This is a genomic window from Bradyrhizobium sp. Unk1 (genome assembly GCF_059512345.1).
Genome location: NZ_JCAMOP010000030.1, coordinates 1 through 56,427 on the forward strand (window position 1 = coordinate 1; position 56,427 = coordinate 56,427).

Consider the following 56,427-nt stretch of genomic DNA (forward strand, 5'->3'; position numbering starts at 1 on the left):
CTTCACCAACTGATTGTCGACGGTGTCCAGGCTCTCGCTGGTCTCCGTCAAAAACTCCCGCAACAGATCATCCATGAGCTACGCCTTGCTGAACCGGACTTCGCCGCCTGGGCCGCACCTGGAGTTCGGCGGAGGTCCGCGGCTGGATCGTTAGACAACCCCTTTCACGGTCCCGTTAATTTCAGCCTCCGTGCTAATACGGATATTGAAGAGAAGTTTGCGCTTCGAGACCTGCGATTGCGTCTTTCGGCAAAAGCGGCGCCGCATCTCACGCGACGGACGCGATAGGTAAACGCGCCGATAACAACACTGCGACGTGTGCGAAAAATCCTGCCGGCGAAGGACGATATGCACGGGCCGCGCGAATTGAATCAAATCACGCGCAAGCAGAATCGCTCCCACGGCCGCCCGCTGCGCGACTGCTCAATCCGCAACAGATGCGCTTGCGGTAAACGGACGCTTATTTCGCGGCCACCGCGATTGCTACTGCGCTAACCCAATTGCGAAGACAGCACGATGCCCCGCGAGGCAATCGTCACCCGGAAATGATTCCGCTGCAGATAGATCACGATGGCCATGCGCACCATCGGATCCTCGTCGGCAACGAGAATATGGTGCAGATCTGCTGTCCCCGTTTGAGCTTCCCGTTTCGGCGATTCAAAAATCGAGCCGTGGGCCACGCCGTTCCCCTCTGGCTGGGGTCGAGATATTTGATGGCCGCAAGCGTCACCGGTCCTGTCGGGAAATCAGGGGCAGGTGCTGCAGCGGCGTCGCGAAGCCGCGCAGACCAGTCCCGGATGGATGGAGATGCGCGCTTGAGAGGGCGCCGCAGGTGCCGGCCGGCGTCCGATTGAGCGCGGATGCGATGCTTCCCGGCTCATGACAGCCCCCTTGCCGCTTTTTCCTGCCGCTCGATGCGAGACGGCCCCCTGGCTCACGAGCGATTCTCGTTTCCGCCGCAAATGCCGCAGCTTGTCTGCCCTCCAACGGGTATATGGACGGCCCCACAACCTTTACAATATATTCCGGTCGCCGTGCAACTGGATGACGTACAGGGCGCGGCGCCCGATCGTCCTAATGAACGCGCTGGATTGACCTGCATGACCGCAAGCGGCCACCCGTCCAACCAGTTGCTGCAAATGCTCGGCGCGGCGGATTTCGATCTGCTGCGCCCCTATCTCGCGACAGTCGAAATGGTCAGGGAATCTGTCTTGGCCGAGGCCGGCGCCGCGCTGCGACATGTCTACTTCCCGCACTGCGGATCCGTTTCGACCACGGTGGGTCTCTCCGAGGGACAGATGATCGAGGTCGCGCTGCTGGGCCGCGACAGCGCCGTCGGCAGCGGCGCGGCGCTTGCCGACGGTATCGCACCGACGGACGCCGCCGTGCTCTTCCCCGGGACTGCATCCGTGCTCGAAATCTCGGCCTTCCGGGCGGTGGCGGCCGCAAGCACGCAGTTTCGCAGCCTGATGATCCGCCACGAGCAGGTGCTGCTCGCGCATGCGCAGCAATCGGTGCTGTGCAATACGGTGCACCCGGTCGGAGCGCGGCTGGCGCGCTGGCTCCTGCGTGCCCGCGACCTGTCCGACAGCAGATTCCTTCCGCTGACACAGGAGACGCTGGCGCAGATGATGGGCGTACGGCGCAACGCGATTTCCCTCGTCGCAAATGCGCTCCAGCGCGCCGACATCATCCATTACACCCGCGGCCAGATCGAGATCGTCGACGAGCGCGCATTGGAAACGACGTCCTGCGCTTGCTATGCGGCGGTGAAGGGCTGCCACGCGCGCCTGCTGGGAGCCCCGCGGTGACGACAGCCGGCGCAACCGGCCTGCATGCCGGTGTGCACACAGTGCAGCAGGGGCGCCATCGCAACCGGACATCTTGTCCCAATTGCCAATATATCCCGACGGGAACATGATGAAATTTATCCGTGCAGCGAGCAGCCCGTCCGCTTCGAGTTCGGGGGCTGATTGAGACGGAGGCAGTCTTGGAAACGATGGCGCGCCCATCCAACGGTTTCCTGTCCGCACTGTCGGCGGAGGACTACGAATTGATCCGCCCGCATTTGCGCATGATCGATCTGCCGCATGAGGCGATCCTGGTGGAGACCGGCGAAACGCTCAAGCGCGCCTACTTTCCCCACCGCGGCGTCATCTCGCTGGTGGTGAAACTCGCCAAGGGCGAGCATGTGCAGGTCGCCATGATCGGCCGCGACAGCCTGCTCGGAGCCCTCTCGACCATGGGCGATGCCTGCGCGCTGAACACGGCGGTCGTGCTGGTCCCCGGTGCCGCCTCCGTGATGGACCTCGACCGGCTGCGCGACGCGGCCGACCAGAGCAACGCCTTGCGGACGCTGCTCATCCGTCACGGGCTGGCCGTCTACGCACAGATCCAGCAGACCGCGGGCTGCAACGCCGCCCATCCGGTGGAGTCGCGGCTGTCGCGTTGCCTGCTGCACACCCATGACCTGTCGGGCGACTACCGGCTGCTGCTGACCCAGGAGGCGATGGCGCAGATGATCGGGGCGCGCCGCAACAGCGTGTCGCTGGTCGCCAATACGTTGCAGCACGCCAATTTCATCCATTACAGCCGCGGACACATCCAGATCCTCAACCTGGACGGCCTGCGCCAGACGGCGTGCGAATGCTACGCCACGGTGAAGGCCCAGTACGACCGGCTTCTCGGTTCGCGCTGACCGGCGCCTTGGTAAACCGGCGGCTAACGCTGGCCTGCAAACACGGATCGTCCTGCTACCGGAACTGAAATTCGAATGCCGTAGACACCGAGCGTGCCTCGCGCCGTACAGGCCGCGCGGCAGACGAACCGCGACCAGGACAGGCCAAAGCCATGTTTGAAGTGACCGCCGCGCCGATGCCAAAGGCGCTCGATGCCGCGCCCGCGCGTGAGCCGGACGCCTACGAAGCGCTGGTGCGGGAGATCGGCGAGGACGGGGCCTGTGAAGTCCGTGACGTGTTCTGGAGCGAGACCTGTGCGCGCCTGCAACTGTTCCGCACGCTCTCGCTCGCGCGGCACCTCGCCAGGATCATCCGCGAAGCGCATTCGCTGAAGAGCGCGGCCGGAACGTTCGGCTATGTCAGGCTTGCGATGCTGGCGCTGCGGCTGGAGCAGACTGCGGAGACGCTTGGCGAGGCCGAATTCCACGGTCTCCTGGACCTGATGGATGCCGCCTACGCCGCGGCGCGCGCGCAGGAGCCGCAGGGTTAGAAAGGCGCGTGCAAAGCCCGCCGTACTTCTACGGTTAGCGATTTTCACAGATGGCTAATCATAGGTGGCGATAGTCGCGGGAAACCAGGAGGGTTTCCATGTTCACCTATGAGACTGCGGATCAGAAAGAGGTCCGTCGCTTCCGCATCGCACAGTTCAACGGCAGAACGGCGACCGTGAAGTCTGGCGAGGCGACGGTGACTGGTTTCGTTCGCTCGGTGCTGGAGCAGGAATCGAGCATGCCGCCGCGCTGGACCATCACGATCATTCCGAGCGCGCCGAAGGAAGAGCCCAAGTCGCTGCGGCCGCCGTCGCGGGTACGCCCTTTCGCCGAGGATTATCTCTGAGCCCATCGGGTCCCCAAGCCGTTCTCAGGCTTGATCGCCCGCCCGGCGGCGCAGGACAAACCTCAATCAATCAATCGAATGCAGCAGCGCCGCACGGACGAGGTCCGCGGTGTTGCGCGCGCCGAGCTTGCGCATCGCCTCGGCGCGATGGCTCTCGAACGTGCGCGGGCTGATCTGCATCCGCAGCGCGCCCTGCTTGTTCGAGTAGCCCTCGCTGATCAGCCTCAGCACCTCGCGTTCGCGCTTGGTCAGCCGCTTCTGGCCCGACAGGCCCAGCAATTCGGTGCTCGGCACACGCTGCGCTTGCTGCGCGCGGGCGGCGTTCAATTCGGCGCCCTCGGTCCTGGACGGGATCGGCAAGGCATCCCTGTTAGGGCCGGCAAGCTGCTTGACCACGCCGCAAACCCGTTCGGTCTGCGCCAGCGCATTCTCCACCACGCGCTGCAAATAGGCCCGATCGGCCGTAACCGGCGCGAGCTGGTCGCTGTGGTGCTTGATCTCGCCCATGTAGAGCAGGAGCGCGGTCAGGGGGCCGTTGAGCTCGCGGGCGATGGCGGCGGCCATCTCGTCAGCTGCCTTGGCGCGGGCCGCGCTCAGGCGGGCGAAATCGCGCTCTTCGGTCGGAGCAGAGCTGCTTTCGAACCATTCCGACGGCCGCGAATCGGTGGCCGTATCGTTCTGTGACCCCATGTGATTCGTTTAGCGGAACCGAGGCCAGTCTGTGGTTAACTTTTTGCTCCGTAAGACTACGGTAAATTTGGCAGTTTTGTGCTGAAATACCGACGTAGGCACAATTTATGCTTGAGTACCCACGGCAATCGACCACGCGCAGGTTGAGGTTTTCGCCTAAAACTTGAGCAGGCAACGAAATGCCTCCTTAACCAACGCTCCCCAGCGCGCGCCCGCGCCTCCCGGTTTTTACGGATAAATTAACAATGACTTGCTTCTCTTGGTCACGATTGAGAGCGCGCAAATGCCTCCACGCATGAGGCCGGTGGGCCTGCGGGAAACGCTGCGGAAGATTGCGTGCCATGAACGAGATCAATCAGCTGTCCGAGTTCTTGCAGAGGCTGACGCCGCTGTCGCGCAGCTGTCTGCTCAGCGAGCTCGAGCGGCTCGAACTGTGCGGCATCGACATGCCGGGCTCGTCCGACATCCAGGCGAAGTTGCGCGCCGAGTTCCGCAAGGACGGATCGAGCCAGGCACGCGCCACCAGTCCCTCACGCTATTTCTTCGCGCCGCTCGAACTGCTCCTGATCGACGGCGCACCCGAACATGCCAATGCGGGGCGGATTTCACGCAACACGCTCACGCCCATCTGGGAGTGGATCTGCCGCGACCTGCTGCCGACCATGGCGCGCGACTACATCAAGGCGATCAACGACCAGGTCACCGCCAACAACCCGAAGGAAGTGCTGAAAACCGCGTCGGTCTTCCAGACCAAGGTGCTCAAGGTCCTCGAGAACACCCTCGCATCGGCGGAGAGCACCGAGTTCGCACGCGCCAAGCTCACGCAATACACGGCCTCGCGCACAGCCTTCGACGACGTGAGGAAAATGCAGCAAGTGCTGCGCGCCGGCGACGCGCTGCCGAAGTTCAACGAAAAGCTGCCTGAGAAGATCGCGAAATTCGACGACGGCCAGGCGGCCCAGATCACCGCGCAACTCGATGCCTTCAGGAAGTCCCACCCGGACGCGCTGCCCTTTGCGCTGGCACTGGTGGCGAGGCGCCTGAAGACGACTTGGCAACTGGTGCGCCTTGCCACCAGGACCGCCGCGAGCAAGAGCGTGGCCGACGTCGCCGCCACGCCCTATGCCTGCGTCGTTCCCATGGTGCTCGACCGGCTCGACGACAAGCGGCTCGCCCTGCGGGTCGCGCTCAAGCTCAACCGCGTGCTGGTCGCGCGCGACCTGCTCGCCGACATCTACGACACCGAATATGCGCTCAAGGTCCGCATTGACGGCATCGAGGGTTGCGAATGGGGTCTCCGGCTCCAGCAATTGATGGATGCGATCGCGGCGCTGGTGTCCGCCGAGGTGAGCCGCTTCCCCTCCAATGTCGGCCACATTCTCGGCTCGCGCCGGCTGCGCAGCCACGACACGCTCGGCGGCAAGCTGTCCTATCTGGCCTGGAAGGGACGCGACGCCGTGCAGGACGGCGCGGCAGCGTTTCGCAAATTGATCGGGCAGACCTGATATTGCGGCGCGGCTACTCCGCCCGCGGCAGGCACAGGAAGCGATCGGTAAATCGCCCTGACAGAACGAATCTGAACCACCAATACATCAATCGCCGCGTCGTCATTGCTGTAATCCTCGACAGCCCACCACCGGCTGCGCACAGCAATAGCGCAGGTGCAGCAAGACGCATGTGATGTGCTTCACATTTGCGCTGCCGCTGCCGGGCGCGTTGTCGCAGAACTGTCACGCGTGAGCCATGGAACATGCGCGCATCGCGCGAAAATGAACTCTCCCATCGCTGCCGTCGCGCCGATCCTGCGATGCACCGCAAGCGCGACGGGAAGGAGGTTGCGATAAGATCGAATCGACCGACATCGACGATGGCGGCATTGCCCGCGAGTGCGCCGGCGCCACGCGAAGCACGAGCAATCCGTAGCCCGGCGTCGGATCGTGAGCTGGCACGTGATGATAGGCATCGGCCACGCTGCGCCTGCCGGCCTCGCGGCAAGGCCGTTGGCATGACCCAGCACGGCAAGACCACAGTCAATTGAGGCGTCCATTATTCAATTGGGCGAGGCGCGCGCGGCTTCGTCCAATTGCAGGACACCATGCGTGCATGTCGCCACACCGCACGTCGCGAAAATCTCCGGTGATTGCCGCACTCCCGCGCGCGACGCGCGGGCAGACGTAAAAACTTCTGGAAGAAGATCCGGACAATTTTAGATATGATGCGTGCTTTAACGTTACCCAGATAATTCAACAATCGACTGAAGCTCTCCATATTTGAAACTGCTCCCATCGCTAACACCTGTCGCGGAACGGGAGTGGTTTGCGATGAACGATGAACTTGTTGAACTCGCCGGACGGAGGCCCAAAACCTTCGGACGGCGAAAGGTAACGCCGCGCGCATGCGTCGCCGACGGCAAGCGCCATCTGCGCGCATTCCTCGCCGAGGTGCTGGAGGATCTTGGCTTCGTCACCAGCGAATGCGCCAGCGCGGACGAGCTGCAGACCGTGCTGACCCGCGAGTTGCCGGATCTGATCCTGCTTGGCATCGCCGCCGACGGCATCGAGCCCGGCACGTTTCTGGAGACGCTGGTACGCGAGGCCTTCGACGGCAAGGTTCTCGCCGTCGGCGCCCGCGAGTCCATCATCGTCAGGGCCGTGCAGCAGGTCGGCGAGGAGTATGGCCTCGCGATGCTGCCGCCACTGACCACGCCCTTTGCCGCCGAGACGCTGCGCGAGCGCGTCGCGATGCTGCTGCCGGACGAGCCGGCGCCGAGCCCGGCCGTGCATGTCGGCGAGGCCCTGCATGCCGGCTGGCTCGAGCTCTGGTACCAGCCCAAGATCGACGCGCGCACCTTGGTCCGCTGCGGCGCCGAGGCGCTGGTGCGGATGCGGCATCCGACCTGGGGCGTGGTGCCGCCCGCCTACTTCATCCCCGAAGAGCATGATCCGCATTTCCGCGACCTCTCGGAGTTCGTGATCGAGCGCGCCTTGCAGGACTGGCACTATCTCCTGGAGCAGCAGAGCCCGGTCGATCTCTCGATCAACCTGCCCACGTCATATCTGAAGGAGCCGCAGGCGGTGCGCGATCTCTGCCGCCGCATGCCGACGCATCCGGCCTTCGGCGGGCTGACGATCGAGATCGACAGCGAGGAGGCGATCCGCGATCTCGAATTCCTCGTCGAGGTCGCCCGCGAGGTGCGCCTGCACAATATCGGCCTGTCGATCGACAATCTCGGCGCCAACTGGCCGTCACTGATGGATCTGGACAAGATTCCCTTCATCAAGCTGAAGGCCGACCGGCACTTCGTCACCGGCAGCGGCAGCGACCGGCTGAAGCGCACGGTGTGCCGTCACATCGTCGAGCTCGCCCACGGCTACGGCGCGCGCACCGTGGCCGAAGGCGTCGAGAGCCGCGCCGACCTCGTCGCCGCCAACGAGCTCGGCTTCGACCTCGTGCAGGGTTTCCTGTTCGGCAAGCCGATGCCGCTGAAGAAGTTTGCAAGGAGCGCGCTGACGCGGACGGTGATGGGGCAGGCGTGAGGCGCAGGCCTCACGCCAACCGCCGCGCGAAGAAGAAGACGCACACGACCACGAGCGCGGTCGCTGCGATCACCCCCATGAAAGATAGCTCTCCTAGCGGCAGACCCAGGCGCCATTGACCAGCACGCGGGCGCACGTCGGTGCCGCGACAGCGGCGCCTACGGTCGCAGCACCCACGGCCGCTCCACCGACTACTGCGCGGCGCGTCGTTCGCCGCGCGACGCCAGCGACACTCGCCGGGGTCGCTGGTCGCCCTACGCGAGCCTGTGCGCTCTGAACCGAGAATGAAAGACCATCCTCCTCCGACCACTGCACCGAGCCCATGGCTGCGCAGGCAATAACGGCGCCAGCTAACCAGAATTTGGTTCCGTGTCGCATGACGTGCTCCTTCCCTTGCTCAAAGTTTCTGCGGATTTCTGTCAGTCGCGTGAGGATGCCGATCACCGTCCCATCAGCGAAACGGTCAGACCAGCCAGGCGGATGCTGTCACTGTGATCGCGAAACAGGGCACGCGATGCACCGAGGAGATAACTCTCCCATCCAGAGCGACACTGCGTGCGAGAACAGACGTTGATCTAGATCAACGTTGACAGTCGCATAGCTCCCGCGCCAGGTGATGGTCGCGCCAATGACCCGATGGAAGCGCGTTCGATCAAGGTCATCAACTTCAGACCCTGGTCGGGACCTGCGATCACCGCCTCAGGCATATCGCCGCGCGAAGAAGACGCAGACGACCACGAGCGCGGTCGCGGCGATCATGCTCCATGCGATCGGCTCGTGCAGCAGGAAGCCGGCGAGCGCGAGGCCGAAGAACGGCTGGAGCTGCTGCAACTGACCGATCCGGGCAATGCCGCCGACCGCAAGTCCGCGGTACCAGAAGATGAAGCCGACGAACATGCTGAAGACGGAGACGTAGGCGAGCCCGATCCAGGCGGGCACGCCAACGCCGCTCCACGTCGGCGGCCATGTCAGGATCGCGACCGGGATCATGAGCGGCAGCGCCAGCAGCAGCGCCCAGGAGATCACCTGCCAGCCGCCGAGGCGACGCGACAGCGCGGCGCCTTCGGCATAACCGAGCCCGCACAGGATGATGGCCGCGACCATCAGGAGATCGCCGGTGAGCGAGGCCGAGCCGTCGTTCGACAGGGCAAAGCCCGCGACCGTGGCGCTGCCCAGGACAGAGAACAGCCAGAACAGCGGCTGCGGCCGCTCGCCGCCGCGCAGCACCGCGAAGATCGCCGTCGACAGCGGCAAGAGCCCGATGAAGACGATCGAATGCGCGGAGGTGATGTGCTGGAGCGCGAGCGCCGTCAGCAGGGGGAAGCCGACCACGACGCCGATGGAGACGATGGTGAGCGAGACGAGATCCTTCCGCCGCGGCCACGTCTGGCGGAGCAGGAAGAGCACGGCCACGCCGATCAGGGCCGCAATGACCGCGCGCGCCGACGTCAGGAACAGCGCGGAGAAGCCGCCGACCGCCACGCGGGTCGCCGGCAACGAGCCGCTGAAAATGATGACGCCGAGAATCCCGTTACCCCAGCCGCTGCCTGCAGATTGCATGTCCGTCTCGCTTCTTGGGTCACGATCATCGGCCGTCGCCGGTGGCGAGACCAGCGACAATCCAGTACAATCCGGCAAAACTGTATGGATATGGAAGGTCATACACCTTGGACGGCGAAGCACAAGCGAAGGGACGGGGCGGGACGCGGACCACCGACGTGATGGGCGCGATCCGCGCCAAGGTCGCGGCCCGCGCACTCAGCGCCGGCGACCGCCTGCCGTCGATCCGCAGCCTTGCCGCGACAATGGGTGTTTCGCCCTCCACCGTCGTCGAAGCCTATGATCGGCTGGCCGCCGACGGCCTGATCCGCGCCCGCCGCGGCTCGGGCTTCTATGTCTCACCGGCTGTCACCCCGCCGCTGGCGCTGACCGAAGTCGAGCCCCGCCGCGACCGGGAAGTTGATCCCTTCTGGGTCTCCCGACAGTCGCTCGACACGGACGATGCCGTGCCAAAACCCGGCTGCGGCTGGCTGCCGCCGGAGTGGATGCCGGAGGCGGCGTTGCGCCGCGCCACCCGCGCGCTTGCCCGCACCGACGCGAGCGTGCTGACCAATTACGGCAGCACGAGCGGCTCCCCTGCCCTGCGCCGGCTACTGCTCACGCGCCTCGCCGAAGACGCAATCGAGGCCTCGATCAGCCAGTTGATGTTGACCGGTTCGGGCACACAGGCAACCGACCTGATCTGTCGCTTCCTGCTTCGTCCCGGCGACACAGTGCTGGTCGACGACCCCTGCTACTTCAATTTTCGCGCGCTGCTGCGGGCGCATCAGGCGAAGATCGTCAGCGTGACCTTTACGCCGTCGGGCCCCGATGTCGCGCGCTTCGAGCAGATCCTCGCGACTGAGCAGCCGCGGCTCTACATCACCAATTCAGCGCTGCATAATCCGACCGGCGCGACGATCTCGCTCCAGACCGCGCACCGGCTTCTGACTGCGGCCGCGACGCACGACCTCACCATCATCGAGGACGACATCTTCGGCGACTTCGAATCGGAGCGCTCGCCGCGTCTTGCCGCGCTCGACGGATTGAACCGCGTGATCCGCATCGGCAGCTTCTCCAAGACGCTGTCGGCCTCGGTGCGCTGCGGTTACATCGCAGGGCGAGCCGACTGGATCGAGCACCTCGTCGACCTCCAGGTCGCGACCAGTTTTGGCGGCCCGAGCCCGGTGGCGACCGAGATCATCGCAAACGTCCTGGCCGGCGGCAGCTATCGCAAGCACATGGACGAGTTCAGGCAGAAGCTCACGCGGACGCGCCGCGACGTCGCGCGAAAACTTCAGGCGCTGGGCATCGAGCCCTGGCTGATGCCGCGCGGCGGCTTCTTCCTCTGGTGCCGCCTCGCGGGCGGGCAGGATGCCACCGCCGTCGCGCGCACCGCGCTCGAGGAGGATGTGGTGCTCGCACCGGGCAACGTCTTCAGCGTATCGCAGACGGCATCGGACTTCCTGCGCTTCAACGTGGCGCACATGAACGATCCGCGGATGTGGGACGTGCTGCGGCGGGCGCTGAAGGCCAAATGATCAGCGCCTAGTACAACGGCTCCTCATAGACAGGCTCGCCGTCGAGCAGCAGGCGCTTGATGGCGGCGCGGCCTGAGGGGAGCACGGCGGCGACGACCCGGAGTTTCTGCTGGTTGCGGGCTTGCTCGAGCTTTTTGCCCTCGCCTTCGGGCACGAAATAGCTTTCGAGACCGTATTTGATCGCCAGTTTCTCGCAGAAGACGCGCGGGCCCGCGCCGCAGGATCCGCCGTAATAGGAGACGCGGCCACGGATCAGCACTTCGGGAGCCGTGACCGTGACGGGCTCGCTATGCACCGAGACGGCCTCGTAGAGCCCATTGGCATTCGGCGCGAGCTTGACGAACACGACGGGCTTGCGCTCGGCCGCCGGCTGGCCGGCGAGCGCGCCTGCCGGCAGTTGCGAGATATCGTAGCGGAGCACGACATAGTCGCCACGCAGGAGATCGCGCGGATCGACCGGCTGCGTCTGCAAGGTCACCTCACGGCCTTCGCGCAGGATCTGCATGCGATCGGCGACCATCAGCACCAGCAGCGCGCATTGAAGCAGGACGGCGACACCGAACAGCACGGCTTTCGGGATGCGCTGCCAGAGTTTTGTCACGGACGCGGTCAACTCCATCATCGCTGAGCCCTCGGCAGCGCACGATTGAGCGCGGTGGCAAATACGACGGCAATGACACCGGCCGCGGCAAGGAAGGCCGAGCGGCGCAGCAGCGAGCCCTTCACCGCCCAGGTGATGCCCGCGATGACGCCGGCGATCCCAAGCCAGCCGGCAACGATCCGCGGACGCACATCATCGAGCACACCGGAGACGACAAGGCACAGCATGGCGCAGAGCAACGCGGCATAGGCGAACCAGGGCTCGCCGGCCGTGGATGCCGGCCAGATCGGCGCCGCGAGCAGGACCAGCCCGATCGAACATGCCGCAAGGATTTCACCCGCACGCCTGGTGATCCCGGCGGACGCAAGCGCGAGGATCACGCCCGCGGCCCCGCACAGCATCGCCCACAGCGGCTGGGCCGGGACCGTGCTGTTCCGGAAGCGGATGATGTCGTCGACCGTTGTCACCTCCAGGCAAGCGACGGCGGCCAGCGAAAACGCTCCGTAGGCCGATAAAACGGTCCCGAGGCGCAGCGCCCTCGGCGACGGCACAGCGGCGATCGCGAGCCCAGCGCCGAACAGCAGGGCAGCGCCGTTCGCGAGCACGAACGACGGCTGGGCACCGTCGAGCTCGAAGCGGAGCGACGTCGCGATCCACCACGGAAGCAGCGCGACCGCGACGAGATGGGCCGCCACGCGGGAATTCCATGCAAGCGCGAGCGCGGCAGCGATCAACCAGACCGCCACGAACGGAAGATGCAGGACATCAGGCGCATCATAGTTGCGCATGCAGGTCCAGATGCAGGCCGCGACGAGGGCGACCGCAAGCGCGCCGCGCGATCCGGTCAGCAGTGCGGCGCCAAATGCTCCGATCGACCACAGCAGCATGCCGCCGGCGAAGTCCTCGCCGAGATGATACATCTGGCCGACCAGCGCGATGCCCGCGCCGAAGATGATCGCCCCGATGCTCGCGCAGAGATCGGCGAGAACCGTGCGGCCCGTCGCGGCGAACCACGCCCCGAGGCCGCCGGCGACGACCATGCCGGCGATCAGGATCGCGAACCGCAGCAGCCGCGCGATCTCCGTCCAGTGCGCCGCGACGAAGGCGAGGAAGGCGGCAGCGATCAAGAGGCCGCCGACAATGGCAACGACGACGGCGATGTTGATGCCGGGCGAGAGCGGCGGCAGCGCGCTGCGGATGGAAGTGGCGGCCGCCGGCGCGATCACGCCGTCGGCTTCCCATTGCGCAAGATCAGCCTCGAGGCGTTGCCGGTAGGTTTTGTCGAACATCGTCGTGAAACACCTCGCTCCCTGCCGGCTGGCGGGATGCTGTTGGTCGGGCCGCGACGGTAGCAGGTTCAACCCGTCACCGCTCTGGTTGCGGGGGCACCGGGCGCGCGCCCCCGCGAGCGGCAAGATAACGCCCTATGTTCGCTCCGTGGGAATAGGCGCGATCGTTGAGGGGACGTCTGCCCGCCAAGCACATGACGTGCATGTTCCCAATCCTGGAAACCGAGCTCCGTGCAAACTATATTGAGGGCGTGGGTCAACTTCCATTTCGCGGGCCACGCCCAGCGTCGCCGCCCCGATATCCAGCGTGCGTAGAATATGACATCCGGCGATTCATTGGTCAGATCATTCAAGCGTAACCGCGCGCGAATTTTGATTTCACGCAACAATTCATCGCACGTGCTTGGGAATTCGAGCATCGCCGCGCCCGACGACAATACGGTGTTCATGACAACCCCAATGAGGCGTCCGACACTCCCGCTATTGCCGAACAAAGGGCTCGTCATCGTTAGCCTTCCCGGATGCAGATCGAGGGGTCGTATCGCCGGAAGAAAACGGACAACCTCTCGAAGGGTGAGAGCCTCTTGTGCGGGAAGGCGCCCCTTCGGCACCTGCGCGAGGTTATGAGGTCGTCTTCAAAAGGACGCAAGCTGGTCGGGACGGCGGGCCGTGACGACTTTGAACCTTCCGTCCCCACGTATCGGCGGACTAACGCAAAGGGATTCGCATGCCTCCAACTCACGCACTGACGTCCATCCTTCCCTGCAACGACCTCGACGCCTCGGAGAAATTCTACGCCCGACTCGGTTTTACGCGCGCGGACGGCGACAAGCCGGCGGACGGTGAGGACAGCTATCGCATCCTCTCCGATGGAAAGGGTGGCAATCTTCATCTCACCGATGCCGTCGAAGGCTGGCTGATCAGAGGCCGCAACCCGTTCGGCCTCTATCTCTACACCGAGGCCGTCGACGAACTCGCGCGAGAGTTTTCGGGCGAGTTGGCCAACGGACGGGGGCCGGAGGACACGCCGTGGGGAATGTACGAGTTTGCGCTGTCGGACCCGGACGAGACCCTGGTCAGGATCGGCTGGCCGTCACGGCTCCGTCAGAAAAAGCAAGCTTGAGCGGCGGAGAGGAAGGGCTAGGACGTCGACTCATTAGCGCCGAGCCGTAGCCTGATTGAAGCGAGTTGGACGAAGGCGAGATAGTTGGCGGCGAGCCTGTGATAACGCGTCGCCACCCGACGGCATTGCTTGATCCTGTTGAAGAAGCGCTCAACTCGATTGCGGGCGCGATATAGGCAGGGACTAAACGGATGATTCCTCTTCTGCGGCCGGATTTATTCCGACTTCGTCGTTGCCCTCTTTATCGTGTTGTCGCGAAGCGATCGGTGGCGCGCACCAGTTGATCGAGGATACCTGGCTCCGACCAAGCATGACCTGCACCCTCGACCAGATGGAATGTGGCATCAGGCCACGCCCTATGCAGCGCGTAAGCATATCGGGCTGGACAGGGCATGTCGTAGCGGCCGTGAACAATGGCTCCCGGGATGCCGCGGAGGCGGTGGGCGTTGCGCAGAAGTTGCCGATCCTCCAGCCAGCAATCGTGAACGAAATAGTGGTTCTCCAATCGCGCAAACGCGAGCGCAAATTGGTCGTCGCCAAACGATGTCGAGAATGCTGGATTAGGCAGCAGCGTGATCGTTTCGCCCTCCCAAATAGCCCAAGCCTTGGCTGCCTCGAGCTGGGTGGCTCGATCGTCGCCCGTCAGCCGGCTGCGATACGCCGCAATCATGTCGCCTCGCTCGCTCAGGGGTATCGGTGCCTGGAACTTTTCCCACTTCTCCGGAAAGATCTCTGAGACGCCGAACTGATAGTACCATTGCAGCTCCGCCTTGGTGACGGTGTAGACGCCACGGAGAACTAGCTCGCTGACGCGGTCGGGATGCGTTTCCGCATAAGCTAACGCGAGAGTCGATCCCCACGAGCCACCGAACACGAGCCATTTGTCGACGCCTGCAAGTTCGCGCAAGCGCTCGATGTCCGATACCAAATGCCAAGTCGTATTCGCTTCGAGCCCCGCATAGGGAGTTGATTGCCCACATCCTCGCTGATCGAAGAGCATGACATCATATCGATTGGGATCAAACAGACGCCGATGTTCAGGGGACAATCCTCCGCCCGGTCCGCCGTGCAGGAAGACCGCCGGCTTCGCGCCCGGCGTCCCCACCCGTTCGTAATAAACCCGGTGACCTTCTCCAACGTCGAGGGTGCCAGCGCTATAGGGCTCGATGGGTGGGTACATGGACCTCAACTGACTCATACGGCCTCCGTTTGGCACCACGAGGTTCGATTAGCACGCCGCGATCATGGTGGTTTCGGTTACAGGAGCAAAGCGGACGAAGCCACCAGTCACATGTCGAACCGGGTTTATAGGTACGCGGCCTAGTTCGCCTTGATGCCGGCCTCACTGATGAGCTTGCCCCATTTCGTGCTCTCGCTCTGAATGAAGCGGCCGAACTGCTCCGGCGAAGTCGGGGCGGGCTCTGCGCCGAGGGTCCGGATCTTCTCGGCCACCACCGGGTCTTTCAGCGCTTTCACGAAGGCATCGTTCAGCCTGGCGACGATGTCCGCAGGCGTGCCTGAGGGAGCAACGAGCCCGAACCAGCCCACGGATTCGAAGCCCGCGATGCCGCTCTCGGCAAGGGTCGGCACATCGGGCAAGGATGCAAGCCGGCGCGCCGACGAAACGCCGACGGCGTTGAGCTTGCCTTCGAGAATCAGTTGCCTCGATGCGGGGATATCCAGCACCGCGAAGGGGACATGTCCCGCAAGGACATCAACCGCCGCCGGCGCTGTCCCGCGATATGGAACGAGCTCCATGCTGATCCCGGCCTTCTGCGTGAACAGCGCGGCCGTCAGATGCATGGCCGTCGAATTGCCGCCATGTCCGATCGACAGCGCGCCCGGCTTTGCCTTGGCGAGCGCGATCGTCTCTGCCGCATTGTGCGCGGGCACGTTCGCGGACGCGACCAGCACAAAGGGAATTTCCGCCAGCAGCGTGATCGGCGCGAGATCCTTTGGGTCGAACGGCATCGACGAATTGAGGTGCGGGTTCACCGTCAGCGCGCCCGCCGGCGCAACGCCGAGCGTGTAGCCGTCGGGCCTGGCCTGGGCCACCGCCGCCATGCCGATATTGCCCCCGGCGCCTGCGCGGTTCTCGATCACCAGGCTCTGCTTGAGTTCGGCGGTGACCAGCGGCTCGAGCGCACGGATGACGGTGTCGGCGCTGCCGCCGGGAGGGAAGGTCACGATGATCTTGATCAATTGGTCCGGATAGGCTGCGCGGCCTGCCTCCAGCGGCAGCACAACGAAAGTCGCGGCCGTCAGCACGGCCAGAATGCGGCGCCTTGCAACATGAAACACGTTCTCCTCCCCCAAATACGTTCTTTTGTTTGTGAGCACGATCAGGCTGCCCCGGGGGCAGCCTGTTACCAATCACGCCGCAGCACCAGTGATGCGCGCAAGCAAGCCTTGCGGATCTTCGGGCGCGGCCTGCCCGCGCCAGGCGATGTGCTGATCGGGTCGCGCCAACACCAGCTTCTCGGCATAGGCCCCGTTCGCCTCATCCGGCGCGATGTCGACCAGCGCAAGCGGCATGCCACGCTGTTCTGCGGCAGAGAGCAGCCGCGCCACATCAATCGCCGGGTCAAGCCGCAGCAACGTGTAGCCGGCTCCGAAGGCGTCGTAGAGCGATCGTCCGTCGCGCAGGAAGACATGCGGCGCCCGGGCGCCCGGCACGGTGGAGGGCGTAAAGCTTCCCATCGCGTAGGCCGGCGGGGTTTCGCCGTCATAGGCGATGATCGGCGAGGCGTCGTAATAGTAGCCGAAGTTGAGGCCTGCGCAGCAATATTGCTGCACGTTGAGATCGTAGGCTGCTCTCGCAAGCGAAGCACGCGCGGCGTGGCCGCGCAGCGTGTCATCCTCGATCTCCGCGGACACGCCGCCGCGCTGCGCCATCATCTTCATCGCATGGTCCATGGCAAAGCGCGACACCTGGTCGGTGATGGGCTGGCGCTCCGCCTCATAGGCATCGAGGATCGAATCAGGTGCCCAGCCGTTCAGATGCGCCGCCAATTGCCAGCAGAGATCGACGGCATCAGCAATGCCCGCATTCATGCCGTAGCCCGCATAGGGCATCCACAGATGCGCGGCGTCGCCGCAGATGAAGACCCTGCGGTCGCGGAAGCGATCGGCCACCAGCCGGCGCCCGACCCAGTCCTCCTTGCTGAGGATTTTGTACTCGAACCGCGCGTCGACGCCGAGGATCGCGCGGATCGACCAGTCGCGATCGACCGAGTCGAATTCGGGCTCGTCGGGCCTGAGATGATTATGGATCAGCCAGCGGTCATGGCCGTCGATTGCAACCGTGGTGCCGGAGCGGCGCGGGTTGAGCGAGAGCACCATCCAGGCCGGCTTGTGCGCGCCCATCAACTCCTTCAGTTGCGGCGCCTCGATGAAGGTCGATTGCACGCGCTGGATCACCGGCGTCCCGGACAGGCTGGCACCGATCGATTTGCGGACGAGGGAGCGGCTGCCGTCGCAGCCGACCACGAAGTCGGCTTCGATGCGGAGCGAACTTCCGCTGTCGAGATTGCGTGCGAGGGCGACCACATGATCGTCGCCCTGCTCGATATCGGAGATCTCCGTGCGTGCCAAAATGGTGATGCGCGGCTGAGCGGCCGCATGGCTGAACAGGATCGGCTCGAGATAGACCTGGTTGATCCGGTGCGGCGGCTCCGGCGTCGGCCACCAGGTGTCGGGGCCGCCGGTTGCGCTGTAGCGGCGCGCGCGCGAGGGAATGTCGATGCGGCAGAGCTCGATGCCGGTCGCCGTGGTCCGGTAGGAGCAATCGTTCGGGAAGTCCGCGGGCAGACCCGCGTCGCGCAGCTTTGCCGCGACGCCGAGCCGGCGGAAGATCTCCATCGAGCGCGCCGAGACGTGATTGCATTTGACGCTGGGCGGATCGCCGGCATGGCGGATCTCCGCGACGACGACGTCGATCCCGCGCGAGGCCAGATCCATGGCCGCGGTCAGTCCCACGGGCCCGGCGCCCACGACCAGCACCTGTGTCCTCATGCTCGTTTCCATCCCCTCGCATCGTCGCGGATTCGTTGCCCGCGCAGCATGCATTTTATTGCAGGCTCTCTTATGCGATAAGCCGGAAAGAATTCATCAATTCATGAGCTTTACCTATGAATGTCACCTTGCGGCAATTGCGGGCCTTCACTGCCGTGTATCGCACGCGCAGCATCACGCGGGCCGCGCGCGAGCTGGGCATCACGCAATCGGCGGCGAGCCTCCTGGTTCAACAGCTCGAAGTGCAGCTCGGCGTCAAACTGTTCGACCGCTCCACGCGTTCGGTGCACCCGACACTGGCCGCCGACGAGGCCTTTCACGCCGCCGAGCGCATGTTGAGCGATGCGCTGGGCCTGTCGCGGCGCATGCATGACCTCGCGCAGGCGCGTGCCGGCCGCGTCGCGTTCGTCGCGTCGGCGGGTGCCGCTTCGGCACTGCTGCCGCAGGTTCTCGCGAAATTCCGCGCAGGCCATCCCGAGATCGACATCGACATGCGCGACGTCGCCGCCGACGACCTCGTTCCGCGCCTGATCGCAACCGATGCCGAGTTCGCGATCGGCAGCGTCGAGGGTGAATTCGCGGAGATGACAATCGAGACGCTGACCCGCGGCAGGCTGAGCGCAATCGGCCGTCGTACCGCAGACTTCGCCGCGCGGCGCGCGCTGACATGGGATGAGCTGGCGCAGCTCCCGACCATCGCGATGCGGCGCGAGACGCGAATCCGCATGCAGATCGACCAAGCACTCGGCGCGCAGGGCAAGCACCTTTCTCCAACCTATGAGGTCACGCTGATCAACACCGCGCTCGCCATGACCGCCCAGGGCCTCGGCCTCGCTATCCTCCCCGCGACGATGCTGCCGGCCGATCAATTCCCGACGCTGATCGCAAGACCGCTGATACGCCCGGCGATCACCCGCCCGGTGTCGCTGCTGCAGCGTCAGGGACGGACGCTGTCGCCGGCGGCGCACGCGTTTGTGGCGACGGCTCGGATGGTGCTGGCGGGGTCGTAATCAACGCCGCAGGCCGCTGCCCGGGCTACTCCGCGAGATTATGCTGCTGCCAGCGCAACAGATAGGCCTGCAATCGCCAGATCAACGCGGACAGCGCAACGCCGACCAGCATCAGCACCACGACGGCGACCATCATGCCCGACGCCTCCGCCCGCGCCTCGGACTCGATGATCAGGCGCCCGATTCCTCGTTCCGCACCGATGAACTCGCCGACGATCACGCCGATCAGGGCGAATGAGATCGCAGGCGTCAGCGAGGCAAAGACCCAGGCCATGGTCGAAGGGATGACCACCGTGCGGGTGATCTGCCACTCGCTGGCACCGAGCAGCCGCGCCGCGTTGACAAAGCCCTCGTCGATCGAGCGCGCCCCTTCGAACGTATTGAAGAACACGAGGAAGACGACCACGATCCATGACGTGACGATCTTCGAGGTATCGCCGATGCCGAAGGCCAGCACGATGATCGGCGCCAGCGCGATGCGGGGGATCGAATTCACCGCCGTGATGAACGGCTGGAAGATCGCGCTGAGCCGGTCCGAACGGCCCAGCACGAGGCCCGCGGCGAAGCCGCTGCTGACGCCGGTGACGAACCCGAAGAACGTGTTCTTCAGGGTGACGGCGGTCGCGATCCAGAGATTGTTCTCCGATCGCGCCATGCAGCGGGCGAATTCGCCATTGAACCAGCCGTTGAACACGCCGAGCTTCGACTTGAGGCAGCTCAGGATCAGGAAATGCTCGAAGATGTCGGACGGCTTGGACACGAAATAGGGGTCGAGCAGATCGGGCACCAGCCAGGGAAGGCGGCCGTGCAGATCGTACCCCCACTGCCAGATCGACAGGAAGCCGACGCAGATCAACATCTGCCAGGCCAGCGTTCTGCCGGGGCGGCGCGCGCGCCTCATGGCTTGCGGCCCTTGATGAATTCCTCGCCGAGCGAGTGCCAGATCAGCTGGAACAGCTCGGCATAGCGCGGCGTTTCCCGGATCTTCACCGCATTGCGCGGGCGGGCGAAATCCACCTCGAAACTCTCCTTGATCCGGCCGGGCCGCGCGGAAAACAGAATGATGCGGTCTGCGAGCGTCAGGGCCTCGCCGAGATCATGGGTCACGAACAGCACGGTCTGCTTTTCCCGTTCCCAGATGCGCAGCAGCACATCGTGCATGTCGATCTTGGTGTGGGTGTCGAGCGCGCCGAACGGCTCGTCCATCAACAGAACCTGCGGCTCGACGACCAGCGTTCGCATCAAGGCGGCGCGCTGGCGCATGCCGCCCGACAGCGCCGAGGGATAGGCATTGTCGAAATCCTGCAGCCCGGCTTGCGTCAAGCAGGCACGGACCCGATCCTTTCGCTCCGCTGCCGGGACACCCGCCAGTTCGAGGCCGTAACCGATGTTGTCAGCGACGGTGCGCCAGGGAAACAGGGTGTCGCGCTGGAACACATAGCCGACATTGGGCGTCGCCTGTCCGGGGACGACGGCCGTACCATCAATCAGGATCTGACCGCTGGTCGGCTTGACCAGGGTTGCGATCATGTTGAGGACGGTGCTCTTGCCCGAGCCGGATGGCCCCAGCAGGGCGACGAATTCGCCGCGCCGGACATTGAAGGAGACGTCGCGTACGGCCTCGATGGCGGCACCCGCCAGCTGGAAGGTCTTGCACAAACCGCGCACGTCGATGCGCCGCGTGTCAGGCGGCGCATCGACGTGCGGCGTGTGTAAAGCCTGGATCGTCAAGCCGGATAGGCCTTGCGTGCCGCTTCGATGAAGCTGGTGTTGACGACGTCGGCCATCGCGAGCGGCTTGATGCCGGTCATTTCACGAAACCAGACCTTCTGACCGCGCGCGAAGCTGGCGGCATCGATGATGCCTTCGTAATCGGTGACCTTCTTCATGACGCCGCTGTCGAAAATATTCGCATCGCGCGACGTGCTTCCGACGTAAGGCTCGATCATGTCATAGATCTCTTCGGGAGAGTGCCCCTTGATCCAAAGGGTGGCGCGCCACAGCGCCGTGACGAACGCCTGCATCTTCGCCGGGTCCTTGTCGATGTTCGCCTGCAACGTGAAATGAGACGTCACCGGGACCTTGCCGCCGATATACTTGGTCCAGACCGCCTCGTCCGTTCCATCGAACAACAGCGCACCCCAGCCCTGCTCCACCGAATCCTTCAGGATCGATGGCGAGTTGATGAGAACATCGACCTGCTTCGTCTTCAACGTGCCCATCATGGTGTCGACATTGCCGGTGCCGATCCAGGTCACCTTGTCGTCCAGCCCCATGGTTTCCATGTAGTAGGAGGCCCAGACGTGGTTGGTGCCGCCCAGTGACGACACCGAAACGATCGGCTTTCGTCCATCGGGCCGTTTCCACTTCGCCAGCGCCTCCAGGGTGGTGATGCCCTGATCGAACAGATCCTTGCGGATGATGAAGATCGCGGCGTTGCTGCGGGTATCGACCGGCATCAGGACGCGCGCGCTGCGGCCGTGATTGCTGAGTTGCATCGGGTGGGTGATGTCGCCGATACCGATATCGCCCTGGGACGAAGCGATGATCTCGCGCGTCTTCACGCCGCTGCCGCCCTGGATCAGCTTGCAGTCGAGGCCGGCCTCCTTGAAGAACCCGGCCCGGTCGGCGACGAATTGAGACTGATAGACCGGAATGGCCACCGGATAGATCACGCGGCCCGACGGCGTATCCGCCCACGCCCGACCTGCCGCCATGGACGCACCGGCGCCGGCGACGATCGTCAACGCGGCCCGTCTGGTGACCCGATTCCTCATCACGCGTGCTCCCTCTCCTTGCCGACGACCTTGTCGAGCGCGTTCAGAACCGCATCGCCCATCTCCTGGGTCGAAAGTCTTTTTGCGCCGGCTTCGGCGATATCGGCCGTTCTTGCGCCGGCAGCCAGCGCCGTATCCACGGCCTTCTCCAGCAGCACGGCATCATCGGGCCGATTGAGGGTGATGCGCAACATCATCGCGACGCTGAGGATCGAGCCGAGCGGATTGGCGATGCCCTTGCCCGCAATGTCGGGCGCGCTGCCATGGACCGGTTCATAGAGCGCCTTGCGGCGGCCGAGCCGGTCCGGCGGCCCGAGCGAGACCGACGGCAGCATGCCGAGCGAGCCCGACGCCATCGCGGCGCAATCGGAGAGAATGTCGCCGAAGATGTTGCAGGTCACCATGACGTCGAACTGCGACGGCGCCCGCACGATCTGCATCGCGGCGTTGTCGACATAGAGGTGCGTCAACTCCACATCGGAGAATTCCGCCTCGTGCAGCGCGGTGACCTCCTCGCGCCACAGCACGCTGGTTTCCAGCACATTGGCCTTGTCGACGGAGCAGACCCGGCCCTTGCGCGTCCGCGCCAGTTCGAACGCGGTTCGCGCCACCCGGCGAATCTGGCTGGTGGTGTATTGCTGCGTGTTGAAACCGCGGCGCTGACCATCGGGCAGCGTTTCGATGCCGCGCGGCTCGCCGAAATAAATGCCGCTGGTGAGCTCGCGGATGATGATGAAGTCGACATCCTTCAGCACCGCGGCCTTGAGCGGCGCGGAATCCGCCAGCGCCGGATTGGCGACGATGGGCCGGAGATTGGCATAGAGGTCGTACTTGCTGCGCAGCGACAGCAGGCTTCCCGCCTTGCGCGCCGCCGGAGGGACCTCAGTGGTCTCAGGACCACCCGTCGCACCCCAGAGTATAGCGTCGGCCTCCTCCATCGCTTCGACGGTGTCATCGGGCAACACCTTGCCCGTCGCGAGATAGGGGATGAGACCGTATTGCGCTTCGCGCAGAGCCACGGGAATGCTGCGCCTCGCCGAAAACCATTTGAGAATGCGATGGGACTGGTCGGTCACTTCAGGACCGATGCCTTCACCGCCGACCACGGCGACCTTGATCATGTTCGAGAGCGTGTTCATGCCAATTGCCCTGCCGATTATCCTGCCTGATGTCCTGCAAAGTGAATCCACGGCCGCGCGTCGCGGTCGGATGCCTGGAATGCGCGGATCTCGTGGTCCCGCCGCAACGTCAGCGAAATCTCGTCGAGGCCTTCGAGCAGACCCGCGCGCCGGCGCGGATCGATCTCGAAGACGTGCCGCACACCCGATGGCGAGGTGACGGTCTGCTCCTGCAGGTCGACACTGACACGTCCCGCGCCCTGGCTCGCTTCGATCTCCGCGGCGAGACCGTCGATGACGGCTTTGTCCAGCACCACAGGCAGGATGCCGTTCTGGAAGCAGTTGGCGAAGAAGATGTCGCCGAAACCGGATCCGATGATGGCGCGGATGCCCATTTCCTGCAGCGACCACACCGCCGCCTCCCGCGACGAGCCGCAGCCGAAATTCGGCCCCGTGACCAGGATTTCCGCCGCGCGATAAGGCTCGCGATTGAGGATGAACTCCGGATTGTCCGAGCCATCGGGCAAATAGCGGAGCGAACCGAACGCCCATTTGCCGAGATTGCCGCGGACGGAATTTCCGATCATGCGGTTGATGCTGATGATGACGTCCGTATCGACATTGGTGCGCATGATCGGCGCCGCCGTCGCGGTCAGTTTGGTGAAGGCTTGCGGCATCTAGCGCTCCATCGTTCGGACGTCGGCGATGGCGCCGGACACCGCCGCCGCCACGGCCATGGCCGGACTTGCCAGATGGGTGCGGGCACGCGGCCCTTGGCGGCCGACGAAATTCCGGTTCGACGTCGATACCGAGCGCTGGCCGGGCGGCACGGTTTCACCGTTGGCGGCAAGGCACATCGAGCATCCGGGCTCGCGCCATTCAAAGCCCGCGTCGATGAAGATCTTGTCGAGCCCTTCGGCCATTGCATCGCGCCTGACGGTCTCCGACCCCGGCACGACCCAGGCCCGCACACCCGGCGCAACCTTGCGGCCGCGCGCGACTTCGGCCGCGGCGCGCAGATCGCTGAGGCGGCTGTTGGTGCAGGAGCCGATGAAGACCCAATCCACCGGCGTGCCGGCGATCGGCGCACCGGGCTTCAGGCCCATATAGTCGAGCGCGATCTCGATCGCGCCGCGGCGCGCCGGATCGGCGATGTCGGCGGGATCCGGGATGCGGCCATCGACACCGAGGACATGTTCGGGACTGGTGCCCCAGGTGATCTGGGGGATGATGGTGCCGACGTCGATCGACACTTCGCGATCGAACATTGCGTCGCTGTCGCTCCGAAGCGTCCGCCACGCCGCGACGGCCCGGTCCCACATCTCGCCTTGCGGCGCGTAGGGACGGCCGCGGATATAGGCGAACGTCGCCTCATCCGGCGCGATCAGCCCCATCTTGGCGCCGAGCTCGACCGACAGATTGCAGATGGTGAGCCGCCCTTCGATCGGCATGTCCCTGATCGCACTGCCGGCATATTCGACGGCATAGCCGGTGCCGCCGGCGGCGCCGACATGGCCGATCAAGGCGAGGATGAGATCCTTCGCCGTCACGCCGAACGGCAGCCGGCCGTCGAATGTCACGCGCATGGTTTTGGGCCGGCGCTGGATGATGGTCTGGGTCGCCAGCACATGCGTGAGCTCGCTGGAGCCGATGCCGAAGGCGAGCGCGCCGAGCCCGCCATGGGTGCAGGTGTGGCTGTCGCCGCAGACGATCAGGCAGCCGGGCAGGCTGAGACCGAGCTCCGGGCCGATGACATGGACGATGCCCTGCCCGGGCTGGTCGAGGTCGAACAACCGGATGTTGCTTGCCGATGTCTCGGTCCGCAACGCCGCCAGCAGCTCCCACCCGGTCTTGATCGTGCCGGCACGCCCGGACGCCGTCGAAATCGCATGATCCGGCGTGGCGAAGGTCAGTTCGGGATTGTGGACCGGAATGTTGCGGCTTTTGAGGTTGATCAGGCCGGCGGAGCCGCCGAGGTCATGCAGAAAATGGCGATCCACATGAAGCAGATCGGTATCATCGCTGATGTGGGCGATGACATGCTGGTCCCAGATTTTGGCCAGCAGCGTGCGACCACGCGTGTCCACGATCCGTCCTCCCCTGTTCGGCATCTGATGTGCCGTGTTGCCGTCGATCATGCCGACCGACAGCGATGTTGGGAAGCAGGATAGAAGTCCGTCGCGGAAATGTGCAGTGACGGTTGGGCAGGGAGCCATCGCGGCCGGCGATGGCAGGCCGTCGGCAGAAGCGATGTCAGCTTCGGCCGCGCACGACCGTCAGCCGGTCGGAGACGCCGCTCGTGGCGAGACGGGCATCGTCATGGGTCCGCAAATGCTCCACCAGCAGCTTCGTCACCGAAGGCAGAGACTTGTAATCGCGCACGCCGATGACCAGGTCGCGGCGCGCCCAGGACTCGTCGAGCGGGACGGTGACGAGACTGTCGACGCCGTAGCGGTCGCGAACGATCTCCAGCGGCACGACACCGACCCCCATCCTGGCATCGACGACGCGGAACAGCGCATCGAAACTGCTGACGCGGATGCGCACCTTGAGGTGCTGCCCGAGCGCCGCGGCGGCCCTGACGCACAGCGTCTCGATCGAGCTGCCCTTCTCCAGGCTGACGAAGTCGAAATCGACCAGCTCGCGGAAGCGAACGCTGCTTTGGCCCGCCAGCGGGTGGTCGCGCGTGACCAGCGCGACCAGGCTGTCGCTGCGATAGGACAGCAGCTCCAGATCCTGTCCGTCGATGTTGCCGCCGAAAATGCCGATGTCGGCCCGGTTCTCCACCACCGCGCGCACGATCGCGGGGCTGAGATCCTCCTCGATGTCGATGTGGACCAGCGGATGCCGCTCCAGGAACAGGCTGAGCTCGTCGGCGAGAGCTTCGAGGATCGCGGACTTGTTGGCACAGATCCGGATCAGCCCGCGCTTGCCCTGCCGGTATCCCGTCAGCTCGCTCTCGAGCTTGCTGAGGTTGCCGAGGATGATGCGGGCGTGCTCGAGCAGGGCGAAGCCGGCAGGTGTGGGCTCGATCCCTTTCGAATGACGATGCAGCAGCTCGACCTGAAACAGGTCCTCGATATCCGAGACGCGGCGGCTGACCGCGGACGCGGCAATGTTCTTCTTCTCCGCCGCCTTCGCAATGCTCTGCTCCTCGACGATCGCCACGAAGAGTTGCAGCGTGAGGAGGTCGATTTTGGTGGTCATCCGGAGGGTCCTCGGGCGGGTCGTCACGAGGGGGCATTGTGGAGAAGCTTGGCGGCCGGTCGCAAGTGCGGTGTCAGATTGCGATCCCCTAGGACGACACCAGAGGCTGCGATGCAAAGAGGCTGTCTTCTTTTGGCGGGGCTTTCTCAAAGCCGTTTTGATATGGCGGAGAGGGAGGGATTCGAACCCCCGATAGGCTTGCACCTATGCCGCATTTCGAGTGCGGTGCATTCAACCACTCTGCCACCTCTCCTGAAGGCGCCATGGTAGGAGCAGGGCCCCTGTGGTTGGGGGCGTTAATAGGCGAGGATGGCGGGCCAGACAAGGCGCGAAAGGGGAAAATCCGCTGCCTCTTTCAGCCCCTGCCCTGGAGCCGTTTCCGCTCCGGTGAATCGGAACGGAGCTCCGGATTCTTGTTTTGACGCGTTTTCCTGACGCGAACCGGTGTCCACTTCGCTCGAAAACGCTCTCACCGCCGGGAGGAACTGCCGTGGAGCATCTCACGATCAAGGCCAATGGTGCCGATTTGCACCTGGTCCGCGCTGGCAGCGGCAAACCGCTGCTTTTGCTGCATGGCTGGCCGGAATTCTGGCTGACCTGGGAGCCGGTGATGTCCAGGCTTTCGGACCGATTCATGCTGATCGCGCCCGATCTGCGCGGCTTCGGCGACAGCGACAAGCCGGACGGGCCTTTTGGGCCGGACGGCCATGCGGACGACATGCTGGCGCTGATGGAGGGGCTCGGCATCGACCGATTCGCCGTGGTCGGCCACGATGTCGGCGGCGCCGTGATGCAGCCTTTGGCCCGGCAGCAGCCCGAGCGGCTCGCGGGGCTGTTTTTCTTCGACTTCGTCTATCCCGGCATCGGGCCGCGCATGGCGGCGCCGGATAGGCTCAACCACATCTGGTATCAGTCCTTCCACCAGATGGAGCTGGCTCCGGCGCTCGTCGGCGCGAGCCGCGACAGCTGCCGGCTCTATATCGGTCACTTCCTCAAGGGCTGGGCGCATCAGAAGAGCGCCTTCGACGATGTTCTCGACGCCTTCGCCGACAATTTCTTCAGAGAAGGCAATCTCGCCGGCGGATTTGCGCATTATCGCGCCTCGCATGCCGGGCGGGTCGCGATGATGAAGGGCGAGGCGCCGAAACTGCCGCCGATCGACGTGCCGACCTGCGTGCGCTGGGCCGAGCACGACCCGCTGTTTCCCTATGCCTGGACCGATCGTCTCGGCGAGACGTTTGGCGATCTCGATCTCGCGATGTTTCCGGGCGTCGGCCACTTCCCGCATCGGGAAGATCCGGATCGCGCAGCCGCGGAGATCGCGGCGTTCTTTCAGCGGATTGGCTGGAGCTAAGCCCTAAAATCAGGGGTGGGACCGCCAGACGCGGTAAACACTGGCGGTCCCGTGCCGCTCATTGAAATACTGGCTGGGAAGGGCGGCTTCGCCGGCCAGGGTGAGGCGACGATTCGACCGTAGCGAGTGTCCTGTGCGCTGCAACGCAATCCGGTCCTTAACCTAACCAGTCAAGGTTACTCCTTGTCGTTCTTGCTGCTTTCCTTGCCCTTTTTCTTGCCGTTCTCAGTCAAATCCCGGTCTTTTCCGTTGCCGTTGTCCTTGCGGCGGTTGGTGAAGCGGGCATTGCCGAGCCCGGTGCCGATGGTCAGCACGCCCCAGCGATCGACGTCCTGCATGAACGGCACCTCGGAGAGGCCCTGAACCACGCCGTCATTGTGCATCAGGATCGCGGTGTCGTGCTCGCCGATCACGGGGATGCCCTCGATCAGGCTCGCCGGCAGGTTGAACTTGCTGCTCTCCCAATTGCCCGGCAGGTTCTGTGCGCCCTTCTCGATCGAGCCGTCCGCGTTGATAACGCCGGGACAGGCGATGCCGATGAACGGCGCGAGCTTGAAGCCCTCTTTCTCGGCCTCGGTGATCAGCCCCTTCAGCATCTTGATGAGCCGCTTCACCGCGCCCTCGCGGGTCGGCTCGTCATCGGCATGACGCCACAGCTCGGATTTCACGACCTTGGCCTTCGAGAGGTCCTTGGCCTTCTTCCAGCCGGTCTCCACCAGGCCGCAGCGGATGTTGGTGCCGCCGATGTCGACGGCGAGGATGCTGTCATGGGCCTCGAAGATCCATGACGGCGCCAGATGCAGCGTGCCGAGCAGGCCGGCTTCGTCGGGGTGATGGCGGATCGGCACCATGTCGATCTTGAAGTCCTCGGCCTTGAGGATGATCTCGGTGCGCGCGATCGCGAGCTCGCCGAGCCGGGAATCGCGGAAGCCGCCGCCGACGACGATGCGCTCGGTCTTGGCCCAGGCCTTGCTCTTGAGGAAGCGACGGGTGACGTAAGCGAGCTCCTGGGCAAAGTCCTCGATGGCGCTATGCACCACGGCCCAGGCCTCGGTGTCGTCGCCGACCAGGATGGCGTCCAGCGTCTTCTTGCTGATGTTTTCCGAGGGCTCCTTGCCGAACGGGTCCTCCCCGGTCTTGCGCAAGGGCTTGCGCCAGCGCTCGAGGATCTCGCGAAACGCGCCCTTGCTGGCGCGGTCGCCGAGGAAGCCGTCCTCGTCCTTCATCTCGATGTTGAAACTGTCGACGTCCACCGAGGGCAGCCGCTCCGCGCCGTGGAGCGCGATGCCCGTCGTCTTGACCAACTCGTCCGTTGCCATGGAAAGCCCTTGCCCGTGTGCCAATTCGAGCGGGATAACGGCGCGGGAACCCGTAAGTTGCAAACCGGCTGCAGATTCGCCGGAGGGCCGGGAAGATGCCAAATCCTTCAAATCCGGGCCGTTTCCGGTGGTTTTCCTTGACTTGCAGCGTCCGGCGGCTATAAGTCCCACAACCGGCGCGGGGCGTTTCTCGCGCTGTTTGTTTTTGCGTGGGTTTTCAAAGGGATAACTCCCGCCCGCACAAAACGCGCATAAACCCATAGCGACTGACAAAAAGCCGGCCCGGACGATTCTCGTCGCGAGGCCGGGATTTGAACACGGAGAAAAAACGATGTTCGCAGTCATCAAAACCGGCGGCAAGCAATACCGCGTCGTGCCGGATGATGTTCTCGAAGTAGGCAAGATCGAAGGCGAAGTCGGCTCGATCATACAGCTGAATGAAGTTCTGGTGGTCGGCGGCGACACGCCGGTCCTGGGCATTCCGACGGTCGCCGGTGCGTCCGTTGCGGTCGAGGTGCTTGACCACAAGCGCGGACCCAAGGTCATCGCGTTCAAGAAGCGCCGCCGCAAGAATTCGCGCCGCAAGCGCGGCTATCGCGACGAGATTACGGTCCTCCGCATCTCCGAGATCCTGACGGACGGCGCCAAGCCCACCAAGGGCCCGCGTCCGAAGCGGGAGAAGGTCGCGAAGGAAGCCGACAAGGAAGCCGACGCCGCATAAAATCGATCACGCCAATTCACGAATTGATGCGTGACAGATTTTGAAATGATTCCGTCAAGGAATTGACCTAGAACTACGTAGGATTTCGGAGACGAGCTATGGCTCACAAAAAAGCAGGCGGTTCATCGCGCAACGGTCGCGATTCCAAGGGTAAGCGCCTCGGCATCAAGACGTTCGGCGGGGAAGTTGTGATTCCCGGCAACATCATTGCGCGTCAGCGCGGCACCACTTGGCATCCCGGCCTCAATGTCGGCATGGGCACGGACCACACTCTGTTCGCCAAGATCGAGGGTCGCGTCACGTTCCAGGCCAAAGCCAACGGCCGCACCTTCGTATCGGTGCTCCCGCTCGCCGAGGCGGCTGAATAGACGGTGGACCAAATTTGGAGTCCGCCGGGTCCTTGACCGAACCGGCGGAGTCCACAAGACGGCTCCAGGGGAGGCAGGGAAACCGGCCTCCCCTTTCGTTTGACTTGCTCACTTTTCACTTAGTGACTTTGACGGAGCCGGACATGTTGCAGGATTTCTCGAGCGCGACCTTGCGGGAGGCGAGACCTGATGTCGTCGCCACCGAGCGGCTGACGTTGCGGCGCCCGACTCTCGCCGACGTCAGGACCATCGCCCACCTCGCCAACGACCGCCGTGTCGCGGAAAACACCCGCCGCCTTCCCCACCCCTATTCGCAGGACGACGCCGTCGAATTCGTCCGCGCCACCGCCGCGCTCGGCAGCGAGACCGTGTTCCTGATCGAGCACGACACCGGGCCGGTCGGCATCGTCGGCATCGACCGCTCCACGCCCGACAATGCCGAGCTCGGCTACTGGCTCGGCGTCGAGCATTGGGGCCAGGGCTTTGCCACCGAGGCCGCGCGCGGCGCGATCGACTTCTTCTTCGAGGAGTTCGAGGAGGATAATCTCTATGCGGGCGCGCGCGTCACCAATCCGGCCTCGCGCAACGTGCTGGAGAAGTGCGGCTTCCAGTGGAGCGGCGTCCAGCTGCATCGCTTCCTCGCGCTGGGCTCGTCCACGCCGGTCGATTGCTTCCGCCTGTCGCGCGGCGTGTGGTCGTCGCTGAAGAACTGGAGCAGTGCGCGACGGATGAGGTAGGGCGCGGTGACACCCTCCCCTGGAGGGGTCCGAGACGAGCGTAGCTCGCTCGTGGGTCGATGCGCATGCAGCGAAGCGGAATGCGCAGCGGGGTGGGGTGCAGCCACAGCAATGGTCTCACCCTATCACTGCCGACCGAAACACCATCTTCGCGGAGAGACCGTCACCCCACCCCGCTCGCGCTTCGCGCGCGCGACCCTCCCCCTCCAGGGGAGGGTAAGGGCTACGCCGGCGGATTGACCTCAGCGCTCGGGCGGCCGAGATCGCGTTCGCGCAGGTAAATGTAGAACCCGGCGCCGATGATGATGGCGGCGCCGATGATGGTGGCAATCGACGGCACGTCGCCGAACACGACGAAGCCGAAGATCACGGCCCAGACGATCATCGAATATTGGTAGGGCACCACGACGCTGGCCGGTGCCAGCTTGAGCGAGCGGTTGACGCAGAACAGCGCCGTCACCGAGACGCAACCCGCCATTGCGAAGATCACGAGGCTGCCCGGTGTCGGCGGCACCCAGTGGAATGCCGACAGCACAGCACCCAGCGAGAACGTGCCGATGAATTGCGACGACGCCATCACGATGTCGGGCGTCTTGCGCAGGCTGCGCGTGATCAGCATCAGCGTCGCAAACGACAGACTGCCGCCGAGCGCAATCAGCGCCGGCAGGCTGACCGTCTGCGCCGACGGCCGCAGCGCGATCAGCACGCCGCAGAAGCCGATCAGGATCGCCGTCCAGCGCCGCCAGCCGACCTTCTCGCCCAGAAAGATCGCCGACATCGCGGTGACGAAAATGGGGCCCGCGAGATAATAGGTGATGACGTCGGCGAGCGGCAGATAGACTGCCGCGAGGAAGAAGGCGGCCACTTCCAGCGTCGACAGCACGACGCGAAACAGCTGCAGGCCCGGCCGCTCCAGATGCAGGAACTGGTGACGCTGCCGCCAGACCAGCGGCGACAGCAGCAGCAGCGCCGCGCAGGCGCGCAGGAACAAGAGCTGCCCCACGGAATACGTCCCGACCAGGAACTTGCCCATGGCGTCGCCGAACGAGAACATGAAGATCGACAGCACCATCAGCGCGATGCCGGCAAGGCGCGCGGAGCGATCGTCATAGGCGGAGAGATTCTTGAAGAAGGGCATCGGCGTCGTTTTAATCACGTGGGCGCGCCGGACAAGCCCGCATCTGCAGATTGAACGGATTGTCGCACTCTTCGCGGCGCGATAGCGATAGGCGCCTCCCCAACGAAAGAGCACGGACATGACCGACTTCGACCCGACCCGGCATCGCATGATCCCCGCGCAACGCTGGTTTGAGGATTTCGTGGTCGGCGAGCGCTTCGTGCTGCCGAGCCGCACCCAGACCTCGGCGGTGTTCGCCGCGTTCCAGACCGCGAGCGGCGACACCCATCCCGTGCATTACGACGTGGAATATTGCCGCAGCCGCGGCATGCCGCATCTGCTCGCCCATGGCTTCCAGACCTTGATCCACACGGCACCCGGCGCAGGCCTGTTTCCGTTCATGGTCGAGGACTCCCTGGTCGGCTTCCTCGAGCAATCGAGCCGGTTCCTCAAACCGGTGTTCGCCGACGACACCATCTATCCCGCGCTCGAGGTCACCGAGCTCGTGCCGGGTCGCACGACCGGCGTGGTGACGCTCAAAAGCACCGTATTCAACCAGCGCAAGGAGCTGGTGCTGGAGGGGATGCAGAAATTCCTGATCCGGAGACGGCCTGCAGGTTAAGCACGGGGCCAAATTCGCAGGATTTCGGCCGATTCAGGGATAAGTCCGGGTTGCCGCGCGGGACCGCCTGCCCTACCTATGGCCCATGAAATTCCTCGACGAAGCAAAGGTCTATATCCGCTCCGGTGACGGCGGGAACGGCTGCGTGGCGTTCCGCCGCGAGAAGTTCATCGAATTCGGCGGTCCTTCCGGCGGCAATGGCGGCCGCGGCGGCAATGTGATCATCGAGGTCGCCGACGGCCTCAACACGCTGATCGACTACCGCTACCAGCAGCATTTCAAGGCCCAGAAGGGCGAGAACGGCTCGGGCTCGGACCGCCATGGCGCCAACGGCAAGGCGATCGTGCTGAAGGTGCCCGTGGGCACGCAGATCTTCGATGAGGATCGCGAGACCCTGATCCACGACTTCACCAATGTCGGCGAAAAATTCGTGCTGGCCGAGGGCGGCAATGGCGGCTTCGGCAATGCGCATTTCAAGTCCTCGACCAATCGCGCGCCGCGCAACGCCAATCCCGGCCAGCCCGGCGAGGAGCGCTGGATCTGGCTGCGGCTGAAACTGATCGCGGATGCCGGTCTTGTCGGCATGCCCAATGCCGGCAAGTCGACCTTCCTTTCCAAAGTCAGCGCGGCGCGGCCCAAGATCGCCGACTATCCCTTCACCACGCTGCATCCGCAGCTCGGCGTCGTGAACGCCGACGGTCGCGAATTCGTGCTGGCGGACATTCCGGGTCTCATCGAAGGCGCGCATGAAGGCACAGGTCTCGGCGATCGCTTCCTCGGCCATGTCGAGCGCTGCCGCGTGCTGCTGCATCTGATCGACGCAACCTGCGAGCATGCCGGCAAGGCGTACAAGACCGTGCGCAAGGAGCTCGACGCCTATGGCGGGCTGCTCACCGACAAGATCGAGATCGTCGCGCTGAACAAGATCGACGCGGTCGAGCCGGACGAGTTGAAGAAGCAGAAGGACCGACTGAAGCGCGCCGCCAAGAAGACACCGCTGCTGCTCTCCGGCATCACCGGCGACGGCGTGAAGGAAGCGTTGCGCGCGCTCGTCGAAGTGATCGGCGAGGCCCCGGTATCGGCCAAGGCGAAGAGCGCGGCCGAAGCGGAGCCGTGGTCGGCGTAATCCGACCCGCTCACGCGGCCCGCTTGTCTTCGCTGGCGCGATAGCGCAGCATCAAAAGATCAAGAAACGGCAGGGGCGAAGCATGGCGCGCGCGAAGAACGTTCTCTGGATCATGTGCGACCAGCTTCGCTACGACTATCTCGGCTGCACCGGCCATCCCACGCTGAGAACGCCCAACATCGACGCCATGGCCAAGCGTGGCGTGCTGTTCAGCAAGGCGTATGTGCAATCGCCGATCTGCGGCCCGTCGCGGATGTCGTTCTACACCGGACGCTACATGCGCTCGCACGGCTCGCACTGGAACGGCTGGCCGCTGCGCGTCGGCGAGCCCACGCTCGGCGACCACCTCAAGAAGATCGGCGTGCGCAACGTGCTGGTCGGCAAGACCCACATGGCGCCCGACCTCGAGGGCATGAAGGCGCTCGGCATCCCGCCGGAATCGATGATCGGCGTGCACGTCGCCGAATGCGGGTTCGAGCCTTATGAGCGTGACGACGGCCTGCACCCGACGGGACGGCCGCGCCCGAAATACGATGAATATCTGCGCCAGCAAGGTTTTGAAGCGACCAATCCCTGGGAGCATTGGGCCAATTCGGGCGCAGCGGACGACGGCTCGCTGCAGAACGGCTGGCTCCTGGTGCATGCCGACAAGGCCGCGCGCGTGCCGGACGAGCATTCCGAGACGCCCTACATGACGCGGCGCGCGATGGACTTCATCAGCGAGGCCGAGACCGACGGCAGGCCGTGGTGCCTGCATCTGTCCTACATCAAGCCGCACTGGCCCTATATCGCGCCCGAGCCCTATGCCAGCATGTATTCGACCGATGACATGATCCCGGCGATCCGCTCCGCGCGCGAACGCCATAATCCGCATCCGGTGTTCGGCGCCTACATGGACATGCGCTACTCCCGCAACATGGCGCGCGACGAGGCCCGCGAGAAGGTGATCCCGACCTATATGGGCCTGATCACCCAGATCGACGACCAGATGGGCGTGCTGATGAAGTTTTTGGAGGAGCGCGGCCTGCTGGACACCACCATGATCGTGTTCACCTCCGATCACGGCGACTATCTCGGCGATCACTGGATGGGCGAGAAGGATCTGTTCCACGAGCAGTCGGCGAAAATTCCGCTGATCGTCATCGATCCGTCGAAGGAAGCTGACACCACGCGCGGCACGCGCAACGACGCGCTGGTGGAAGGCATCGATCTCGCGCCGACCTTCGTCGATTATTTCGGCGGCAAGGTGCCGGGCCACATTCTCGAAGGACGTTCGCTGCTGCCGCTGCTGCGCGGGCCGACACCGAGCGATTGGCGCAAGGTGGCGTTCTCCGAATACGACTACGCCATGCAGGACGTCCGGCTGAAGCTGCACCAGCCGATCGAGCGCTGCCGCTTGTTCATGGCGTTCGACGGCCGCTGGAAATACATCCACGCCTCCGGCTTCCGCCCGATGCTGTACGACCTCGAAACCGATCCGGAAGAGTTTTTGGATCGCGGCGACGATCCGGAGTGTGCCGGCATCATCGCACGGTTGCAGGCGGAGCTGTTCGACTGGGCGCTGCATCCCAACGACCACATCACGACGCCGCGCGAGAAGATCGCGAGCTATGCCGACAACCAGCTCCAGGTGAAGGGCGGGATCCTGATCGGTGTCTGGGACGAAGCCGAGCTTGCGGCGATTAAGGACGGCATCGCGCAGCGCGCGAAGCTCTAGAACCCTCATGGTGAGGAGGCGCGCAAGCGCCGTCTCGAACCATGAAGGCCCCGCTGCTACAGCCGGGCCTTTCATCCTTCGAGATGCCGCTCCGCGGCTCCTCAGGATGAGGGGATAGAGTAGCGCGCGGCGTTCAATTCTCGATCTTGTACCCCGTCGCCTTCACGATCGGCTGCCAGAACGCCGTGTTCGCGGCGAGCTCCTTGGTCAGCCCATCCGCGGTGCTGCCGACCGGAATCAGCCCGATCGCGGTGAGCTTCTCCTTCACCTCCGGCTTCGCAAGCGCAGCGCTTGCGGCGGCGCCGAGCTTGCTCGCGAACTCCGGCGGGCTGCCGGCGGGAAGCCACATGCCGTACCAGGCATCCGCAACGAGATCGATGCCGCTCTCCCTCAGCGTCGGGACCTCGGGCGCGAACGGCGAACGCTCGGCGCTCGCGACCGCGATGATCTTCACGCCCTTGGCGCGATGCTGCGGCAGCGCATCGGCCAATGTCACGATGCCGAACGACAGATGGCCGCCGATGAGATCGTTGAGGATAGGCGCGCTCCCGCGATAGGGCACGCGGGTCAAGGGAATGCCGAGATCCTTCTCCAGTTTGGAGCCGGCGAAATGCGGAATGGTGCCGTTGCTCGGCACGCCGAACGACGTCTTGTCCGGATGCGCCTTCAGCCACGCCACGAATGACTTGAAATCCGCGGCATCGATCCCCGGACCGATCACCAGCGCGAATTCGAACCGCGCCAACAGCGACACCGGCATAAAATCCTTGGCCGTGTCGAAGCTCGGAATCGTCTCCACCATCGGCAGTAGGTACATGGTCGGCCCGGTCGTCACCAGCACCATGCTGCCGTCGGCACTCGCGCCCTTCACGGCCTTGATACCGATCAGGCCGTCGCCGCCGGTACGGTTCTCGACCACGATGGTCCGCTGCAGCGCCGGCGCCATCTCCTGCGCGATCAGCCGGCACAGCGTGTCGCCGCCCGCGCCCGCGGCGAACGGGAAGATCATCTTTGTCAGCCCGGCCTGCGCTTGCGATCCGCCCGCCTGCGCCGACAGCGGCAACCCCAGACACCCGGCGATGAAGTTGCGACGATCCATCGGTTTCCTCTTTGAGCCCGTTATAGTTGGCAACAGTTAGAGCCAGGCGAGCGTCCCGGACAAGCACCGTTTACCATGCCCGCCGCCTTGCGCCGGCCATCGTCCTGCTGCAAAAGCAGGCCTTAACCGGCGCCGCTTATTTGCTCCGCCGTTCCCGAGCCCGAGCAATTCGTCACACGCGCCAACACATACTCACATGGCCAGCCCCGAACTCAGTCAATTCCGCCGCATCGTCGTCAAGGTCGGCTCCGCCCTGCTGGTCGATTCCGACAAGGGCGAGGTGCGCGCCTCCTGGCTCGCCGCGCTCGCCGACGACATGGCCAAGCTGCATCGCGAAGGACGCGATGTGCTCGTGGTGTCCTCGGGCTCGATCGCACTCGGCCGCAGCCGCCTCAAGCTGCCGCGCGGCCCGCTGAAGCTGGAGGAGAGCCAGGCCGCCGCCGCCGTCGGCCAGATCGCACTGGCGCGGATCTGGTCGGAGGTGCTCGGCGCCCACGGCATCGGTGCGGGGCAGATCCTGGTGACGCTCCAGGACACCGAGGAGCGCCGCCGCTATCTCAATGCGCGCTCCACCATCGGCAAGCTGCTGGAATGGCGCGCGATCCCCGTCATCAACGAGAACGACACGGTCGCCACCAACGAGATCCGCTACGGCGACAATGACCGCCTCGCCGCGCGCGTCGCCACCATGGCGAGCGCCGATTTGCTGGTGCTGCTGTCCGACATCGACGGGCTCTACGACGCCCCGCCGAAGAACAATCCGAACGCAAAACTCATTCCCGTGGTCGACAGCATTTCCTCGGAGATCGAGGCCGTGGCAGGCGACGCCGAGTCCGAGCTGTCGCGCGGCGGCATGCGCACCAAGGTCGAGGCCGCGAAGATCGCCACGACGGGCGGCACCCATATGCTGATCGCCTCCGGCAAGATCGAGCATCCCCTGCAGGCGATCGCGGACGGCGGCCGCTGCACCTGGTTCCTGACGCCGGCCAACCCCATCACCTCGCGCAAGCGCTGGATTGCGGGCACGCTGGAGCCGAAGGGCACCCTGACCATCGATGCCGGCGCCGTGACGGCGCTGCGTGCCGGCGCCAGCCTGCTGCCGGCAGGCGTGATCAAGGTGGAAGGCCAGTTCGCCCGCGGCGATGCCGTGGTTGTGCGTGGTCCTGATACCAGCGAGGTCGGCCGCGGCTTGATCGCCTACGATGCCGAGGTCGCCGAGCGGATCAAGGGCCGCTCCTCCCCGGACGTGATGGCCATCTTGGGCATCAGCGGGAGGTCCGAGATGATCCACCGCGACGATCTGGTGGTGGGCGGGTAAGGGCCGCGCCGGCCCTTTTCGCTGAATTTGCTGGGCCAATGACCCAACCGGCGCCTCGCCGGAGAGACCAGCCATACCCTCCCGACCCTTCGCAGACGCGGGATTTCCATGCTAGGACATCGCCTTAGCAGAAGGTTGAACTCCCCATGGCCGCCCCCCTCAAAGCCGTCGACGGCAACGCCGATCTCCAGGCGCTGATGTCCGATCTCGCCGCCCGTGCCCGCGCTGCCGCGCGCGTGCTGGCGCAGGCGCCGCCGGAGCAGAAGAACCGGGCGCTCGAAGCCATGGAGCGGGCGATCCGCGCGAACTCTGCCGCGATCCTTGCCGCCAATGCCGAGGACGTCGCGGAGGCCCGCGCCTCCGGCAATGCCACCTCCTCCTTCATCGACCGCCTGACCCTGACGCCGGCGCGCGTCGAAGCCATGGCCGAGGGCATCGGCATCGTGCGCGGCATCGCCGATCCGGTTGGCATCGTCACCGAGAGCTGGCAGCGGCCGAACGGCATGACCATCGAGCGCGTGCGCGTGCCGCTCGGTGTCGTCGGCGTGATCTTCGAGAGCCGGCCGAACGTTGCGGCGGATGCCGGCGTGCTGTGCCTGAAATCCGGCAATGCCGTGATCCTGCGCGGCGGCTCCGACAGTTTTCGTTCGTGCCGCGCGATCCATGAATGTCTGGTGCAGGGCCTGCGTGAAGCCGGGCTCCCCGAAGCGGCGATCACGCTGGTGCCGACGCGCGACCGCGCGGCGGTCGGCATGATGCTGTCAGGGTTGAACGGCGCCATCGACGTGATCGTGCCGCGCGGAGGCAAGAGCCTCGTCGCGCGCGTCGAGCAGGAAGCCCGCGTGCCCGTGTTCGCACATCTCGAAGGCGTCAACCACGTCTATATCGATGCCAGCGCCGACCTCGCCATGGCGAAGTCGATCGTACTCAACGCCAAGATGCGCCGCACCGGCGTCTGCGGCGCGGCCGAGACGCTGCTAGTCGATCGCGCCGCCGCCGCCAAGAACCTGAAGCCGCTGGTCGAGATGCTGATCGAGGCCGGCTGCGAAGTGCGCGGCGACGACGCCGTGCAGAAGACCGATGCGCGCGTCAAGCCTGCCAACGAGGATGATTGGGACACCGAATATCTCGACGCGATCATCGCGGCGAAGGTGGTGGACGGTATCGACGGCGCGATCGCGCATATCCAGAACCACGGCTCGCATCACACCGACGCGATCGTGAGCGCGGATGAGGCGAACGCGAAGAAATTCCTGAGCGAGGTCGATTCCGCGATCGTGCTGCACAATGCCTCGACACAGTTCGCCGATGGCGGCGAGTTCGGTTTCGGCGCCGAGATCGGCATCGCCACCGGCCGATTCCACGCCCGTGGTCCTGTTGGCGCCGAGCAGCTCACGAGCTTCAAATATCGCGTCCACGGCACAGGTCAGACGCGGCCGTAAGTCATGTCGCGAGGCGTGGGGCATTGAGTAACAATTTCGTCGCGCCACGTTTCTTCGCGCAGGCCATTCCGCCCTACACCGAAGGCATGCGCATCGGCCTGCTCGGCGGCTCGTTCAATCCGCCGCACGAGGCGCATCGCGCCATCAGCCAGTTCGCACTGAAACGCCTCCAACTCGACCGCGTGTGGTGGCTTGTGACGCCGGGCAATCCGCTGAAGGAGAACGGCACGCTGCATGAGCTCGGCGCGCGCATGCAGGCCGCGCGCGACGTTGCCGACGATCCCAGGATCGAGGTGAGCTGTCTCGAATCCGTCATTCGTACGCGCTACACTATAGACACGATCAACACCCTGCGCCGCCGTCTCAGTAGCTTGCGCTTTGTCTGGATCATGGGCGCCGACAATCTCGCTCAATTCCATCGTTGGCAGCACTGGCGGCGCATCGCCGACCAGGTGCCGATTGCGGTCATCGATCGCCCGCCGCAGAGTTTTCGCGCCCTCGCCTCGCCCGCTGCCCAGGCCCTCGCACGTTACCGCGTGCCCGAGACGGACGCGGCATTGCTTCCGGATCGCCCGGCGCCGGCCTGGGTCTTTCTGACGGGATTGAAACTGAACCTGTCCTCGACCGGCTTGCGGAACCCGGACGGGAGCTGGAAAGGTCCGAAGTGAGACGGAGTGTGTGAACGTTGTGGGGATTTCGGGCTGTCTGGCATATTGAAACCCTTAACCCCACATGATGTAGTGTAACCAGTGAGCGTCGGATTCGGCGTTCGCGATACAGTGAAAGGAATGGTCCCTGACCACATCTGTATTGTCCAAGTCTGTTTTACCCAAGGTAGCGAAACCGGCGCGTAAAACATCGACCAAAGCTGCGGCCTTGAAGGCGCAACCCGACGCCGACAAGACGCTGAGCCTGATCCTCTCCCGCCTCGACGACATGAAGGCGGAAGAGACGGTCACCATCGACCTTCGCGGCAAATCGGCGTACTCCGACTACATGATCGTCACCACCGGCCGGGTGAACCGGCACGTCGGCGCGATCGCGGACAACGTCGCCAAGGGCCTCAAGGAAAACGGCATCAAGAACATCCACGTCGAGGGCTTGCCCAATTGCGACTGGGTGCTGATCGATTCCGGCGATGTGATCGTGCACGTGTTCAGACCCGAGGTCCGCGAGTTCTACAATCTCGAGAGATTGTACACGCAGGGCCCAGGGGCGGCGAAGGCGATCTAGGCTCATCGAGCCGATTTCGAATCGGCTGACGCGCATGCTAGCGTCGTGCGCGCGCATATTGCGCGCGGTCTCGAAACACGACCTGAAGATATCATGCGCGTTGCTGTCATTGCGGTGGGCCGGCTGAAGCAGGGCCCCGAACGGGAACTTGCCGACCGCTATTTCGAGCGGTTCGACGAAGCCGGCCGCAAGCTCGGATTCCGCGAGCTCACCATCCACGAAATCCCCGAAAGCCGCGCGCGCGACACCGCGACCAGGATGGCCGAAGAGGCCGCGGCGATCGGTGCGCACATCCCGGAAAAATCGATCCTGGTGGCGCTGGACGAGCGCGGCCAGAATCTCGACTCCACCGTATTCGCACGGCACCTCGGGCGCTGGCGCGACGAGGGTGCCGGACATACTATCTTCGTGATCGGAGGGGCGGACGGACTTTCGCCCGAATTGCGCCGTAAGGCCAAGCTCGCGATCGCGTTCGGCTCTGCGACCTGGCCGCACCAAATGGTCCGCGTCATGCTTCTGGAACAGCTTTATCGGGCCGCCACCATTCTGGCCGGCCACCCCTATCACCGCGCGTGATGCGCGCACAACGAGCACCTTTGCGTAAAGCGATGCGAGCGCCGATCCTCAACCTGCTGCTGATCGCCGGCGTTACGGGCGCAAGCCTCGCGCAAGGTCAGACGCAAGGTCAGACAATTGCGCCCGCGCCACAGACGGCGGCCGTCTCGCCCGATGCGATCAAGCAGCGCGAGCAGGAGCTCGAGGCCGCCCGCGCGAGGCAGAAGAGCGCCGAGGAAGCGCAGGCCAAGCTCAAGGCCGAGATCACCTCGCTCGGCCAGGACCGTACCCAGCTCAATCAGCAGCTGATCGATACCGCAGCCAATGTGCGGACCGTCGAGACCAAGATCGACGAAGCCGAAGCGCGACTGCGCTCGCTCAACGGTCGCGAGCAACAGATGCGCACCTCGCTGGAGTCGCGCCGCGCCGACATCGTCGAGGTGCTGGCAGCCTTGCAGCGCGCCGGCCGGCGCACGCCGCCGGCGCTCTTGGTGCGGCCCGAGGATGCGCTGCAATCACTGCGCACCGCCATGCTGCTCGGCGCCGTGGTGCCGGAATTGCGCGGCCGCGCCGAGAAGCTCGCGGGCGACCTCGGCGAGCTCGTGGCCTTGCGCAGGAACATCGCCGCCGAACGCGACCAGCTTGCCACCGACCGCGACAAGGTCCGCAACGACCAGACCCGGCTCACCGCCCTGGTCGACGAGCGGCAGCGCCAGCAGGCGTCGCGCGAGAAAGACCTCGACGCCGAGAACTCGCGCGCCATCGCGCTCTCCAGGCAGGTCGGCGATCTCCAGGGGCTGATCACCAAGATGGAGCAGGATCTGCAGAGCGCCGCCAAGGCCGCCGAGAAGGCGGCTGAGGCCGCCAAACAGGCCGAGGCCAAGGCGGCCGCCAGCGCCAAGCCCGGTCCGGGCACTTTCAAGGACCGGTCCCGGACCACCCCGGCGATCGCCTTCGCGTCGGCCAAGGGGCTCCTGCCGCTGCCGGTTAACGGTAACAAGATCAGGGATTTTGGCGGTTCCGACGGGGTCGGCGGTGTCCAGAAGGGCATTTCGCTGGCAAGTCGGCCCGGCTCCCAGGTCACGACGCCGTGTGATGGCTGGGTTGTCTATTCCGGCCCGTTCCGCAGCTATGGACAACTCTTGATCCTCAACGCCGGGGGCGGGTATCATGTCCTGATCGCCGGGATGGAGCACATTTCGGTTAACATCGGTCAGTTTGTGCTCACGGGGGAGCCGGTCGCGACCATGGGGTCGACCTCTCAAGTCGCCTCCATTCTCGCCACGAACGCGAGTCAACCTGTGCTCTATGTCGAGTTCCGTAAGGACGGCACTCCAATCGATCCAGGCCCATGGTGGGCCGCAAATGAAGGCGAGAAGGTTCGCGGATGATGCGCAAGACTTCAGTTATCCTCCTCAGCGCGGCCACCGGTGCTGCGCTGACGCTGTTCGTGACCCAGCCGCGCGCGGTCTTCATGGGCTCCAGCGCGCGAGCCGCAACTGCAGACACCTATCGCCAGCTCAATCTGTTCGGCGATGTGTTCGAGCGCGTGCGCTCGGACTATGTCGAGAAGCCCGATGACACCAAGCTGATCGAATCCGCGATCAGCGGCATGCTCACCGGCCTCGATCCGCATTCGAGCTACATGGACGCGAAGAGCTTCCGCGACATGCAGGTGCAGACCCGCGGTGAGTTCGGCGGCCTCGGCATCGAGGTCACGATGGAGGACGGCCTGATCAAGGTGGTCTCGCCGATCGACGACACCCCCGCTTCGCGCGCCGGCGTCATGGCCAACGACATCATCACCAATCTCGACGACGAAGCCGTGCAGGGCCTGACCCTGAACCAGGCGGTCGAGAAGATGCGCGGTCCGGTCAACACCAAGATCAAGCTCAAGATCATCCGCAAGGGCCAGGACAATCCGATCGACGTCACCCTGGTGCGTGACAACATTCGCGTCCGCTCGGTGCGCGCGCGCATCGAGGCCGACGACATCGCCTATATCCGCATCACCACCTTCAACGAGCAGACCACCGAAGGCCTGAAGCGCGAGGTTGCCAACCTCTCGAATCAGATCGGCGACAAGTTGAAGGGCTACATCATCGACCTCCGCAACAACCCGGGCGGCCTGCTCGAGGAAGCGGTGACGGTCTCCGACTCGTTCCTGGAGAAGGGCGAGATCGTCTCGACCCGCGGCCGCAATGCCGAGGAGACCCAGCGCCGCACCGCGCATGCGGGCGACCTGACCAAGGGCAAGCCTGTCATCGTGCTGGTCAATGGCGGTTCGGCCTCGGCGTCGGAAATCGTCGCCGGCGCGCTGCAGGACCACAAGCGCGCGACCATCGTCGGCACGCGCTCGTTCGGCAAGGGCTCGGTGCAGACCATCATTCCGCTCGGCTCGGGCAACGGCGCACTGCGTCTGACCACGGCGCGCTACTACACGCCGTCGGGCAAGTCGATCCAGGCCAAGGGCATCGTGCCCGACATCGAAGTGCTCCAGGACGTGCCGGACGAGCTGAAGTCGCGCACCGACACCAAGGGCGAGGCTTCGCTGCGCGGCCATCTCAAGAACGACGGCGACGAGAAGACCGGCTCGCAGTCCTACGTCCCGCCGGACGCCAAGGACGACAAGGCGCTCAAGCTCGCGGACGACCTGCTCCACGGGATCAAGAACAGCGCCTCCGCGGCGCCGACGCCGGGCGACAACAAGGCCACGACCGACAAGCCCAAAGCGGCGAACTAAGTCGGCGCGTCACCTCATCTCTCGAAAAGGGCGGCTCCGGGAGCCGCCCTTTTTGCTTGGGGCTCCTGCTACCCCGGCCTATCCCGGCCTGCCGCCGCTTGACCTCGGCGTGGTATCGTCGGCGGGAGTGATTCGGGATCTCGCATGACTGAAACGGCCGATGATCTGAGCGCCCCGCTCGGACAGGACAAGCCGCGCCGGAAACGGCGGCTGCGGCTGCCGTTCACAGCCATGCAGGCCGTCGCTGTCATGCTCGGCCTGTTCTTGGTCGCCTTCGCCGGCTTCGCCATCTTCAACAAGGATCCGCTCGGCGGTGAGCCGATGACGCGGATTGCGATCCGTGAACCCAGGGCCACCGACGAGAAGCCGGCCGCCGCGGGCCATGGCCAGGACAGCAAGCAAGAGAGCAAGCACGAGGCCAAGGAAGCGCCGAAGCAGGCGGGCGAGCAGAAGACCGTCACCATGATCGACGGTTCCACCGGCACGCGCCACGACGTGGTGATCGGCGGCGGCGATGCCGCCGACAAGGGCGACGCGGCGGCCGCCTCCGCGCCACCGCCCGTGATGGCCGGGATCGACCCAAAGCTGCTGGAAAAATCGCGCTACGGCATGATCCCCGTGACGGTCGAGGGCGCGAAGCCGTTCAACGTCTACGCGGCGGATGCCGACCGCGCCAAGGCGGCAAAAATGCCCGTGGTCGCGATCCTGATCGGCGGCCTCGGCGTCGGCGCGGCCAAGACCACCGACGCGATCATGCGGCTGCCGCCGGCGGTGACGCTGGCCTTCACGCCCTATGGCGCCGACCCCGGCAAGCTCGCCGAGCGGGCCCGCGCCCAGCGCCACGAGATCTTCCTCCAGATCCCGATGGAGCCCTACGATTTCCCGGACAACGACCCGGGCCCGCAGACGCTGCTGACTTCGCTCACCGCCGACCAGAACATGGACCGCCTGTACTGGCACCTGAGCCGGATGCAAGGCTATGCCGGCCTCACCAATTTCATGGGCGCCCGCTTCGTGGCGACCGACGCCGCGATGCAGCCGATCATCCGCGAGGCGGCCAAGCGCGGCCTCGGCTTCTTCGACGACGGCTCCTCGCCGCGCAGCATCGCGCCCCAGGCCGCGGCCAGCCAGGCGATGCCGTTCGGCAAGGGCGACATCGCGATCGACGTGGTGCCGACCCCGGCGGAGATCGACCGCGCCCTGAACAAGCTCGAATCGACGGCGCGCGAGCGCGGCGTCGCAATCGGCACCGCGTCCGCCCTGCCGGTCTCGATCGAGCGCATCGGCAGCTGGACCAAGACATTGAGCGACCGTGGTATCCTTTTGGTGCCATTGACAACCGCGATGCTGAAATCAAGATCCAGCTAAATCAACGGATTGGTACGGCACTGGCCCTCGAGGCCGGCATACCCACCAAAAGCACGCGAGAGGTCTGGCGGAATGGCGCGTTACGAGGATCTGCCCTACCGTACTTGCGTCGGTGTAATGCTGATCAACACGAAGGGTCTGGTGTTCATCGGCCGACGCGCCGGCGGCATCGAGCATGTCGACGACGCCCATGTCTGGCAGATGCCGCAGGGCGGCGTCGATCCCGGTGAGGACACCTGGGAGGCCGCCAAGCGCGAGCTCTATGAGGAGACCAGCGTGCGCTCGGTCGAGCGGCTCGGCGAGGTCCCGGACTGGCTCGTCTACGACATTCCGCGCACGGTTGCAGGGCGCGCCTGGAAGGGCCGCTATCGCGGCCAGCGCCAGAAATGGTTCGCGGTCCGGTTCACCGGCAAGGACAGCGAGATCAATGTCGAGAAACCCGGCGGCGGCCACAAGGCCGAGTTCGTGAGCTGGCGCTGGGAGCCGATGAAGAACCTGACCGGGCTGATCATCCCGTTCAAGCGCCCGGTCTATGAGCGCGTGGTGAAGGAATTTTCCACGCTGGCGGAGGAATAAATCAAATCGTCATCCCGGGTTCGGTGCTAATGCATCGCCGGAAATGACGATGAAAGACGCGCGCGTGACCAACCAGAAGCCCTACCGTCCCAACGTGGGGATCGCCCTCTTCAATGCCGATGGCCGCGTGCTGATCGGCCACCGCTTCAAGGGCGATGGCCCCGAGATCATCCTGCCGGGCCTCGACTGGCAGATGCCGAGCGCGAAGGCCTTGTAGTCGCCGGAGGCGGAATAGTCGCCGGCCAGATAGCTGCGGATGCGCTCGTTGATGAAGGGCACGCTATCGGCGGCAAGCTTGCCCGATAGCGGCGCGGCGGATGGTGAGGGCGCGGGCATCGGTGCCATCGCGGCGGCGGCTGGGCTCATCGGAGCCATCGGCGCTTTTGCCATCTGGGTCGGCATCGGGCTCGGCGCCACGGCATTTGCCGCTGGCGCAGCACTTGGTATTGCAGCACTTGGCGTCGCAGCCGGCGCGACTGCGGCGGTGACCGTCTGCTTGAGCTTGGTGTTGTAGAGGAAGCCGGTGACAAGGATGGCGACGACCGAGACGACGGCGACCACCAGCGGCCACATCCAGACCGGTGCCGCGGCCAGCCTGGAGGCGGGCTTCTTCACTTTCGGCGTTGCGTAAGTGCCGTCCTCGCGCCGCATCGCCACCATGTAGGCGTGCACCGGCGTCGGGATGTTCTTGACCTCCTGCGCGCCGATGTCGGCGAACTGCACCGACAGCTTGTTGGCGACCTGCTCGTGCACGGCGCGGGAAACGCAGATGCCGCCGACCTCGGCGAGGCCTTCGAGCCGGGCGGCGATATTGACGCCGTCACCGAGCAGATCGCCGTTGCGCTCGACTACGTCACCGATGGTGATGCCGATACGGAACGACATCTGCCGGCTCGGCGGATAGGCCATGTTGCGGGTTCGCAGGGATTCCTGGATGTCGATCGCGCAGCGCACCGCATCGACCGCGCTCGGAAATTCCGCGAGCACGGCGTCGCCCGCCGTATTGAAGATGCGTCCGTTGGCCTTCGCGATGAAGTCGTCGATGACCTCGCGATAGGAGGCGAGACGCCGCAGCGTCTCCTCTTCGTCTTCCGCGACCAGTCTTGAATAACCGGCAATATCGGCTGCGAAAATCGCTGCGATCTTGCGTTTCATCTGCTGCCAGCCCCGAAACAAATTCGCGGGCGCAGAATGCCGCTATCGGCGGCGCGGTGCAACAAAGTTTCAGCGCCCGCCACTTCCGTGACGAGCGCTGAACCTGTTCAGGAATTTGTAGCTTGAGCCCCGGAGCGGTGCCCCGGGGCTTAGTGCATCGCCGTCGTATTGAGCTCGTGCTGGATGCTCTTGTAGTTGTCGAGCCGCGTGATCGCGAGGTCGAGTTCGTGACCTTCCTTCTCGGACAACTTTTCCTCCATCTCAGCGACGGTATCAGCAAACTGGGTCCGATCGATCTCCTCGATCGAGGTGGCGACGTCTGCAAGAACCGTCAGGCGATTGTCAGAGACTTCCGCCAGTCCACCGAGCACGATGACCTTCTGCTTCTGGCCGCCCGCAATGATGGTGAGAATACCCGGCCGCACCGCGGCGACGACGGGCGCATGCCCGGCGAGCACACCGAAATCACCTTCCCAGCCAGGAATGTCGACCTGATCGACCTCGCCGGAGAACGCGAGCTTTTCGGGAGAGACGAGATCGAAGTGGAAGGTGGCCATGGAGAACCTGCGAATGGTGAGTGGCGAATGGCGAGGAGCGAGGACTGGGAGCAGCTATTCGCCACTCCCTATTCGCTAATCGCTAGCTTAGGCGGCCTCGGCCGCCAGCTTCTTGCCCTTCTCGACCGCCTCTTCGATGGTGCCGACCATGTAGAAGGCGGCTTCCGGCAGGTGGTCATACTTGCCTTCGCAGAGGCCGCGGAAGCCCTTGATGGTGTCCGCGAGGTCGACGAACTTGCCGGGCGAGCCGGTGAAGATTTCGGCGACGTGGAACGGCTGCGACAGGAAGCGCTCGATCTTGCGGGCGCGGGCCACCGTCAGCTTGTCCTCTTCCGAAAGCTCGTCCATGCCGAGAATGGCGATGATGTCCTGGAGCGACTTGTAGCGCTGCAGCACCTGCTGGACCTGACGCGCAGTGTCGTAGTGCTCCTGACCGACGACGAGCGGCGAGAGCATGCGCGAGGTCGAGTCGAGCGGATCAACCGCCGGGTAGATGCCCTTTTCCGAGATCGCGCGGTTCAACACCGTGGTCGCGTCCAAATGCGCGAACGAGGTCGCGGGCGCCGGGTCGGTCAAGTCGTCGGCCGGAACGTAGATGGCCTGCACCGAGGTGATCGAGCCCTTCTGCGTGGTGGTGATGCGCTCCTGGAGCGCGCCCATGTCGGTGGCGAGCGTCGGCTGATAACCCACCGCCGAAGGAATACGGCCGAGCAGCGCCGACACTTCCGAGCCTGCCTGGGTGAAGCGGAAGATGTTGTCGACGAAGAACAGCACGTCCTGGCCCTGGTCGCGGAAGTGCTCGGCGACGGTGAGACCGGTGAGGCCGACGCGGGCGCGCGCGCCCGGCGGCTCGTTCATCTGGCCGAACACCAGCGCGCACTTGGACTTCACGCTCGGATCCGGATTGTGCGGATCGGCGTTGACCTTGGACTCGATGAACTCGTGATAGAGGTCGTTGCCTTCGCGGGTGCGCTCGCCGACGCCGGCGAACACGGAGTAACCACCGTGCGCCTTCGCGACGTTGTTGATGAGCTCCTGAATCAGCACGGTCTTGCCGACGCCGGCGCCGCCGAACAGGCCGATCTTGCCGCCCTTCGCATACGGAGCAAGAAGATCGACGACCTTGATGCCGGTGACGAGAATTTCGGCTTCGGTCGACTGGTCGGTGTAGGTCGGCGCTTCCTGGTGGATGGCGCGCAAGCCTTCGGACTTGATCGGACCGGCTTCGTCGATCGGCTCGCCGATCACGTTCATGATGCGGCCGAGCGTACCGTCGCCCACCGGAACCGCGATCGGCTGGCCGGTGTCGGTCACTTCCTGGCCGCGCACCAGACCTTCGGTCACGTCCATCGCGATCGTGCGCACGGTGGACTCACCGAGATGCTGCGCAACTTCCAGCACGAGGCGGATGTTGCCGTTCCGGGTTTCCAGCGAATTGAGAATGGCGGGCAGGTGACCCTCGAACTGCACGTCGACGACGGCGCCCATGACCTGGGTAACGCGACCGACCTGCTTAGCTGCTGTAGCCATGAATAGCTCTCCTTCGAAATTCTGGACTTGAACGACCGTCGTTTGGTTCGTGCGTCAGACCGCCTCGGCGCCGGAGATGATCTCGATCAGCTCCTTGGTGATCTGGGCTTGACGGGTTCGGTTGTAGATCTGGGTTTGCTTGCGAATCATTTCACCCGCGTTGCGGGTGGCGTTGTCCATCGAGCTCATCTGCGCGCCATAGAACGACGCGTTGTTTTCCAGCAGCGCGCGGAAGATCTGCACCGCGACATTGCGCGGCAACAGGCGGGGAAGGAGCTCGTCCTCCTCCGGCTCGTATTCGTAGGACGTCGTCGGCGCGTTCGCCGCCTTTTCCTCGACGACCAGCGGGATGATCTGCTGCGCGGTCGGGATCTGGGCGATCACCGACTTGAACTGCGCGTAGAACAGCGTGCAGACGTCGAACTCACCGTTGTCGAAACGGGCCAGCACCTTCTTGGCGATGTCCTCGGCGTTGACAAAGCCGAGCTGGCGAACGCTGCGCAGGTCGAGATGCTCGACGATCTGCTTGTCGAACAGACGGCGGAGCTGCTCGTAGCCCTTGCGGCCGACGCAGAAGAATTTGACTTCCTTGCCCTGCGCGATCAGCGCCTGGGCGCGCTCGCGGGCGAGGCGCACGATCGAGGAGTTGAAAGCGCCGGACAGGCCGCGCTCGCCGGTGCAGACCAGCAGTAGGTGGACCTGGTCCCTGCCGGTGCCGGCCAGCAACCCGGGCGCGCCGGGCGAACCCGCGGCAGCGCTGGCGATGTTGGAGATCACCGCGCTCATCTTGTCGGCGTAGGGCCGCGCCGCCTCGGCCGCTTGCTGGGCACGGCGCAATCTCGACGCCGCGACCATCTGCATCGCCTTGGTGATCTTCTGCGTCGCCTTGGTGGAGGCGATGCGGACGCGCATGTCTTTAAGTGACGCCATTCTTCGTCCCCGACGATCCGACCCTTTGGCCTGATCGCAAACCTATCCAGTCGTCATGCCCGGGCTCGTCCCGGGCATCCACGTGGTACCTCACACGCCGATAGACGTGGATGGCCGGGACGAGCCCGGCCATGACGGCACTTACGCGAAGCTCTTCGCGAAGCCTTCGACCACCGACTTCAGCTTGGCGGCGCTGTCGTCGGAGAGATCGCGGCTGTCGCGGATCGCGTTGAGGATCTCGGCGTTCTTGCCGCGCAGCAGTGACAGCAGACCGTCCTCGAACGCGCGCACCTTGTTGAGCGGGAGCGGATCGAGATAGCCGTTGGTGCCGGCCCAGATCACGCAGACCTGCTCTTCCATCTTCAGCGGCGCGAACTGCGGCTGCTTCAGCAGCTCGGTCAGGCGCGAACCGCGGTTGAGCAGGCGCTGGGTCGAGGCATCGAGATCGGAGCCGAACTGCGCGAACGCCGCCATTTCGCGGTACTGCGCGAGCTCGCCCTTGATCTTGCCGGCGACCTTCTTGGTGGCCTTGGTCTGCGCGGACGAACCGACGCGCGACACCGACAGACCGACGTTCACCGCGGGGCGGATCCCCTGGAAGAACAGGTCGGTTTCCAGGAAGATCTGGCCGTCGGTGATCGAGATGACGTTTGTCGGAATGTAGGCCGACACGTCGTTGGCCTGGGTTTCGATGACCGGCAGCGCCGTCAGCGAGCCCGAGCCCTGGTCCTTGTTCAGCTTCGCCGCGCGCTCGAGCAGGCGGGAGTGCAGATAGAACACGTCGCCCGGATAGGCTTCGCGGCCCGGCGGGCGGCGCAGCAGCAGCGACATCTGGCGGTAAGCGACGGCCTGTTTGGACAGATCGTCATAGATGATGACCGCGTGCATGCCGTTGTCGCGGAAGTACTCGCCCATGGTGCAGCCGGTGAACGGCGCGATGTACTGCATCGGCGCCGGGTCCGAGGCGGTGGCGGCGACGATGATCGAGTATTCGAGCGCGCCCTGCTCTTCCAGCACCTTCACGAACTGGGCGACGGTCGAACGCTTCTGGCCGATCGCGACGTAGACGCAATACAGCTTGATGTTCTCGTCCGGCTGCGCGTTGAGCGGCTTCTGATTCAGGATGGTGTCGAGCGCGATCGCGGTCTTGCCGGTCTGACGGTCGCCGATGATCAGCTCGCGCTGGCCACGGCCAATCGGGATCAGGGCGTCGATCGCCTTGAGGCCGGTCGCCATCGGCTCGCTCACCGACTTGCGCGGAATGATGCCGGGCGCCTTGACGTCGACGCGCATGCGCTTGTCGGCCTGAATCGGGCCCTTGCCGTCGATCGGGTTGCCGAGCGCGTCGACGACGCGGCCGAGCAGGCCCTTGCCGACCGGCGCGTCCACGATGGCGCGGGTGCGCTTGACGGTCTGGCCTTCCTTGATCTCGCGGTCGGCGCCGAAAATAACGATACCGACGTTGTCGGTCTCGAGGTTCAGCGCCATGCCGCGGGTGCCGTTCTCGAACTCGACCATTTCACCGGCCTGGACGTTGTCCAGACCGTAGACGCGGGCAATACCGTCGCCGACGGACAGCACCTGTCCGACTTCGGAGACTTCAGCTTCCTGGCCGAAATTCTTGATCTGGTCCTTGAGGATCGCGGAAATTTCCGCGGCGCGGATGTCCATCAGCCTGCCTCTTTCATCGCGTGCTTGATCGAATTGAGTTTGGTGCGAAGCGAACTATCGATCATGCGGCTGCCGAGCTTGACGACGAGGCCACCGATGATCGAGGGATCGACATTCACGTTGAGCGCGACGTCCTTGCCGGTCACCGACTTCAGGGCAACCTTGAGGGCGTCGAGATTCTTGTCCGAAAGCGCTTCCGCCACGGTGACGTCGGCCGTCACCTCGCCCTTGAGCCTGGCGACGAGGGCGCGATAGGCACGAATGACGTCGGCCACCGCGAACAGGCGGCGGTTGGCGGTCAGGACTTTCAGGAAATTGGCGGAGATGCCAGCGATGCCCGCCTTGTCCAGCACGGCCGAGAGGGCCCTGGATTGAGTATCGGCCGCGAACACCGGGCTGCGGACGAGGCGCTTCAGATCGGCGCTTTCGTTCAGCAACCCCTCGAATTTGTCGAGATCGGCTTTGACCTCGTCGACCACATTCTGGTCGCGGGCCAGTTCAAACAAGGCCGTTGCATAACGGCCCGACACACCGGAAACGGACGTATCTTCTGCAGCCACAGACGCGCTCTTTTTGCTGTCAAACTCGCAAGGGAAAAACCGTCGCCACAAAGCGGCGCCAAGCGATCCAAGCCCTTGGAATTCAAGCGGGACTTCGATTTTCGGCCGACACGGGAGGTGCCGGGTCCGTTAAAATCGCGGCTTTGCTAACATAGCAGGCGCGCACGTGCAACATGACGCCAAATTAAAGGCACGACCTTCTGTCGCCAGTTCGTCGCAGCCGACGGCGCCGCGATAGCGGCCTGCCACGTCGCGGAATGACGCGCCGCCTCGGCGGCATCTCGACCTTTCGTTCCTGCCCTCAGCGCATAGCGGCCATGAACACGGCTCGCTGAGGCGTGAGTTCGACGTGACGAGCGGCCTCCCCTGAATACTTTCCTAATTCTAAACACGAAGTATAATGACCTCGTTTTACAGTATTAATGAGTAATAAGATAGTTAAAGAATTGTTAAAGCGAAAGACTCCAGAACATTGGCTGCAACATTGATGCCAATCACAGAATATTTCATGACGACACAGAACGGATTTACTGCCTAATTCACGCCTCATTAGGAATCGAAACGCGATCCCGCTCACAAACTTACGGGGGCTGAACTTGCCACATATGTGGCAATACTAGATTAGGGACCACTAAATGCTGTCTTTGAAAACGCTGGGCTCCGTGACCCGGCCGCGCACGGCGATCGCTTTCGTTGCCGCCACTCTCCTCGTCGGGGGAACCGCCACCGAAGCTTCCGCCAAATCCCGGCATCACCAACGGCACCATCATCACCGCCACCACGCCCTGAACGATGCCAACACGACCTCCGATTGGCGCAACGCCAACGCGTCGATGACGCCGTCGTCGGGCACGGGTCGCAGCTTCTCCGGCATGGCCTCCTATTATGGCAACGAGTCCGGCAGCCGGACTGCGTCGGGCCAGCGCTTCAACCAGAACGCCATGACCGCAGCACACCGTTCGCTGCCGTTCGGCACCAAGCTGCGCGTCACCCATGGCGGCTCGAGCGTCATCGTCACCATCAATGACCGTGGCCCGTTCATTCGCGGCCGTGTTCTCGACCTCTCCACGGGCGCTGCCCGTGCCATCGGCCTCACCGGCGCCGGTGTCGGCCGCGTCACCGCGGAAGTGGTCTCGTAAGGCGCGACCAGCGCCTCACCGCACAAGCGCAGTTCCCGTCAGCGTCCGCATGGACCTGTGAGCGGCGGGATCAGCGCAGGTGAAGCAAGCCCGCTGTCTTGGGGGACAGCGGGCTTTTTGCTGCCCCGTCATTGCGAGCGCAGCGAAGCAATCCAGAATCTTTCCTCGGATAGACTCTGGATTGCTTCGTCGCTTTGCTCCTCGCAATGACGTGGATGGAGGGTACGCTGTGTTCCCTCCCCCCTTGCGGGGGAGGGAGCGCAGGGTGCCTTGTGGCACCAGCCTTACAAGAAGCTCTGCGGATCGACGTCGACTTCGAGCTTTTGATTGCCCTTCGGCTTCGGACACACCGCCAGCCAGTTCCGCAAATAGTCCGACAGATCAAACCCGCGCGCCGATTTCACCAGGATGCGGAAACGGTAGCGGCCCTTGATCACGGCGAGCGGGGCCTCCGCCGGTCCCAGCACCACGACGCGCTCGTCGCGCGGTGCGAGCGCAACGAGGCGGCGGCCCAAACCTTCGGCACTCGGACGGTCGCCCGCCGAAATGATCAGGCTCGCGAGCCGGCCGAACGGCGGATAGAGCGTGCGCTCGCGAAGATCGATCTCGCTGTCGTAGAAGGCCTCGCGGTCGCAGGCGATCAGCGCCTTCATCACGGGATGATCGGGCTGATGGGTCTGGAGATAGCCGACGCCGCGGCCCTGCTCGCGCCCGGCACGGCCGATCACCTGGTTGAGCAGCTGCCAGGTGCGTTCCGACGCGCGCGGATCGCCGTTGGACAGGCCCAGATCCGCATCGACCACGCCGACGAGATTGAGCCGCGGAAAGTTGTGGCCCTTGGCGACGAGCTGCGTGCCGATGATGATGTCGACGCGGCCCTCCGCGATCTCGGCGAGTTCGGAGCGCATCGTCTCGATCGAGGTGATGAGATCGCTCGACAGCACCATGGTGCGCGCCTCGGGGAACAGCGCGGCCGCCTCCTCCTGCAAGCGCTCGACGCCCGGCCCGACCGCGACCAGCGATTCCTCCGCCGCGCAGTGCGGGCAGGTCTGCGGGCGCGGCATCGAGAAGCCGCAATGGTGGCAGACGAGGCGCTGGCGAAAGCGGTGATCGACCAGCCAGGCATCGCAGATGGTGCAGGCGAAGCGATGGCCGCAAGCACGGCACAGCGTCAGCGGCGCATAGCCGCGGCGATTGAGGAACAGCAGCGCCTGCTCGCGCTTTTCAATCGCTTTTCTGATCTCGGAAGCCAGCCGCGGCGAGATGAAGCGGCCGCGCGCCGGCGGCTCGCGGCGCATGTCGATCGCCTCGATATGCGGCATGTGCTGGCCGCCGAAGCGCGAGGGCAGCGCGATGCGCTGATAGCGGTTCTTGCGCGCATTGACCTCGGACTCGACCGACGGCGTGGCGGAGGCCAGCACGATCGGGATCTTTGCGATATGCGCGCGCACCACCGCCATGTCGCGGGCATGATAATGCACGCCCTCGTCCTGCTTGTAGGCCTGGTCGTGCTCTTCATCGACCACGATGAGGCCGAGATTGGCGTAGGGCAGAAACAGCGCCGAGCGCGCGCCGACCACGACCGGCGCACTGCCTTCGGAGATCGCCGCCCAGTTGCGTGCGCGGGTGCGCGGCGTCAGCTCGGAGTGCCATTCCAGCGGCCGCACGCCAAAGCGCTGCGCGAAGCGGTCGAGGAACTGGCCAGTGAGCGCGATCTCCGGCATCAGGATCAGAGTCTGCTTGCCGCGGCGGATGGTCTCTGCAATCGCCTCGAAATAGACCTCGGTTTTGCCCGAGCCGGTGACGCCGTCGAGCAGCGCAACGTGAAAGGTGCCGTTGGCGGCGAGCGCGCGCATTGCATCCACCCCGGCGCGCTGGAGCGGTGAAAAATCCGGCTGGCCAAAATCCGGATCCGGTGCCGGCGGCGGCGGAGGCGGCGGCATCGGCTCAACCGTGAGCGTGCCTTCGTCGACGAGGCCGTCGATCACGCCGGCCGAGACCCCTGCTTCCTTCGCCGCCTCGGACTTGCCGTGCAGCAGCCGATCCGACAGCAGCTCGATCACGCGCTGCCGCGCCGGCGTCAGCCGCCGCGGCGGATCGCCGACCAGGCGCACGCCGGCGCGCACCCGCTCCGGGCCGAGATTCTCGCCCATGCGCAGGCACATCCGCAGCACCATGCCGCGCGGGCTCAACGTGTAATTGGCGACCCAGTCGACGACCGAGCGCAGCTCAGGCTTCAGCGGAGGAAGATCGAGCTTTTCGCTGACCTCCTTGAGCCGGTTGTGCAGGCGCGGGTCGGGATTGGCGTTCTCCGCCCAGACCACGGCCAGCACCTCGCGCGGGCCGAGCGGCACGCCGACGAGATCGCCCGCCTTCAGCTCCATCCCGCGCGGCACCTTGTAGGAATAGGTCTGGTCGAGCGCGACCGGCACCAGCACGTCGACCATGCGGGTCGCGTTGGCGGGGGTGGTCGTGCTGCGCGACGAATGATCCATCAAAGGTCTTTGGAGGGAGAATCGGAACCTTGGGGCCTTGAAGCTAACGCCCCCGGGCGGCCTTAGCTAAGAGTAAACGAGTGTGATGCGATATACTGAGTGGAATCACCACGTCCAGAGCGCATGAGCAAAGCGGCCGTACCCCAAATCGAGCTCGCCAGCGCCGATCCTGACATCGCGCAGGAGATGACGCGCTGGCTGTCGCATCTCGGCGCCGAGCGGCGGCTGTCGCCGAAGACGCTGGAGGCCTATGGCCGCGACTTGCGGCAATGCCTGGATTTCCTTTGCAATCATTGGGGCGAGCGCGTGACGCTGGCGCGCTTTGCCGCGCTGGAAGCCACCGACGTCCGCGCCTTCATGGCGATGCGCCGCGCCGACGACATCGCCGGCCGCTCGCTGATGCGCGCGCTGGCGGGCCTGCGCTCGTTCGGCCGTTTCCTCGAACGCGAAGGCAAGGGCAAGGTCGGCGCCTTGTCGGCGATCCGCGCGCCGAAAGTCGCAAAAAGCCTGCCGAAGCCGCTGCCGATGGCGTCGGCCAAACGCCTTGCCGACGCCGACGAGCGCGCCGGCGAGGAACGCGAGACCTGGGTTCTGGCCCGCGACGCCGCGGTGATGGCGCTCTTGTATGGCTCGGGCCTGCGCATCTCCGAAGCGCTGGGGTTGAAGCGCCGCGAGGTGCCGCGTCCCGGCGAGGGCGACGTGCTGATCGTGACAGGCAAAGGCAACAAGACCCGCATGGTGCCGGTGCTCCAGAACGTGCTCGCGCTCGTGCAGGAATACGTTGCGATGTGCCCCTATGCGCTGCCGGCGGACGGCCCGATCTTCCTCGGCGCGCGCGGCGGTCCCTTGAGCCCGCGCATCATCCAGCTCGCGATGGAGCGGCTGCGCGGCGCGCTCGGCCTGCCCGACAGCGCCACGCCGCATGCGCTGCGGCACTCCTTCGCCACGCATCTGC

At 64.8% G+C, this 56,427-nt stretch carries 51 protein-coding genes, 1 tRNA gene and 3 pseudogenes (1 of these 55 only partly in view); 28 read left to right on the forward strand and 27 right to left on the reverse strand.

The window, feature by feature from the left end; all coding sequences use genetic code 11:
* Positions 1 to 491: 491 nt before the first annotated feature.
* A complete protein-coding gene (locus AC5ZFO_RS31835; protein ID WP_282524224.1) occupies positions 492 to 680 on the reverse strand; it encodes a response regulator in 189 nt (62 codons plus the stop codon).
* Positions 681 to 1,100: 420 nt separating this feature from the next.
* Between AC5ZFO_RS31835 and AC5ZFO_RS31840 the strand changes: the two genes are divergently transcribed.
* The 4 genes from AC5ZFO_RS31840 (at position 1,101) to AC5ZFO_RS31855 (ending at position 3,575) form a co-directional block, all read left to right on the forward strand.
* The gene (locus tag AC5ZFO_RS31840) at positions 1,101 to 1,811 is read left to right on the forward strand and encodes a Crp/Fnr family transcriptional regulator (protein WP_496123003.1); all 711 of its coding nucleotides are present in this window, start codon (positions 1,101 to 1,103) and stop codon (positions 1,809 to 1,811) included.
* A 188-nt stretch (positions 1,812 to 1,999) separates the two neighbouring features.
* Positions 2,000 to 2,698, forward strand: a complete 699-nt coding sequence (locus tag AC5ZFO_RS31845; protein ID WP_282524223.1) for a Crp/Fnr family transcriptional regulator — start codon at positions 2,000 to 2,002, stop codon at positions 2,696 to 2,698.
* Between the two features lie 152 nt (positions 2,699 to 2,850).
* The gene (locus tag AC5ZFO_RS31850; RefSeq protein ID WP_282524222.1) at positions 2,851 to 3,228 is read left to right on the forward strand and encodes an Hpt domain-containing protein; all 378 of its coding nucleotides are present in this window, start codon (positions 2,851 to 2,853) and stop codon (positions 3,226 to 3,228) included.
* A 98-nt stretch (positions 3,229 to 3,326) separates the two neighbouring features.
* Complete coding sequence (locus AC5ZFO_RS31855) at positions 3,327 to 3,575, forward strand: hypothetical protein (RefSeq protein ID WP_014490555.1); 249 nt, start codon at positions 3,327 to 3,329, stop codon at positions 3,573 to 3,575.
* Positions 3,576 to 3,641: 66 nt separating this feature from the next.
* Here the strand turns inward: AC5ZFO_RS31855 and AC5ZFO_RS31860 are convergent, their stop codons facing one another.
* Positions 3,642 to 4,265 carry a LuxR C-terminal-related transcriptional regulator gene (locus tag AC5ZFO_RS31860; protein ID WP_496122989.1) on the reverse strand — a complete coding sequence of 208 codons (624 nt, stop codon included), beginning with the start codon at positions 4,263 to 4,265 and terminating at the stop codon, positions 3,642 to 3,644.
* A gap of 341 nt (positions 4,266 to 4,606) precedes the next feature.
* On the opposite strand from AC5ZFO_RS31860, the gene AC5ZFO_RS31865 reads away from it, so the two are divergent.
* Entirely contained in the window at positions 4,607 to 5,770 is a 1,164-nt protein-coding gene (locus tag AC5ZFO_RS31865; protein ID WP_282524220.1) for a hypothetical protein, read from the forward strand.
* 816 nt (positions 5,771 to 6,586) lie between these two features.
* Positions 6,587 to 7,801, forward strand: a complete 1,215-nt coding sequence (locus AC5ZFO_RS31870; protein ID WP_282524219.1) for an EAL domain-containing response regulator — start codon at positions 6,587 to 6,589, stop codon at positions 7,799 to 7,801.
* A 699-nt stretch (positions 7,802 to 8,500) separates the two neighbouring features.
* On the opposite strand, the gene AC5ZFO_RS31875 is transcribed toward AC5ZFO_RS31870, so the two are convergent.
* A complete protein-coding gene (locus tag AC5ZFO_RS31875) occupies positions 8,501 to 9,361 on the reverse strand; it encodes a DMT family transporter (protein ID WP_496122990.1) in 861 nt (286 codons plus the stop codon).
* Between the two features lie 107 nt (positions 9,362 to 9,468).
* Between AC5ZFO_RS31875 and AC5ZFO_RS31880 the strand changes: the two genes are divergently transcribed.
* Positions 9,469 to 10,881 (forward strand): aminotransferase-like domain-containing protein, encoded by a 1,413-nt coding sequence (locus tag AC5ZFO_RS31880; protein ID WP_496122991.1) that lies wholly within the window; start codon positions 9,469 to 9,471, stop codon positions 10,879 to 10,881.
* A gap of 7 nt (positions 10,882 to 10,888) precedes the next feature.
* Here AC5ZFO_RS31880 and AC5ZFO_RS31885 read toward each other — a convergent pair whose 3' ends face one another.
* Positions 10,889 to 11,503, reverse strand: a complete 615-nt coding sequence (locus AC5ZFO_RS31885) for a GDYXXLXY domain-containing protein (protein ID WP_282524215.1) — start codon at positions 11,501 to 11,503, stop codon at positions 10,889 to 10,891.
* A complete protein-coding gene (locus AC5ZFO_RS31890) occupies positions 11,500 to 12,771 on the reverse strand; it encodes a DUF2157 domain-containing protein (protein ID WP_282524214.1) in 1,272 nt (423 codons plus the stop codon). The genes AC5ZFO_RS31885 and AC5ZFO_RS31890 overlap by 4 nt, the downstream gene beginning before the upstream one ends.
* A gap of 727 nt (positions 12,772 to 13,498) precedes the next feature.
* Here AC5ZFO_RS31890 and AC5ZFO_RS31895 point away from each other — a divergent pair.
* Positions 13,499 to 13,894 (forward strand): VOC family protein, encoded by a 396-nt coding sequence (locus AC5ZFO_RS31895; protein WP_282524213.1) that lies wholly within the window; start codon positions 13,499 to 13,501, stop codon positions 13,892 to 13,894.
* A gap of 17 nt (positions 13,895 to 13,911) precedes the next feature.
* Here the strand turns inward: AC5ZFO_RS31895 and AC5ZFO_RS31900 are convergent.
* From AC5ZFO_RS31900 to AC5ZFO_RS31915, 4 genes and pseudogenes are all read right to left on the reverse strand, one after another.
* Positions 13,912 to 14,082: pseudogene (locus AC5ZFO_RS31900) on the reverse strand (transposase); the annotation flags it as partial.
* Positions 14,083 to 14,135: 53 nt separating this feature from the next.
* Positions 14,136 to 15,092: a prolyl aminopeptidase gene (gene pip, locus AC5ZFO_RS31905; protein WP_282524212.1), complete on the reverse strand. Its 957-nt coding sequence runs from the start codon at positions 15,090 to 15,092 to the stop codon at positions 14,136 to 14,138.
* A gap of 122 nt (positions 15,093 to 15,214) precedes the next feature.
* Positions 15,215 to 16,195, reverse strand: coding sequence for a Bug family tripartite tricarboxylate transporter substrate binding protein (locus AC5ZFO_RS31910; protein WP_496122992.1), 981 nt, complete (start codon positions 16,193 to 16,195; stop codon positions 15,215 to 15,217).
* Positions 16,196 to 16,267: 72 nt separating this feature from the next.
* Complete coding sequence (locus AC5ZFO_RS31915) at positions 16,268 to 17,908, reverse strand: FAD-dependent oxidoreductase (protein WP_282524210.1); 1,641 nt, start codon at positions 17,906 to 17,908, stop codon at positions 16,268 to 16,270.
* Positions 17,909 to 18,024: 116 nt separating this feature from the next.
* Here AC5ZFO_RS31915 and AC5ZFO_RS31920 point away from each other — a divergent pair, with 116 nt between their 5' ends.
* Entirely contained in the window at positions 18,025 to 18,918 is an 894-nt protein-coding gene (locus AC5ZFO_RS31920) for a LysR family transcriptional regulator (RefSeq protein WP_496122993.1), read from the forward strand.
* 25 nt (positions 18,919 to 18,943) lie between these two features.
* On the opposite strand, the gene AC5ZFO_RS31925 is transcribed toward AC5ZFO_RS31920, so the two are convergent.
* The 8 genes from AC5ZFO_RS31925 to AC5ZFO_RS31960 form a co-directional block, all read right to left on the reverse strand.
* Positions 18,944 to 19,819 carry an ABC transporter permease gene (locus tag AC5ZFO_RS31925; protein ID WP_028158517.1) on the reverse strand — a complete coding sequence of 292 codons (876 nt, stop codon included), beginning with the start codon at positions 19,817 to 19,819 and terminating at the stop codon, positions 18,944 to 18,946.
* Positions 19,816 to 20,649: an ABC transporter ATP-binding protein gene (locus tag AC5ZFO_RS31930; protein ID WP_282524209.1), complete on the reverse strand. Its 834-nt coding sequence runs from the start codon at positions 20,647 to 20,649 to the stop codon at positions 19,816 to 19,818. Before AC5ZFO_RS31930 ends, AC5ZFO_RS31925 begins: the two co-directional genes overlap by 4 nt.
* Positions 20,646 to 21,695, reverse strand: coding sequence for an ABC transporter substrate-binding protein (locus AC5ZFO_RS31935; protein WP_282524208.1), 1,050 nt, complete (start codon positions 21,693 to 21,695; stop codon positions 20,646 to 20,648). Before AC5ZFO_RS31935 ends, AC5ZFO_RS31930 begins: the two co-directional genes overlap by 4 nt.
* Positions 21,695 to 22,834, reverse strand: coding sequence for a 3-isopropylmalate dehydrogenase (leuB, locus tag AC5ZFO_RS31940; protein ID WP_282524207.1), 1,140 nt, complete (start codon positions 22,832 to 22,834; stop codon positions 21,695 to 21,697). The genes AC5ZFO_RS31935 and leuB overlap by 1 nt, the downstream gene beginning before the upstream one ends.
* A gap of 17 nt (positions 22,835 to 22,851) precedes the next feature.
* Positions 22,852 to 23,490 (reverse strand): 3-isopropylmalate dehydratase small subunit, encoded by a 639-nt coding sequence (leuD, locus tag AC5ZFO_RS31945; protein WP_282524206.1) that lies wholly within the window; start codon positions 23,488 to 23,490, stop codon positions 22,852 to 22,854.
* A complete protein-coding gene (gene leuC / locus AC5ZFO_RS31950) occupies positions 23,491 to 24,924 on the reverse strand; it encodes a 3-isopropylmalate dehydratase large subunit (RefSeq protein ID WP_306664620.1) in 1,434 nt (477 codons plus the stop codon).
* Positions 24,925 to 25,066: 142 nt separating this feature from the next.
* The gene (locus tag AC5ZFO_RS31955) at positions 25,067 to 26,020 is read right to left on the reverse strand and encodes a LysR family transcriptional regulator (RefSeq protein WP_282524205.1); all 954 of its coding nucleotides are present in this window, start codon (positions 26,018 to 26,020) and stop codon (positions 25,067 to 25,069) included.
* A 163-nt stretch (positions 26,021 to 26,183) separates the two neighbouring features.
* Positions 26,184 to 26,273, reverse strand: a tRNA-Ser gene (locus AC5ZFO_RS31960).
* Positions 26,274 to 26,510: 237 nt separating this feature from the next.
* On the opposite strand from AC5ZFO_RS31960, the gene AC5ZFO_RS31965 reads away from it, so the two are divergent.
* Positions 26,511 to 27,374, forward strand: coding sequence for an alpha/beta fold hydrolase (locus AC5ZFO_RS31965; RefSeq protein WP_282524204.1), 864 nt, complete (start codon positions 26,511 to 26,513; stop codon positions 27,372 to 27,374).
* 176 nt (positions 27,375 to 27,550) lie between these two features.
* Here the strand turns inward: AC5ZFO_RS31965 and AC5ZFO_RS31970 are convergent, their stop codons facing one another.
* Positions 27,551 to 28,693: an ROK family protein gene (locus tag AC5ZFO_RS31970; RefSeq protein ID WP_496122994.1), complete on the reverse strand. Its 1,143-nt coding sequence runs from the start codon at positions 28,691 to 28,693 to the stop codon at positions 27,551 to 27,553.
* Positions 28,694 to 29,024: 331 nt separating this feature from the next.
* On the opposite strand from AC5ZFO_RS31970, the gene rplU reads away from it, so the two are divergent.
* The 3 genes from rplU (at position 29,025) to AC5ZFO_RS31985 (ending at position 30,519) form a co-directional block, all read left to right on the forward strand.
* Complete coding sequence (gene rplU, locus AC5ZFO_RS31975) at positions 29,025 to 29,414, forward strand: 50S ribosomal protein L21 (RefSeq protein WP_129269769.1); 390 nt, start codon at positions 29,025 to 29,027, stop codon at positions 29,412 to 29,414.
* Positions 29,415 to 29,512: 98 nt separating this feature from the next.
* Entirely contained in the window at positions 29,513 to 29,782 is a 270-nt protein-coding gene (gene rpmA / locus AC5ZFO_RS31980; RefSeq protein WP_496122995.1) for a 50S ribosomal protein L27, read from the forward strand.
* A 143-nt stretch (positions 29,783 to 29,925) separates the two neighbouring features.
* Complete coding sequence (locus AC5ZFO_RS31985) at positions 29,926 to 30,519, forward strand: GNAT family N-acetyltransferase (protein ID WP_282524202.1); 594 nt, start codon at positions 29,926 to 29,928, stop codon at positions 30,517 to 30,519.
* A gap of 223 nt (positions 30,520 to 30,742) precedes the next feature.
* Here the strand turns inward: AC5ZFO_RS31985 and AC5ZFO_RS31990 are convergent, their stop codons facing one another.
* A complete protein-coding gene (locus tag AC5ZFO_RS31990) occupies positions 30,743 to 31,657 on the reverse strand; it encodes a DMT family transporter (RefSeq protein ID WP_282524229.1) in 915 nt (304 codons plus the stop codon).
* A gap of 118 nt (positions 31,658 to 31,775) precedes the next feature.
* On the opposite strand from AC5ZFO_RS31990, the gene AC5ZFO_RS31995 reads away from it, so the two are divergent.
* The 3 genes from AC5ZFO_RS31995 (at position 31,776) to AC5ZFO_RS32005 (ending at position 35,101) form a co-directional block, all read left to right on the forward strand.
* Positions 31,776 to 32,258, forward strand: coding sequence for a MaoC family dehydratase (locus tag AC5ZFO_RS31995; RefSeq protein ID WP_282524201.1), 483 nt, complete (start codon positions 31,776 to 31,778; stop codon positions 32,256 to 32,258).
* A gap of 85 nt (positions 32,259 to 32,343) precedes the next feature.
* On the forward strand, positions 32,344 to 33,384 hold the full coding sequence (obgE, locus tag AC5ZFO_RS32000) for a GTPase ObgE (protein WP_282524200.1): 1,041 nt from the start codon (positions 32,344 to 32,346) through the stop codon (positions 33,382 to 33,384).
* 82 nt (positions 33,385 to 33,466) lie between these two features.
* Positions 33,467 to 35,101 (forward strand): alkaline phosphatase family protein, encoded by a 1,635-nt coding sequence (locus tag AC5ZFO_RS32005; protein ID WP_496122996.1) that lies wholly within the window; start codon positions 33,467 to 33,469, stop codon positions 35,099 to 35,101.
* Positions 35,102 to 35,234: 133 nt separating this feature from the next.
* Here AC5ZFO_RS32005 and AC5ZFO_RS32010 read toward each other — a convergent pair whose 3' ends face one another.
* Positions 35,235 to 36,200, reverse strand: coding sequence for a Bug family tripartite tricarboxylate transporter substrate binding protein (locus AC5ZFO_RS32010; protein WP_282524198.1), 966 nt, complete (start codon positions 36,198 to 36,200; stop codon positions 35,235 to 35,237).
* A 196-nt stretch (positions 36,201 to 36,396) separates the two neighbouring features.
* Between AC5ZFO_RS32010 and proB the strand changes: the two genes are divergently transcribed.
* The 10 genes and pseudogenes from proB to AC5ZFO_RS32060 all read left to right on the forward strand — a co-directional run.
* Positions 36,397 to 37,518: a glutamate 5-kinase gene (gene proB / locus AC5ZFO_RS32015; RefSeq protein WP_028169669.1), complete on the forward strand. Its 1,122-nt coding sequence runs from the start codon at positions 36,397 to 36,399 to the stop codon at positions 37,516 to 37,518.
* Positions 37,519 to 37,664: 146 nt separating this feature from the next.
* The gene (locus AC5ZFO_RS32020; RefSeq protein WP_282524197.1) at positions 37,665 to 38,960 is read left to right on the forward strand and encodes a glutamate-5-semialdehyde dehydrogenase; all 1,296 of its coding nucleotides are present in this window, start codon (positions 37,665 to 37,667) and stop codon (positions 38,958 to 38,960) included.
* Between the two features lie 23 nt (positions 38,961 to 38,983).
* Positions 38,984 to 39,628: a nicotinate-nucleotide adenylyltransferase gene (locus tag AC5ZFO_RS32025; RefSeq protein ID WP_496122997.1), complete on the forward strand. Its 645-nt coding sequence runs from the start codon at positions 38,984 to 38,986 to the stop codon at positions 39,626 to 39,628.
* A gap of 208 nt (positions 39,629 to 39,836) precedes the next feature.
* Positions 39,837 to 40,193 carry a ribosome silencing factor gene (gene rsfS, locus AC5ZFO_RS32030; RefSeq protein WP_282524195.1) on the forward strand — a complete coding sequence of 119 codons (357 nt, stop codon included), beginning with the start codon at positions 39,837 to 39,839 and terminating at the stop codon, positions 40,191 to 40,193.
* A 93-nt stretch (positions 40,194 to 40,286) separates the two neighbouring features.
* A complete protein-coding gene (gene rlmH, locus AC5ZFO_RS32035; protein WP_014490595.1) occupies positions 40,287 to 40,769 on the forward strand; it encodes a 23S rRNA (pseudouridine(1915)-N(3))-methyltransferase RlmH in 483 nt (160 codons plus the stop codon).
* Positions 40,770 to 40,801: 32 nt separating this feature from the next.
* Positions 40,802 to 42,139: a murein hydrolase activator EnvC family protein gene (locus AC5ZFO_RS32040; protein WP_282524228.1), complete on the forward strand. Its 1,338-nt coding sequence runs from the start codon at positions 40,802 to 40,804 to the stop codon at positions 42,137 to 42,139.
* Positions 42,136 to 43,491, forward strand: a complete 1,356-nt coding sequence (locus tag AC5ZFO_RS32045) for a S41 family peptidase (protein ID WP_014490597.1) — start codon at positions 42,136 to 42,138, stop codon at positions 43,489 to 43,491. Before AC5ZFO_RS32040 ends, AC5ZFO_RS32045 begins: the two co-directional genes overlap by 4 nt.
* A 144-nt stretch (positions 43,492 to 43,635) precedes the next feature.
* On the forward strand, positions 43,636 to 44,859 hold the full coding sequence (locus AC5ZFO_RS32050) for a divergent polysaccharide deacetylase family protein (protein WP_282524194.1): 1,224 nt from the start codon (positions 43,636 to 43,638) through the stop codon (positions 44,857 to 44,859).
* A gap of 72 nt (positions 44,860 to 44,931) precedes the next feature.
* Positions 44,932 to 45,435, forward strand: coding sequence for an RNA pyrophosphohydrolase (locus tag AC5ZFO_RS32055; protein WP_282524193.1), 504 nt, complete (start codon positions 44,932 to 44,934; stop codon positions 45,433 to 45,435).
* 64 nt (positions 45,436 to 45,499) lie between these two features.
* A pseudogene (locus tag AC5ZFO_RS32060) lies at positions 45,500 to 45,634 on the forward strand (RNA pyrophosphohydrolase); the annotation flags it as partial.
* On the opposite strand, the pseudogene AC5ZFO_RS32065 reads toward AC5ZFO_RS32060, so the two are convergent.
* The 6 genes and pseudogenes from AC5ZFO_RS32065 to AC5ZFO_RS32090 all read right to left on the reverse strand — a co-directional run.
* A pseudogene (locus AC5ZFO_RS32065) lies at positions 45,628 to 46,590 on the reverse strand (adenylate/guanylate cyclase domain-containing protein); the annotation flags it as partial. The pseudogenes AC5ZFO_RS32060 and AC5ZFO_RS32065 overlap by 7 nt on opposite strands.
* Positions 46,591 to 46,739: 149 nt before the next feature.
* On the reverse strand, positions 46,740 to 47,147 hold the full coding sequence (locus tag AC5ZFO_RS32070; RefSeq protein ID WP_282524191.1) for a F0F1 ATP synthase subunit epsilon: 408 nt from the start codon (positions 47,145 to 47,147) through the stop codon (positions 46,740 to 46,742).
* An 87-nt stretch (positions 47,148 to 47,234) separates the two neighbouring features.
* The gene (atpD, locus tag AC5ZFO_RS32075) at positions 47,235 to 48,677 is read right to left on the reverse strand and encodes a F0F1 ATP synthase subunit beta (RefSeq protein WP_282524190.1); all 1,443 of its coding nucleotides are present in this window, start codon (positions 48,675 to 48,677) and stop codon (positions 47,235 to 47,237) included.
* A gap of 54 nt (positions 48,678 to 48,731) precedes the next feature.
* The gene (locus tag AC5ZFO_RS32080; protein WP_282524189.1) at positions 48,732 to 49,607 is read right to left on the reverse strand and encodes a F0F1 ATP synthase subunit gamma; all 876 of its coding nucleotides are present in this window, start codon (positions 49,605 to 49,607) and stop codon (positions 48,732 to 48,734) included.
* 141 nt (positions 49,608 to 49,748) lie between these two features.
* Positions 49,749 to 51,278: a F0F1 ATP synthase subunit alpha gene (gene atpA, locus AC5ZFO_RS32085; protein WP_282524188.1), complete on the reverse strand. Its 1,530-nt coding sequence runs from the start codon at positions 51,276 to 51,278 to the stop codon at positions 49,749 to 49,751.
* Positions 51,278 to 51,838: a F0F1 ATP synthase subunit delta gene (locus AC5ZFO_RS32090; protein ID WP_282524187.1), complete on the reverse strand. Its 561-nt coding sequence runs from the start codon at positions 51,836 to 51,838 to the stop codon at positions 51,278 to 51,280. The genes atpA and AC5ZFO_RS32090 overlap by 1 nt, the downstream gene beginning before the upstream one ends.
* 635 nt (positions 51,839 to 52,473) lie before the next feature.
* On the opposite strand from AC5ZFO_RS32090, the gene AC5ZFO_RS32095 reads away from it, so the two are divergent.
* Positions 52,474 to 52,977, forward strand: coding sequence for a septal ring lytic transglycosylase RlpA family protein (locus AC5ZFO_RS32095; RefSeq protein WP_282524186.1), 504 nt, complete (start codon positions 52,474 to 52,476; stop codon positions 52,975 to 52,977).
* 284 nt (positions 52,978 to 53,261) lie between these two features.
* Here the strand turns inward: AC5ZFO_RS32095 and AC5ZFO_RS32100 are convergent, their stop codons facing one another.
* Complete coding sequence (locus AC5ZFO_RS32100; RefSeq protein ID WP_282524185.1) at positions 53,262 to 55,472, reverse strand: primosomal protein N'; 2,211 nt, start codon at positions 55,470 to 55,472, stop codon at positions 53,262 to 53,264.
* A 123-nt stretch (positions 55,473 to 55,595) separates the two neighbouring features.
* On the opposite strand from AC5ZFO_RS32100, the gene AC5ZFO_RS32105 reads away from it, so the two are divergent.
* On the forward strand, positions 55,596 to 56,427 hold the 5' portion of the coding sequence (locus AC5ZFO_RS32105; RefSeq protein WP_282524184.1) for a tyrosine recombinase XerC. Its footprint extends 134 nt past the window's final position; the window shows 832 of its 966 coding nt (coding positions 1–832); it begins with the start codon at positions 55,596 to 55,598; the stop codon falls past the right edge of the window.

Bases quoted from the DNA above. Each gene is read 5' to 3' on its own strand.
- AC5ZFO_RS31855 (WP_014490555.1), top strand. From the start codon at position 3,327: ATGTTCACCTATGAGACTGCGGATCAGAAAGAGGTCCGTCGCTTCCGC.
- AC5ZFO_RS31915 (WP_282524210.1), bottom strand. From the start codon at position 17,908: ATGAGGACACAGGTGCTGGTCGTGGGCGCCGGGCCCGTGGGACTGACC.
- AC5ZFO_RS31895 (WP_282524213.1), top strand. From the start codon at position 13,499: ATGCCTCCAACTCACGCACTGACGTCCATCCTTCCCTGCAACGACCTC.
- AC5ZFO_RS32045 (WP_014490597.1), top strand. From the start codon at position 42,136: ATGATGCGCAAGACTTCAGTTATCCTCCTCAGCGCGGCCACCGGTGCT.
- AC5ZFO_RS31885 (WP_282524215.1), bottom strand. From the start codon at position 11,503: ATGATGGAGTTGACCGCGTCCGTGACAAAACTCTGGCAGCGCATCCCG.
- AC5ZFO_RS31920 (WP_496122993.1), top strand. From the start codon at position 18,025: ATGAATGTCACCTTGCGGCAATTGCGGGCCTTCACTGCCGTGTATCGC.
- AC5ZFO_RS32100 (WP_282524185.1), bottom strand. From the start codon at position 55,472: ATGGATCATTCGTCGCGCAGCACGACCACCCCCGCCAACGCGACCCGC.
- leuD (WP_282524206.1), bottom strand. From the start codon at position 23,490: ATGCCGCAAGCCTTCACCAAACTGACCGCGACGGCGGCGCCGATCATG.
- AC5ZFO_RS32050 (WP_282524194.1), top strand. From the start codon at position 43,636: ATGACTGAAACGGCCGATGATCTGAGCGCCCCGCTCGGACAGGACAAG.
- leuB (WP_282524207.1), bottom strand. From the start codon at position 22,834: ATGAACACGCTCTCGAACATGATCAAGGTCGCCGTGGTCGGCGGTGAA.
- AC5ZFO_RS31990 (WP_282524229.1), bottom strand. From the start codon at position 31,657: ATGCCCTTCTTCAAGAATCTCTCCGCCTATGACGATCGCTCCGCGCGC.
- AC5ZFO_RS31850 (WP_282524222.1), top strand. From the start codon at position 2,851: ATGTTTGAAGTGACCGCCGCGCCGATGCCAAAGGCGCTCGATGCCGCG.
- pip (WP_282524212.1), bottom strand. From the start codon at position 15,092: ATGAGTCAGTTGAGGTCCATGTACCCACCCATCGAGCCCTATAGCGCT.
- obgE (WP_282524200.1), top strand. From the start codon at position 32,344: ATGAAATTCCTCGACGAAGCAAAGGTCTATATCCGCTCCGGTGACGGC.
- AC5ZFO_RS31870 (WP_282524219.1), top strand. From the start codon at position 6,587: ATGAACGATGAACTTGTTGAACTCGCCGGACGGAGGCCCAAAACCTTC.
- AC5ZFO_RS32040 (WP_282524228.1), top strand. From the start codon at position 40,802: ATGCGAGCGCCGATCCTCAACCTGCTGCTGATCGCCGGCGTTACGGGC.
- AC5ZFO_RS31860 (WP_496122989.1), bottom strand. From the start codon at position 4,265: ATGGGGTCACAGAACGATACGGCCACCGATTCGCGGCCGTCGGAATGG.
- leuC (WP_306664620.1), bottom strand. From the start codon at position 24,924: ATGCCGAACAGGGGAGGACGGATCGTGGACACGCGTGGTCGCACGCTG.
- AC5ZFO_RS31985 (WP_282524202.1), top strand. From the start codon at position 29,926: ATGTTGCAGGATTTCTCGAGCGCGACCTTGCGGGAGGCGAGACCTGAT.
- rpmA (WP_496122995.1), top strand. From the start codon at position 29,513: ATGGCTCACAAAAAAGCAGGCGGTTCATCGCGCAACGGTCGCGATTCC.
- AC5ZFO_RS31845 (WP_282524223.1), top strand. From the start codon at position 2,000: ATGGCGCGCCCATCCAACGGTTTCCTGTCCGCACTGTCGGCGGAGGAC.
- rplU (WP_129269769.1), top strand. From the start codon at position 29,025: ATGTTCGCAGTCATCAAAACCGGCGGCAAGCAATACCGCGTCGTGCCG.
- AC5ZFO_RS31875 (WP_496122990.1), bottom strand. From the start codon at position 9,361: ATGCAATCTGCAGGCAGCGGCTGGGGTAACGGGATTCTCGGCGTCATC.
- AC5ZFO_RS32095 (WP_282524186.1), top strand. From the start codon at position 52,474: ATGCTGTCTTTGAAAACGCTGGGCTCCGTGACCCGGCCGCGCACGGCG.
- AC5ZFO_RS32080 (WP_282524189.1), bottom strand. From the start codon at position 49,607: ATGGCGTCACTTAAAGACATGCGCGTCCGCATCGCCTCCACCAAGGCG.
- proB (WP_028169669.1), top strand. From the start codon at position 36,397: ATGGCCAGCCCCGAACTCAGTCAATTCCGCCGCATCGTCGTCAAGGTC.
- AC5ZFO_RS31925 (WP_028158517.1), bottom strand. From the start codon at position 19,819: ATGAGGCGCGCGCGCCGCCCCGGCAGAACGCTGGCCTGGCAGATGTTG.
- AC5ZFO_RS31995 (WP_282524201.1), top strand. From the start codon at position 31,776: ATGACCGACTTCGACCCGACCCGGCATCGCATGATCCCCGCGCAACGC.
- AC5ZFO_RS31865 (WP_282524220.1), top strand. From the start codon at position 4,607: ATGAACGAGATCAATCAGCTGTCCGAGTTCTTGCAGAGGCTGACGCCG.
- AC5ZFO_RS31840 (WP_496123003.1), top strand. From the start codon at position 1,101: ATGACCGCAAGCGGCCACCCGTCCAACCAGTTGCTGCAAATGCTCGGC.
- AC5ZFO_RS31935 (WP_282524208.1), bottom strand. From the start codon at position 21,695: ATGAGGAATCGGGTCACCAGACGGGCCGCGTTGACGATCGTCGCCGGC.
- rlmH (WP_014490595.1), top strand. From the start codon at position 40,287: ATGCGCGTTGCTGTCATTGCGGTGGGCCGGCTGAAGCAGGGCCCCGAA.
- AC5ZFO_RS31955 (WP_282524205.1), bottom strand. From the start codon at position 26,020: ATGACCACCAAAATCGACCTCCTCACGCTGCAACTCTTCGTGGCGATC.
- AC5ZFO_RS32010 (WP_282524198.1), bottom strand. From the start codon at position 36,200: ATGGATCGTCGCAACTTCATCGCCGGGTGTCTGGGGTTGCCGCTGTCG.
- AC5ZFO_RS32070 (WP_282524191.1), bottom strand. From the start codon at position 47,147: ATGGCCACCTTCCACTTCGATCTCGTCTCTCCCGAAAAGCTCGCGTTC.
- AC5ZFO_RS32005 (WP_496122996.1), top strand. From the start codon at position 33,467: ATGGCGCGCGCGAAGAACGTTCTCTGGATCATGTGCGACCAGCTTCGC.
- atpA (WP_282524188.1), bottom strand. From the start codon at position 51,278: ATGGACATCCGCGCCGCGGAAATTTCCGCGATCCTCAAGGACCAGATC.
- atpD (WP_282524190.1), bottom strand. From the start codon at position 48,677: ATGGCTACAGCAGCTAAGCAGGTCGGTCGCGTTACCCAGGTCATGGGC.
- AC5ZFO_RS32020 (WP_282524197.1), top strand. From the start codon at position 37,665: ATGGCCGCCCCCCTCAAAGCCGTCGACGGCAACGCCGATCTCCAGGCG.
- AC5ZFO_RS31890 (WP_282524214.1), bottom strand. From the start codon at position 12,771: ATGTTCGACAAAACCTACCGGCAACGCCTCGAGGCTGATCTTGCGCAA.
- AC5ZFO_RS32055 (WP_282524193.1), top strand. From the start codon at position 44,932: ATGGCGCGTTACGAGGATCTGCCCTACCGTACTTGCGTCGGTGTAATG.
- AC5ZFO_RS31970 (WP_496122994.1), bottom strand. From the start codon at position 28,693: ATGGCAACGGACGAGTTGGTCAAGACGACGGGCATCGCGCTCCACGGC.